Here is a 53,007-nt window from a genome sequence, read left to right on the forward strand (position 1 = left end):
ACGCCACGGTGGTGAGCCGCATCCTCGATGCCGGCGGCACGATCGCGGGCAAGGCGGCGTGCGAGGATCTATGCTTCTCAGGCGCCAGCCACACCTGCGCCACCGGCCCGATCCGCAATCCGCACAACGTCAAGCACAGCGCCGGCGGGTCATCGGGCGGCAGCGCCGCCGCCGTCGCCGCCGGTGACGTGCCGATGGCCCTGGGCGGCGACCAGGGCGGCTCGATCCGCACGCCCTCGAGCTGGTGCGGCATCTACGGCCTCAAGCCGACCTGGGGCCTGGTGCCGACGACGGGATCGATGCCCATCTCCTACTCGGTCGACCATTGCGGGCCGATGGGCGCCTCGACGGAGGATGTCGCGCGGCTGCTGGCGGTCATCGCCGGGCATGACGGCCACGATCCGCGCACCCAGCTGGCGCGCACCGACGACTACATGGGCGCGCTGGGACAGGGCATCGCGGGCCTGCGCGTGGGCGTGCTGAAGCAGGGCTTCGGCCATCCCGAGAGCGATCCCGAGGTCGACCGCATGGTGCGCGCGGCGATCGACTCCCTGGCCGGTGCCGGCGCCACGATCTGCGAGGTGTCGGTGCCGATGCACTACGACGGACCGCACATCTGGAGCGGCATCATCCTCGAAGGCGCCGCCGAGATGATGCTGAAGGGCTACGGCGTGGGCAACAACGTGGCGGCGTACTATCCGCTGTCGATGCAGGAGGCGTTCGCGCGCGGCATGGCCTCGCGCATCAACGATGCGTCGGAGACGGTGAAGCTGGTGCTGCTGCTGGGCGAGTACCTCCATCGCCACTACCACAACCGCTACCATTCCAAGGCACAGAACTTGCGTGTGCTGCTGCGCGACGCCTATGCCCAGGCCCTGGGCGACGTCGACATCCTTGCCATGCCGACCATACCGTTCACCGCCACACTGATCCCCGACGCCGACTGTCCGCGCGACACCTATGTTGACCGCGCGCTCAACATGCAGGCCAATACCTGTCCGTTCGACGTGAGCGGGAACCCGGCGTTCACGCTGCCCTGCGGCCGCAAGCACGGCCTGCCGGTGGGCTTGATGCTGGTGGGACGGCATTTCGAGGAGAGCCGGTTGATCGCGGCCGCGGCGGCGTTCGAGGCAATCGGCAGACGAGGAGAGCGATGAGCCTGAAGGATATCCATTACCTCGACCTCGTCGAGGTTGCCCGGCGGATCCGGGCTGGTGCGTTGTCGCCCGTCGCGCTGACCCAGGCCATGCTGGAGCGCATCGAGAAGACCCAGGGCACGCTCAAGAGCTATGCCACGGTCACGGCGGACCTCGCCATGCAGCAGGCGCGCCAGGCCGAAGCCGAGATCGGACGCGGCGCCTGGCGCGGCCCGCTGCACGGTGTGCCCATCGCGGTCAAGGACCTGTGCTACACCAAGGGCATCCCGACGGCTGCCGGCATGCCGATCCATGCCAGTTTCCGGCCGGACCATGATGCGACGGTCGTGCAGCGCTTCGCCGATGCCGGCGCCGTGCTGCTGGGCAAGCTGCAGCTCACCGAGGGCGCGTTCGCCGACCATCACCCCAGCATCGCGCCGCCGGTCAACCCCTGGCACCAGGACCACTGGTCGGGCGCCTCGTCGAGCGGCTCGGGCGTGGCGACGGCCGCCGGCCTGTGCTTCGCCTCACTGGGCTCCGACACCGGCGGCTCCATCCGCTTCCCGTCGGCTGCCAACGGCGTGACCGGCCTCAAGCCGACCTGGGGCCGGGTGAGCCGCTATGGCGTCTTCGCGCTGGCGGAGTCGCTGGACCATATCGGTCCGATGACCCGCAGCGCCGCCGATGCGGCCGCCGTGCTGGGCGTGATCGCGGGCGCCGACGCCAACGATCCGACGGCGCGGCAGGAGCCCGTGCCCAACTACCTTGCCGGCCTGGAGCGCCCGATCCGCGGCGTGCGCATCGGCGTCGATCGCAGCCTCAACACGACGGGCGTCGACAAGACCATGATCGGCGTGGTCGACGATGCCCTGGCGGTCCTGTCCGGCCTCGGCGCCGAGATCCGCGACGTCACGTTCCCGTCGCCGGACGAGGCCGTGAAGGTCTGGCTGCCGCTGTGCGCCGTCGAGACCGCGGTCGCGCACGAGGCGACGTTCCCCAAGCAGGCCGACCAGTACGGTCCGGGCGTGCGCGGCCTGATCGAGCTGGGGCGCGGCCTGTCAGGCTTCGACCTGACCAAGATCCAGCTCGTGCGCGAGGCGTTCCGCGGCCGGGTCGCGGCCTTCTTCCAGGACGTCGACCTGCTGCTGATCCCGGCGCAGTACACGGCCTCGCCGACCACGGCCACGATGGCGACGCTGGGCCAGGACGAGAACGCGCTTTCGATGCTGCTGCGCTTCACGGCGCCGTTCGACATGACGGGCAGCCCGACCATCACCTTGCCGGGCGGCTTCACGGACAAAGGGCTGCCGGTCGCGTTCCAGCTGGTGTCGCGCCACATGGAGGAGGACCTGCTCCTGCGGGCCGGGCACGCCTTCCAGCTGGCCACCGACTGGCACAAGCGCCGGCCGCCGGTCTGACGACAGACGCGGGGTACAGCCATGAGCATCAACGATTGGGTGGCGCGCTCGATCATGCATCGCCGCGGCGCGTCGGGTGGCAAGGCCGGCGCCACGCACCAGCTCACCGAGGAGCAGCAGGCCGAGTTCCACTTCACGATCGGCCCGTACTCCAAGCCTGTGATGACGGTGAAGCCGGGCGACCGGGTCGTGGTCGAGACGCGGGATGCCTTCAGCGGCCGCATCAAGACCGAGGCCGACAAGCCCAGCGAGAAGATCAGGATGCCGTTCGCCAATCCGCAGAACGGGCCGATCATGATCGAGGGCGCCGAGACGGGCGATGCGCTCGCCGTCCACATCGAGGCGATGGCGCCGCGCGGCGAGCAGCCGCGCGGCACCTGCGCGCTCATCCCCGAGTTCGGTGCGCTGACGGGCACGTACTACACGGCGACGCTCAACCAGCCCCTGCCGGAGATCGTGCGCAAGATCCTGGTGGACGAGAACACGGTCCACTGGAGCGACAAGGTCAAGCTGCCCTACAAGCCGCATATCGGCACGTTGAGCTGCTCGCCCGAGATCGATTCCATCAGCTCGCTGACGCCCGACAACCATGGCGGCAACATGGACCTGCCCGACATGGGGCCGGGCACCGTGACCTATCTGCCCGTGCGCGTGCCCGGCGCGCGCCTGTTCATCGGCGATGCCCATGCCTGCCAGGGCGACGGCGAGGTCTGCGGCGTGGCCGTCGAGCATGCCAGCCTCACCACCATCCGGGTCGACGTCGTCAAGAAATGGACGATCGAGTGGCCGCGTCTGGAGACCGACGAGCTGATCATGGCGATCGGCAGCGCGCGGCCGCTGGAGGACGCGACCCGCATCGCCTATCGCGAGCTGATCCGCTGGATGGCAGCCGACTACGGCTTCGATCAGCTCGACGCCTACATGATGCTGAGCCAGTGCGGCAAGGTCCGCCTGGGCAACTTCGTCGACCCGAAATACACGGTCGGCGCCGCGGTTCTGAAGAAATACCTGCCGGACGGGGCGTGATCATCGCGCCGCGCGTGAAACCTCGTGGGGCTCAGGAGGAGGGGCTTATGGGCAAGTCAGGAAGAACGGCCACGCTTTGCGGTGCGGCCATCGCGGCATCGCTGGCGATGGCCGCAGCGCCGGCGATGGCGCAGCAGCCGATCAAGGTCGGCCTGCTCGAGGACGTCTCGGGCGATATCGCCCTGATGGGCAAGCCGAAGCTCAACGGCTCGCAGCTCGCGGCCGAGGAGATCAACGCGGCCGGCGGCATCATGGGCCGCAAGATCGAGCTGATCCATCTCGATCCGCAGATGGACAACGCCCGTTACCAGGAATTCGCGCGCCGCCTCTTGCAGCGCGACAAGGTCGACGTGCTGATCGGCGGCATCACCAGCGCTTCGCGCGAGGCCATCCGCCCGATCGTCAACCGCACCGACGTGCCGTACTTCTACACCAACCAGTATGAAGGCGGCGTGTGCGATGCCAGCACCATCAGCATCGGCGCCGTCCCTGAGCAGCAGTTCTCGACCCTGATCCCGTGGATGACCGAGACCTTCGGCAAGAAGGTCTACACCATCGCCGCCGACTACAATTTCGGCCAGATCTCGGCCGAGTGGACGCGCGATTTGATGAAGAAGCTGGGCGGCCAGGTGGTGGGCGAGGAGTTCATCCCGCTGGGCGTGTCGCAGTTCGGCCAGACCATCCAGAATATCCAGCGCGCCAATCCCGACTGGATCATGACGCTCAATGTCGGCGCCTCGCAGGACTCGTTCTTCGAGCAGGCGGCCGCCGCCAAGCTCTCGATCCCGATGGGCAGCTCGATCAAGGTCATGCTCGGCTTCGAGCACAAGCGCTTCCCGCCGCCGGCGCTGGCCAAGATGCATGCCACCGCCAACTGGTTCGAGGAGATCGACACCCCGGCCGCCACCGACTTCAAGAAGCGCTGGCGCGCCAAGTTCCCGAACGAGGCCTACATCAACGACATGGGCTACAACGCCTATACCGCGCTCTTCATGTACAAGACACTGGTCGAGAAGGCGAAGTCGACCAAGAAGGCCGACCTGCGCAAGGTGATCGCCACGGGCGAGGCCTGCATCGATGCGCCCGAGGGCAAGATCTGCATCGACCCGAAGAGCCAGCACACCTCGCATCACATGCGCCTGATCGGTGTCAATCCCGACCACTCGGTGCGCGTGATCAAGGATTTCGGCCTGATCAAGCCGTACTGGCTGGGCGAGATCGGCTGCGACCTGACCAAGAAGGACCCGAAGGAGCAGTATACGCCGACCAGCCTGCCGAAGAAGTAATGGAATCCTCCCCCAACAGAGTTGGGGGAGGTGGCCGAAGGCCGGAGGGGGATCCGACGTGGTCTTCGTGGCATAGACCACGTCGGCTCCCCTCCGCCCCTTCGGGGCACCTCCCCAACTTCGTTGGGGAGGAAGCGCTTCTGTGACCTGAGCCCAGACCCCATGTTCGCTGAAATCTTCTCGATTGCGTTTCAGTTCGCCGACGTTTTTGCCTTCCTGATCCTCGCGGCCGCCGGGCTTGCCATCATCTTCGGCATGATGGGCATCATCAACATGGCCCATGGCGAGTTCATCACCTGCGGCATCTACGTCACGGTCATCTGCGTGCAGCACGGCGTGCCGCTGCCGCTGGCGCAGGCGATCGGCGCCCTGTCCGCCGGCCTGGTGGGCATCGTGCTGGAACGCACCATCATCCGGCACCTCTATCACCGGCCGCTCGACTCCATCCTGGCGACCTGGGGCATAAGCCTGATGGTGACTCAGGGCATGCTGATCGTGCTCGGCTCGAGCTGGCAGGGCATCGGCACGCCGCTGGGCAGCTTCGCCGTGGGCGGCTACACCTTCTCGACCTACCGCCTGGTGCTGTTCGGCGCCGCCGTCGGCGTGCTAATCGGTCTGTACCTGATCTACATGCGCACGAACTACGGCGTCATGGCGCGCGCCACGATGCAGAACGCCGACATGGCCCGGGCGCTGGGCGTGCGCACGCAGCGCATGTACGCGATCAGCTTCGGCCTGGGCGCGGCCCTGGCCGGGCTGTGCGGCGCCCTCTATGCGCCGACCATGACGCTGATACCGACCATGGGCATCACGTTCATCATCGAGTCGTTCGTCACCGTGGTCGTGGGCGGCGCCAACGTGCTGCTGGGGACCGCGCCGGCCGGCATCCTGCTGGGCGTCGTGCGCACGATCCTCAATGCCTGGTATGGCCAGATCGCGGGCCAGATCGGCTTGCTGATCACGGTCATCATCGTGATCCGGATGCTGCCGGAAGGCGTGTCCGGCTGGCTGTCGCGTCGGGGAGGATGAGCTGGTCCCATGACCCCGATGCTGAATGTGCTCAACGGCCCGCAGACGCTCGGCAACGGGCGTTTCTTCTGGACCGGCTTCGTGCTGGTCCTGATGTTCGCTCTGGGCTACCCGGCGATATCCGACCCCTATGACGTCGGCAATATCGCCTACCTGCTGCTCTCGACCCTGACGGCGCTGGGCCTCTCCCTGATGTGGGGCTATGCCGGCATGTTCTCGTTCGGCCAGACTGCGTTCTTCGGCGTGGCCGGCTACACCTACGGCGTGATCTCGATCAACCTCGGCGCCAGCGGCGGGCTGACCTTCCTCTGCCTGCTGGGCGGCGTGGCCGTGGCGGCCCTGTTCGCAGCGCTGCTGGGCTACTTCCTGATCTACGGCCGCGTGAGCGGCGTCTTCTTCGGCATCGTCACCTTCGCAACGACCCTGGCGTTGGCGGCATTCTTCGGCCAGACGGCGGGCCCGGAATGGGCGATCGGCAAGGCACGGTTCAACGGCTTCAACGGCATGATCGGCATGCCGCCGCTGGAGCTGCCCTGGCTCGACGACAACATCGTCCTGGAAGGCATCGCCCTTTACTACTTCGTGCTCTGCCTGGTGCTGGTGGTCTATCTCGGGCTGCGCATCCTGGTGAACAGCCGTTTCGGCAACGTCCTGGTCGCGATCCGCGAGGATCCGCTGCGCACCGAGCTGCTGGGCTACGACGTGCGCAAGTACCAGCTGATCACCTTCGTCGTCGGCAGCGCGCTGGCGGCGCTGAGCGGCGGCCTCTACACGGCCTGGGGCCAGTTCATCCCGCCGGCGTCGATGGGGCTGCCGGCGGCGGCGATGCCGATCATCTGGGTCGCCTTCAGCGGCCGGCAGGACCTGACCGCGACCCTGGTCGGCACGTTCCTCCTGCTGCTGGTGTTCCAGACGATCACCGTCTACAGCCAGCAATACGCCCTGATCCTGATGGGCTTCCTGCTGCTGATCACGGTCCTGCTTGTGCCGTCGGGGTTCGTGATCGGCGTCGGCCGCCTGCTCGGGCGGCTGGGAAGAGGTGTCACGTCATGACGGCGATCCTGGAGACCCGCCAGCTGCACAAGCATTTCGGCGGCCTGTCCGCGGTCGCCGATGTGAGCATCACGGTGATGGCCGGCGAGATCCACTGCCTGATCGGGCCCAACGGCGCGGGCAAGAGCACGCTCTTCAAGCTGGTGGCCGGCACCTACGCGCCGTCCCAGGGGGAGGTCCTGTTCCGGGGCGAGGACGTGACGCGCCGCAAGCCCTATGAGCGGGTCGGCCGCGGCATGAGCATCAAGCTGCAGGTGCCCAGCGTCTTCCGCGAGCTGCCGGTGGCGCAGAACCTGGAGATCTCCCTGCAGCGCACGTGCCGGGGCGCGGCGATGGAGGCGGAGAAGGCGCGCCTGCTGGAGTTCCTGCAGCTGCAGGACGACGCCGGCAAGCCGGCCGGCTTCCTGGCGCACGGCCAGCAGCAATGGCTCGAGATCGGCATGGCTCTGGCGCTGCAGCCGACGCTGCTGCTGCTGGACGAGCCCACGGCCGGCATGTCGCCGCAGGAGACCGAGCGCACCGGCGAGATGATCAAGAGCCTCAACGCGCAGGGCATGACCGTGCTGGTCGTCGAGCACGACATGACATTCGTGCGTCAGATCGCGCAGCGCATCACGGTGCTGCACCTGGGCCGCGTCTTCGCCCAGGGCAGCACCGACGAGGTCATCGCCGACCCGCGTGTCGAGGAGATCTACCTGGGGAAGGGCCATGGCCACTGAACCCGTTCTCGAGGTTGTCGACCTGCGGGCCAGTTACGGCAGCACGCCGGTCCTGCGCGGCATCGACATGCGCATCGGCAAGGGCGAGATCGTGAGCCTGATCGGCCGCAACGGCGTCGGCAAGACGACCACGATGCGCTGCCTGATCGGCCTGCTGCGCGCCACCTCGGGGCAGATCCGTTTCCAGGGCGAGCTGATCACGGACCTGCCGGCGGATGAACGGGCGCGCCGCGGCATCGGCTATATCCCGCAGGGCCGCCAGGTGTTTCCGCGCATGACGGTCGAGGAGAACTTGTGGGTAAGCCGCCTGGTGGGCCGCGGCGACGGCCGCCGGCTCACCGACCTCGTCTACCAGCACTTCCCGATCCTGAAGGAACGGCGGCGCCAGTCGGCCGGCACGCTCAGCGGCGGCCAGCAGCAGCAGCTGGCCATCGGCCGCGCCCTGGTCGGCAACCCGTCGCTGATGCTGCTCGACGAACCGTCGGAAGGCATCCAGCCCTCGATTGTCCAGATGATCTGCGAGGTGCTGCGCTCGATCCGCGATCAGCTCGGCACCACGATCCTGTTCGTGGAGCAGAACCTCGATACCATCATGGAGATCAGCGAGCGTTGCTATGTGGCCGACAAGGGGAGCATCATCGCCGAGATCGGCCGCGACCAGCTGCAGACGCGCGATGCCGTGCGGCAGCATCTGCTGATCTGAATCGGGACAGGGGAGGGCAGGCGATGGACCTCAATCTCAAGGGGATGAAGGCGCTGGTGACGGGTGGCACCAAGGGAATCGGCCGCGCGACCGCCGCGCTTTTCGCGGCCGAAGGCTGCAGCGTCGCGGTCTGCGGCCGCGACGCCGGGGCGGTGGACCAGACGGTCAAGGACCTTGGCGCCAAGGGCGTGCAGGCGCATGGGCAGGCATTGGATGTCGCCGATGCCGACGCCCTGAAGGCCTGGGTCGAGGGCTCGGCCAAGGCGCTGGGCGGCATCGACATCCTGATCTGCAATGTCAGCGCGCTGGCCGTGGGCGACACGCCGGAGAGCTGGGAGAAATCCTATCGCACCGACATGATGCACACGGTGAACGCCGTCGCCGCGGCGCTGCCGCACCTGGAGAAATCCAAGGCCGCCTCGATTGCGATCGTGTCCAGCGTGTCCGGCTTCGAGGTCGATTTCGCGGCCGGCTCGTATGGCGCCACCAAGGCGGCGCTGATCCACTACGCCAAGGGCCTGAGCCAGCAGCTGGCGGCCAAGGGCGTCCGCGTCAACGCCGTGTCGCCCGGCAATACCTATTTCGACGGCGGCATCTGGCAGAACATCGAGAAGAGCATGCCGGACCTCTTCAAGTCGACGCTGTCGGTGAACCCGTCCGGCCGCTTCGGCACCGCCGAGGAGGTCGCCTACGGCGTCGTGATGATCTCCAGTCCGCTGGCCAGCCGCATCTCCGGCACCAACCTGGTGATCGACGGCGCGCTGACCAAGGCGGTGTAGGCCGGAGCCGCACGACCGCACGTTTAGTCATCCCGAGCGCAGCGAGGGATCTCCTGCGAATAGCACACCGTGCGCCATGCCGCGGGAGATCCCTCCGCTGCGCTCGGAATGACGGAGGGGCCCTGCGCTCGACCGCGCATCACGCTACCGCGGGCGCCGGCTGGCAGCCGGCGCGTCGCCGCCCAGCTCCTCGCGCCAGTAGAAGCGCGCCGTCTCCATATGGCGCTGCATGAGCGCAACGCCCTTGCGCGTGGCGCGGGCGCGGATGGCGTCGACGATCTTGTGATGCTGGCGATGCGAGGCCCGGCCGCGCCGCAGGACGGCGAAGTAGCGGCGCCGGCGGGGCAGGGTCAGCTCGTAGAAGGCGTTGAGCACCCGCACCAGGATGTCGTTGTGCGCGGCCGCGACCAGGGCCAGATGGAACGCCTGGTCCTGCTCGGCGATGTTGCCGCCTGCCGCCAGAACCACGTCGGTCTGCTCGAGAACCTGCTGCAGTGCCTCGAGGTCGCTGTCCTCGCGCCGCAGGCAGGCCAGCTCGATCGCCGTGCGCTCCAGCGAGGCACGCACCTCCATGGTCTGCGCGATCTCGGCCTCGGTCGGCGGGAAGCCCAGGCTCGACAGCAGCACCAGGGCTTCGAAGCTGGACTGGGCGCGCAATTCGCGCACGTAGATGCCGGACTGGGGGCGCAGCTCCACGACGCGCAGCGAGGCGAGCGTCGCCAGGGCCTCGCGGACGGCGTTGCGGCCGACGCCGAAGCGCTCGGCGAGCTCGCGCTCGGAGGGCAGGCGCTCGCCCGGCTGCAGGCGCCGGTCCGCCATGAAGCCCATGACCTTGGCGATGACCGCCCGGCCGCTCTCGGTGCCCGTCCACATTTCGGTTGACACTCTATCACCACTGGCCGCTACTGTCTGGAAAATTGGTAGGACCAGATTGGTCCCTCCACAGAGGAAGCGCAGACGACAGCCCGATCCGCGGCGTTTCACGGAGGCGATGATGTTCGATCAGCCTGCGTCCGACTGGTTGCGCGACAGCGTGCGGGACGAGAAGAGCCGGGGCGTGTTCCGGGTCCATCGCCGCGTCTTCACCGAGCCCGGCGTGCTGGCGCTGGAGCGCGAACGCATCTTCGACCGCTGCTGGCTCTATCTCGGACATGTCTCGGAAGTGGCCGAGCCGGGCAGCTTCGTGGCCCGCAAGGTCGGCGGCCGGCCGCTGATCTTCAACCGCGACCGCAGCGGCGCGATGCATGCCTTCTTCAATTCCTGCCCGCATCGCGGGGCCATGGTGTGCCGCGAACGCCAGGGGCGCTCCAACGGCTTCGTCTGCCCCTATCACGGCTGGAGCTTCGCGTCCGACGGCCGCCTGACCGGCCAGCCGCTGCCGGAATCCTATGCGCCCGACCTGCGGGGCGACCCGTCGCTCAACCTGCACGAGGTGCCGAAGCTGGCCGAGTTCCGCGGCTTCGTCTTCGTCAACTTCGACGGCGCCGCCGACAGCCTGGAGAACTATCTGGCCGGCGCCTGCGAGTACCTGGAGATCGTCTCGCAGCACGGCGAGGCGGGCATGGAGATCCTGCCGGGCAGCCAGTCCTACGGCGCCCGCGCCAACTGGAAGCTGCTGCAGGAGAACAGCGCCGACGGCTACCACGCCAACACCACGCATGCCACGTACTTCGCCTATGTGAAGGCGCGCGACGGGGCGGTGCTCAACAACTATGTCCGCGGCGGCTTCGGGCGCGTGCGTGACCTGGGCAACGGCCATGCGGTCTCCGAGTCGGTGGGGGCCACGCCCTGGGGCCGGCCGGTGGCGCGCTGGATCCCGCCCTGGGGCGAGGCCGGCAAGGCCGAATGCGACGCCATCCAGCGCCGCATGGCGGCACGGCTGGGGGAGGAGCGCGCCGAGATCATCTGCAAGGGCGATCGCAACCTGCTGATCTTCCCCAACCTCGTCGTCAACGACATCATGGCGGTGACGGTGCGCACGTTCTCTCCTGTCGCGCCGGATCGCTTCGAGGTCGAGGCCTGGGCGCTGGCGCCGAAGGACGAGTCGGCGTTCATGCGCGACATGCGGCTGCGCAGCTTCCTGGAGTTCCTGGGGCCGGCCGGCTTCGCCACGCCCGATGACGTCGAGATGCTGGAGCTGTGCCAGCAGGGCTATGCTGCCTGCAGCGCAGTCGAGTGGAATGACCTGTCGCGTGGCGTCCTGGACGAGGACGGCCCGGCGCCAGCCAAGCAGGACGAGCTGCAGATGCGCGCTTTCTGGCGGCGCTGGCACAGCCTGATGACGGGAGCGGCGCGATGAGCGCGGTCAGCCGAGCCGCCGTCGAGGATTTCCTCTTCCATGAGGCCGATCTGCTGGATTCCTGGCGGCTGGAGGAATGGGCGGCGCTGTTCACCGAGGATGCCCGCTACCTCGTGCCGGCAACCGACCGGCCCGACGATTCGCCGGCAAGCTCGCTCTACCTGATCTATGACGACCACGGCCGGCTGGTGGAGCGGGCGCGCCGGCTGCTCAAGCGCGCCGCGCACGCCGAGTTCCCGCACTCGCGCACGCGCCACACCGTCACCAACGTCCGGCTGCTGGAGAACGGCGGCGATACGGCGCGCGTGAGCTGCAATTTCGTCGTCTACCGCAGCAAGCGCGAGGTCATGGACATCTACCCCGGACGCAGCGAGTACGAGCTGCTGGTATCCGACGCAGCCGGGTTCCGCATCCGGCTGAAGAAGTCAGTGCTCGATCTCGAGGCCCTGCGGCCGCACGGCAAGCTCAGCATCATCTTGTGAGGGGGCGCATGGCTGCTGAACGGGCCTTCGAGGGCCGCGTCGCGATCGTCACCGGCGCCGGCCGTGGCACCGGCGGCATCGGGCGCGCCATCGCGCTGCGCCTGGCCGGAGCGGGCGCCAAGGTCATGGTCGCCGACGTCGATGCGCGGATAGGCGAGACCGCCGACGAGCTGCGTGCCGCCGGCGCGCAGGCGCAGAGCCATGTCGGATCGCTGGCTGAGGAAGCCAACGTCCAGGCGATGGTGGATCGCACCATCGACGCCTGGGGCCGGATCGACGTGCTGGTCAACAATGCCGGCGGCGGCATCATCCGGCCGTTCCTGGAGCATGACGGCGACAGCCTGCGGGAAACAATCGCGCGCAATCTGTGGACCGCGTTGTGGTGCTGCCACAAGGTGCTGCCCCACATGGAGCGGCTCAACTACGGGCGCATCGTCAATATCGGCGCCGACAGCCTGCGCACCGGTATCGCCGAGCACGCCGGATACAACGCTGCAAAAGGCGGCGTGATCGGCATGATGACGGCGCTGGCCCGTGAGTTCGCAGGCCACGACATCACCATCAACACTGTGTCGCCCTGCGTGGTGAACACGCCGCGGTTCCGGGCGCTCAAGACCAGCAACCCGGCGCTGGCGGCGCATTTCGAGAGCGTCGTCCCCAAGGGACGTGCCGCGGAGATCGACGAGGTGGCATCGCTGGCCTGCTTCCTGGCGCGCAGCGACTCAGGCTTCATCACGGGCCAGGAGGTCAGCGTCAACGGCGGCAGCGCCATGCCGTAGGCACCGCACAAGACATCGCCGGAAGGGGAGGGGCTCATGGGACGGGGGATGCTGGCGCTCTTGATCGCGTGCGTATGGACAGCAGGCGCGGCGGCGCAGGACTATCCGAGCAAGCCGATCCGCATGATCGTGCCTTATCCGCCCGGCGGCGCGACGGACATCCTGGCGCGCAACATCCAGCAGTCGATGGGCGAGATCCTCGGCCAGCCGATCGTGATCGACAACAAGGCCGGGGCCGGCGGCAGCATCGGCACCGCGCAGGCGGCGCGCAGCGCACCTGACGGCTACACCCTGGTGTTCGGCAATCTCGGGCCCAACGCGATCAACATCAGCCTCAATCCCGACATCGGCTACGACCCGGTCAGGGATTTCGCGCCGATCTCGCTGGCCGCGACCATGCCGCTGTTCCTGGTGGCGCATCCCAATCTGCCGGCGCGCAACGTCGCCGAGCTGATTGCGCTCGCCAAGGCCAAGCCCGGCAGCCTGACATTCGCGTCCGTCGGTGTCGGCTCGGCCTCGCACGTCACGGGCGAGCTGTTCAACAGCATGGTGGGGGTGAAGATCATGCATGCGCCCTACAAGGGTGGCGCGCCGGCGATCAACGATCTGCTGGCCGGGCATGTGTCCGTGATGTACGCCAGCGGCATCGAGGCGACGACCTACATCCAGGCCGGCCGCATGAAGCTGCTGGCCGTGAGCACCGCCGGGCGGTCCTCACTGTTTCCCAATGCGCCTGCGATCAGCGAGACCGTGCCCGGCTTCGATGTCGGTGTGTGGTTCGGCGTGCTGGCGCCGGCCGGCACGCCGCCCGCCATCGTCAGCCGGCTGAACGACGCCATCGGCCGCGCCCTGTCGCGACCCGACGTGCAGGAGAAATTCCGTCAGCTCAGCACCGAACCGGCGGCGACGACCCCGGCGGCGTTCGCGGCCCTGATCGCCAGCGAGGTGGCGCGCTGGGGCAAGGTGGTCAAGGAGTCCGGCGCCAAGCTGGAGTAGGAGGCTGCCGTCGACAGGAAGCGCTCTGTTTCGGGGAGGTGGTGCGCATGACAGCGCGATGCGCTGCCGTATAGGATTGCGCTCACGCAAAGCGATAGAGGCGAGGAAACGATGGACCTGGGGCTTTCCGGCAAGAGCGTCATCGTCACGGGCGGTGGATCCAATATCGGCCGTGCCGTCGTGCTCGGCTTCGCGCGCGAGGGCGCGGACATCACCATCGGCGAGCTTGACGCCGGCCAGGGCGAGGCGGTGGCGCAGGAGGCGCGGCGGCTGGGCGCGGCTGGCGCGCAGGCAGTGGCGACCGACGTGACCGATATGGCGCAGGTGCAACGGCTGGTCGATGCCGCGCTGCAGCGATGCGGCAAGGTCGACGTGTTGGTCAACTGCGTCGGCTGGGACCAGCTGATGTTCTTCACCCAGACGACCCCGGATTTCTGGGAGAAGATCGTCCGGATCAACTATTTCAGCGTGCTGAACTGTACCCGCGCCGTGCTCGAGCCGATGATCAAGGCCGGAAGCGGCGCCATCGTGTCGTTGAGCTCCGACGCCAGCCGGCAGGGCGAGCCGCGCGAGGCGGTGTATGGCGGCATCAAGGCCGGCATCAACGCCTTCATGAAGACGATCGCGCGCGAGAACGGCCGCTACGGCATCCGCTGCAACGTCGTCTGCCCCGGAGTCACGATTCCGGAGACCGACGGCGAGGTGAGCCAGCACAGCATGTGGGCGCGCAAGGGCGCGATGTTCACCGACGAGCAGCTCGAGAAGGTCGCCAAGGCGTTGCCGCTGCGCCGCATCGGCCGGCCCAACGACGTCGCCAATGCTGTCCTGTTCCTGGCGTCCGACGCGGCCAGCTACGTCACCGGCCAGGTGCTGAGCGTGAGCGGCGGCTACAGCATGGTGGGATGAGCCGGGCGCCGCCGCTTGCGGATGCCGCTCAGTATGGCACGGCGATGCGGCCCACCTTCTCGCGGGCGATGATCATCTTCTGGATCTGCTCGGTGCCGTCGCCGATCATCAGGCCCAGGATGTCGCGCATCCGCTGCTGATGCGGCAGGTCGCGGCTGAAGCCGGCGTGGCCGTGCGTCAGAAGGCAACGATGCGCGGTCTCGAACGCGGTCTTCGGCGCCCACCATTTGCACATCGCGGCCTCGGCCGTGTGCGGGCGTCCCTGGTCCCGTAGCCACAGCGCCTTGTAGCACAGCAGCCGCGCCGCGCTGAGCAGCGTCTCGGCCTCGGCCAGCGGCTCGGTGACACCCTGATATTTCGCCAACGGGTTGCCGAACGCCTGGCGCTCGGTGATGTAGGCCCAGGTTTCGTCGAGCGACGCGCGCGCGGCGGCCAGCACCTGCAGCCCGATCAGGGCACGGCTGTAGTCGAAGCCGTTCATGACCTGGTGGAAGCCACCACCGTCGTGGCCGATGCGGCAGGCTTCGTCAACACGCACGTCGTCGAAGAAGATCGAGCCGCGTCCGACCGCGGCCGACCCGACATCGCTGAACGACGTGCGCGAGACGCCCGGTGCGTCCAGCGGCACCACGAAGGCCGTCACGCCTCGGGCACGCTCACCGGCCTGGCCTGTGCGCGCGAAGACAATGGCGTGATCTGCTTGCAGGGCAAGCGAAATGGATGTCTTCTCACCGCGCAGAACATAGCTTGTGCCCTCGCGCCGAGCGCTCATCGCGAGACTGGCGGCATCCGAGCCGCCGCTCGGCTCCGTCAGGGCCAGCGCCACGATCGTGTCGCCGGCGATGATCCTGGGCACCAGGACGTCGGCGACGTCGGCCTGCGCGTGGCTCGACAGCAGGATGCCCAGCAGCGAGCCCAGCAGGCAGATGTAGCCCACGTTCATATCGGCGTATGACACTTCCTCCATTACGATGCCCGCCGTCACGCCACCGGCCTCGAGGCCGCCGAAGCGCTGTGGCAGCTCCGGCCCGATCAGGCCCAACGCACCCATCTCGCGCACCAGGGCGCGATCGATGAAGCCATCGGCTTCGCGCGTGGCGTAGCCCGGCGCCAGCTTGTCGCGCGCGAAGCGGCGCGCGGCCTCGCGCATGGCTTCCTGTTCAGATGTGAAGTCAAAATCCATGGACGCTTCTTCTCCCTTGATCGAACGCACCGGCGCGCGACGCTGAGCTTGGCATGCACTATGCATGACACCAGGGCTGCGCACACCCGATGCCGAGTGAGCCCCGAATTCGATCAATGGTGATTCTCCGGAGGGATGCGGCCGCCAGCCCACTGTGCGATGCCGTGGGTACTCGCTTCTTTTCCTCGCCGCGATCGTTCGTCGTGACTTTTGTGTGGCCGCTTTCCGTAATCCCAGCTGCGTCATCCTTCGCCGTAAACTGGCCTCAAAGTGAAATCACGTTCGCACCGGAACTTCTTCACGATGCGCACGTTGTTGCGGCGCGACTGATATCAAACACAGAAAGGCTACAGGTTTCACGGTCAGTCAGCATCAAGGGCGGCAGATGCGCGATGTTCGATAGCCGGCCGGCGACAAGAGCAAGGGCGCATCGTCCGCACATTCGCTTCACACTTCAGCCACAGACATCGGTCACTTCAGAGTTCGCGGTTTGAACGGCGTTGGGCGCGGCGAGCCGCGTGGAGCGAAGCCGCTGGACGGGAAAAATTTGGTCGAGGCCTCGATGACGCATCAGCGCGCGCAGGGACAGGAGACAGCCTTACGGCGCCAATGGGAACGATATGATTCGCAAGTGCCTGCTTCCCTCGTTGGTCGGCGTGAATTGCCTGATGCTGTCGGCCTGCGGGCTGCCGGAGATGTTGTCGCGTCCGTTGTCCAAATCGACTGCCGTGCGGCCGGCGTCTTCCAGCGCCACGCAGCGCAAGCCGCCGCAGACGGGGGCATCGACGGCAAGTGTCGCCAGCCCGAAAGGGGCGGATCCCGCCGCCGGCGCCAAGGGGGCAGGCAGCAGCGCTGCATCGGTCAACCTGATCGGGTTGGGCGAGCAGGAATTGCGCGCGAAGCTGGGTCCGCCGGTCACGGAGGAGGAACGTCCTCCGGGCAAGATTTGGCGGTATCGAACGGGAGGATGCACCCTGAACGTTTCACTGTATCCGGATGTCCAGACCAGGAAATTCGGAACGCTGACCTATGAGGTGAAGAGCGATGACGACACCGATGAAGGAAAGCGCAACTGCCTGGCCGATCTACAATCCCGCGCCCAGGCCCGTTGACACGATCACGTCCGGCGATCGCGTGCGGCTCGTCTTTGTCGATGACGATGACGACTATCGCGAGGTGGTCGGCGCCGAGCTCGTCGACCACGGCTTCGACGTTGTCTCACTGGCCGATGGCTCGGCGATGCTTGATTACCTGGCCGGTGGCGGTGGGGGCGACGTGATCGTGCTCGACTGGAACCTGCCCATCACGCCGGGCATCGACCTGCTGCCCAAGCTGCAGCGTCGCGGGATCCACTTGCCGATCGTATTCTTGACCGGCCAGTCCTCGCGGGCGCACGAGAACCTGGCGCTCGAGCGTGGCGCGTTGGACTTTGTGGACAAATCGCGCGGCGTGGGCATATTGGCCAAGCGCATCCGGCTGATTGTCGAGGCCGGCAAGCAGCCGCAGGAGATGCAGGCTGAAGAGATCCTGCAGTGCGGCCGGCTGGTCCTGCGGCCGCGTGTAAGCCGGGCCTATTGGAATGATGTCGACGTCAACCTGACGCTGACCGAATTCAACATCGTGCGGTTGCTGGCCTCCAGTGTCGGCGAGTATGTGACGTATCGGGCCGTGTATGACTGCATGCACCACGTCGGATTCATCGCCGGGAGCGGCGAAGATGGCTACAGAACAAATGTCCGCTCTTCCATCAAGCGGATTAGGAACAAGTTCCGCGCCATCGATTCCGACTTCGGTGAAATCGAAAACTTCCCTTCCTTCGGTTATCGCTGGGGCCGGGCCAGCACGCCCTCGGCATAGGGTGCTCGCGGGGGCGCGCCGCCTGGGCGCGTCCCTGACGCTCAAACTCGTCGCGATTGTCGGCATCTTCGTTGCGTTGCCGATTGTCCTCTACGGCCAGTTCGAGAGCGTCGATCGCCAGACGCGCGATCTGGTCACGCGCAGCATCCAGGACCGCAGCCGATTGATCGCGCAGGCCCTGACGCCGGTCCTGGCGAAGATGGCGTCGCCGGTGCAGGACGTCCTGAATGCCGAGCTGCAGAAGTATGGAGCCGACGGCACCATCCTGAAGCTGATGCTGCAGCCGGCCGTGGGGCAGGGCGATCGCGCCTTCTACTACCTTGCCTCGGCCCCGCATGTGTCGGCCGGCCAGGTCGGCGCCGAGCTAGACGAGCTGGCGCAGCGGGGGATCCTGAAGCGGCTTTCCGAATCGTGCATCTGGGACGCGACGGCCGAGATCCGCTATCGCCAGCCGGACGGAACAGTCGAAATCCTGACATCGCTGATTCCGATCAAGACGGAGGCGGGGTGTTGGGTGCTGGTGTCGGCGCATGCCACGTCCGAATTTCTCAGGACGTCGATCGGCCGGCCTTACTGGCAGACACGCGAGGTGCGGATCGCGGCCCTGATCTACCTGATCCTGGCCGTGGTGACGGTGCTGGTCGCGGTCAGCATTCGCCGCAGCTTGCGGCGCTTTCGTGATGTAGCACATGAGATTCGCGAAGGCCGGATCGGCGAGTATGCGTTCAGCAACCGCAACGTCGTGCCGGAACTGTCGAGCGTGGCTCGCGATTTCGACCGCCTGGTGCTCGACCTGCGGCGGGTCGCCCGTGATATGCGCCAGACGGCCGAAGACAACGCGCATGCCTTCAAGACGCCGCTGGCCACCATCCAGTCGGCGCTCGAGCCGATCCGCCGGCGGGTGCCGGCCGACGACGAGCGTTCGCAACGGGCGCTCACCATCATCGATTCGTCGGTCGACCGCCTGAAGGCGATGGTCAACGCCGCGCAACGGCTGGAGATCAACACCGCCGACCTGATCGACGCGCCGCGTCGGCGCATCAACATGACCCAGCTCGTGGGCGATTCGCTGGTGCATTATCGCGAGGTGCTGGCCGGCCGCCGGATCCGGCTTGTCCGGCGTCTGGACGACAACGTGATGGTGCGCGCCGGCGCCGGCATGCTCGAGGTCGTGCTGCAGAACATCCTCGACAATGCCATCAGCTTCTCGGCGCCGGACAGCCGCATCATCGTGACGCTCAGCGCGACGGCAGAGGTCGCCGATCTGCGGGTCGAGGATGAAGGACCGGGCGTCGCGGCCGAACGGCTCGATCGCATCTTTGAGCGCTACTTCTCCGTGCGTCCGAAGCTGGTGCAGCCGGTCGAGACCGACCAGGCGGTGCGGTCGGCGGAGAACGCGGGCCTGGGCCTCTGGATCGTTCGGCGCAACATCGAGGCGCTGGGAGGCCGCGTCACCGCCTCCAACCGCATGGGGGGCGGCCTGTGCATCCGCGTCACATTGCCGTGCAATACCGCCGGCTGATCTGACAGGCGGGGCTGGCGCAGGGCCTTGCTCCTCGCTGCGCCCGGGATGACAGCGCTGATTTTCCGGACAGGGCATGAAGGCGCCGCTGCAGCGCGACGCCGGCGAAGCACATTTTGATCACTGGTGAGCCCGCAGGGTGGGTCATAGCTTCAATGATCAGCCACCATCGCTTCGGGATTGCGACATGGATACCATTGCCGATCTAGCTCGATTCCGTGTCCAGGGGTCGGCGGTCATCCATCCGGTGATCCTGTCGGGTGGCTCCGGTACACGGCTATGGCCGCTGTCACGCGCTGCCTATCCCAAGCAGCTGCTGCCGCTGCTCTCCGAGCGGACCATGCTGCAGGAGACCGCGCTGCGCAGCATGACCGATGTCGGCTTCGCCGCACCGATCGTGATCTGCAACGACGAACATCGCTTCCTGATCGACGATCAGCTCCGCCAGGTGGGCGTGGTGCCGCAGCAGCTCATGCTCGAGCCGGTGGCGCGCAACACCGGTCCGGCGGTGGCTGCGGCTGCCTTGTGGCTGATCGCGCGCGACCCTGACGCGCTGATGCTGGTGCAACCCTCCGACCATGTGATCGGATCGGTTGCCCGCTTCCACGAGGCGATCGCACGCGGTGTCGGCGCGGCGCAGAGCGGCAAGCTGGTGACCTTCGGCATCAAGCCCGATCGCCCCGACACCGGCTACGGCTACATCCAGACCGGGCAAGCCCTGGAGGACGCCGAGGGTGTGTTCCTCGCCGACCGGTTCGTGGAGAAGCCCGACCGGGCCACCGCGGAGCGCTTTGTCGACAGCGGCGTCTTTTCGTGGAACAGCGGCATCTTCCTGATCGGCGCCCGGCACTTCCTTGAAGATCTCGGCCGGCTCAATCCCGAGATGCTGGCGGCTTGCGAGCGGGCGGTCCACAAGGGCACCGAGGATCTGGGCTTCTTCCGGCTCGACGCCGCAGCGCTGTCAGAGGCGCCGTCGTTGTCGATCGATCGTGCCGTGATGGAGCGCACCGATCGGGCCGCCGTCGTGCCGGTCGACATGGCGTGGAATGATCTCGGCTCGTGGCGGGCGCTGCAGGCCCTTGGCTGCCAGGACGGCGACGGCAACGTCGTGCAGGGCGACGTCATTCTTGATCGGGTGCGCAATTCCTATATCCGGTCCGACAGCAAGCTGGTGGCGGTCATCGACGTGGAGGATGTGGTGGTCGTGTCGACCGACGATGCGGTCCTGGTGGCACGGGCCGATTCGGCGGCCGAAGTTTCGGGCATCGTCGAGCGCCTGCGCCGGGAGAACCGGTCCGAGCCGATCCAGCACACCACGACATACAGGCCCTGGGGCTACTACCGCACCGTCGACGCCGGCAGCCGTTTCCAGGTCAAGCGGATCATGGTCAAGCCCGGCGCCAAGCTCAGCCTGCAGATGCACTTCCATCGTGCCGAGCACTGGGTGGTGGTGCAGGGCACCGCGATGGTTGAGCGCGGCGACGACCGCATGCTGGTGCGCGAGAACGAGTCGATCTACATCCCGATCGGCACGGCGCATCGGCTGGAGAATCCCGGCAAGCTGCCGCTGCACCTGATCGAGGTGCAGTCGGGGCCTTATCTCGGTGAGGACGACATCGTTCGCATCGCCGACAATTACGGCCGGGCCTGACCTCTGCCACCGCCGATGCATCGCAGGGTGAGTGGCGCCACGCCACGAGGGTATGCGGCCCCGTGGCCAGGGCTGGTCTATGGCTTTTTCAAGACCCTTCGACGCCCCCGTTTTGGTCACAACATTGCTGTGCGGTTTGTTGTTAGAGGACTGCCATCCCAACATGGGTGCTGCGGGGACCGGGATCGCCGCAGCTTCAACAACCAAGATCATAGGTGATGGTATGGCCAACGTCAGGATCGTTAAGTCGATTCCGCGTCGTGGCCTGGTTGCGGCAATGGCCGTTGTCGCAGCCGGCGCCGCCGGCATGACGACAGCGCGAGCACAAGTCTCCGACACAACGCCACGGGGCGGCCAGCCTCCCGGCGCTACGATCGACCGGTCGTCGGACTACAAATTGGGCGGCGGTGATCGCATGCGCATCATCGTCTACGGCCAACCCAACTTGACCGGCGAATACGTGCTGGACGGTAGCGGTGCGCTTTCGTTTCCGCTGATCGGCCAGGTCCAGGCAATGGGCATGACGCCCAGCCAGCTCGAGCACGCGATCGTGTCGCGGCTGCATCCCGACTATCTGCGCAACCCCAGTGTCAGCGTCGAGGTGATGACGCGCCGGCCCTTCTACATCGTTGGCGAGGTACGCAATCCCGGCAGCTATCCTTACGTATCCGGCATGACGGTGATCAACGCCATCGCGCTTGCCGGCGGGTTCACGTACCGCGCACGCGAAAGCTCGTTCTATATCAAGCGTAACGACAGGAACGGCCAAAGCGGCCGCATCGATGCCAATCAGGAAACGCCCGTCCAGCCCGGTGATGTCATCATGGTCAGGGAGCGATACTTCTGATGAACCAGCTTCCCGATCGAGTCCGCGGGCGCCGCCGCGTCGTCGCGCGTGAACGAGTCGTCGCCCTCGATCCGATGCCGTATGTGCCGCCGGAGCGCGAGCAGGACTTTCTCGAGACGCTGCGGCGCTTGTGGCGGCACCGGTACCTGATCATCGGCTGCGCCGTTTTCCTGGGCGGTACGGCGGCCGCCGTCGCGATGTCGATGCCGTCGATGTATGTTGCTGAGTCGCGCGTCCAGGTCGGTGTCCCACCGGTGCGCTACCTGAATGTCGAGGCAATCGTATCCGACGTCAGCCCCGACCAGGAGCGGGTCACCAACGAGGGTTTTGTCATCCAGTCGCGCGACCTCGCCAAGCAGGTGATCAATCGCTTGAACCTGGTGAAGGATCCGGAGTTCAACCCGGAACTGCAGACGCCGTCGCGCTGGTCTCGCTACACCGACATCGGGCAGCTCGTGCCCAAGTCCTGGCTCGCATGGCTGAAGGGCATCAAGGGCGGCGGCGAGGACAAGGCGCCGTCGGCGATCGATCCGGTCGCCGCGCGCGATAGTCATATGATCGATGTGCTGCTGTCCCGGGTCGACGTGTCGGTCCTGGGCCGCTCGCATGTGCTGGGCATCAAGGTCTCGTCGGCCAACCCGCAGACCGCGGCCGCGATCTCCAATGCGCTGGCCGATATCTATCTCGATTATCAGCGGCAGGAGAAGGTCAAGGCCTCGGAGCGGGTCGAGAAATTCCTCACCGGCCGGATCTCCGAGCTGCGTGAGCAGGTCCGCAAGTCGGATCAGGCAGTCGAGGAGTATCGCAAGCGCTACGGCCTGTACAAAGGCCAGAGCAGCGGCGTCACCTCGCAGCAGCTCACCGAGCTGAACACGCAGCTGATCCAGGCCCAGACGGCCAAGACCGAGGCCGAGTCGCGCCTGGCCGAAGCCCAGGCCCTGCGCAAGGGCGGCATGGGCGGCGAGAGCGTGCCGGAGGTGCTGCGCTCATCACTCGTGAGCTCGCTCAAGCAGCAGCAGGCTGATGCAGAGCGCAAGGCGGCCGAGCTGGCGGCAGCCTACGGGCCACGGCATCCGCTGATAATCAATGCACGGTCCGAGATCGCCAACATCCGGGCGCGGGTCGCGGCCGAGGTGGCCAAGGTCATCGATGGCCTGGCGCGCGAGGCGAGGGCCGCCGAGGCGCGGTATGATGCTATCGCTCAGAGCTTCGATCAGCTCAAGGGTCAGATGGGCAATGTGAACGAGCGGGCCATCGAGCTTGATGCGCTGGAACGCGATGCGGCCGTCAACCGCAATCTGCTCGAGGCGATGCTCAACCGGGCCAAGCAGACGATCGGGACCGAGGAGATCCAGCAGGCCAACGCCAAGCTGGTGTCGCCTGCGTCCATGCCCGCCGGCCCGTCCTTCCCACCCAAGGCGCTGCTGGTCTTCCTCGGCGCGGTCGGCGGCATATTGGTCGGTGCTGCTGTCGCACTGATGCGCGAAGGGGCCGACCGGACGTTCCGGCGCGCCGATCAGATCGTGGCCGCCACCGGGCTGCCGGTGATCGCGATGGTGCCGCAGCTCACGGGCGGCACGCCGCCGCAGGTCCACGTGCTGCGCAAGCCCACGTCGCCCTTCAGCGAGTCGCTGCGCCGGCTGCATATCGGGCTCGAGCTTTCCGAGGTGGCCGAGTCGCCCAAGACGATCCTGGTCACGTCGGCGACGCCGGCCGAGGGCAAGTCGGTCCTGGTGGCGTCGCTGGGGCGGCTGCTGGCCAGCAACGGCAAGCGGATCCTGCTGGTCGACTGCGACTGGCGGTGCCCCAAGCTGCACCAGCTTTTCCGCTGCTCCAACCGCAACGGGCTGGCCGGGCTGCTGACCAGCGAAACCGCGGCGCTGGACGATTTCGTGCACCATGACGCGCTGTCGGGCGTCGACGTGGTCACCGCGGGCGAATGGACTCCGCAATCGACGCACCTGCTGACTTCGGAGCGCATGCGCATCGTGCTCGATGCGCTGGCGCCGGACTACGACCAGATCATCCTCGACACGCCGCCGGTCCTAGTGGGCGCCGAGGTGCTGGCCTTCACCCGCATGGTGGAGAAGGTGGTGTTCGTCGTGCGTTGGGGGCACACGCGCCGTGAAGCGACCCTGGAAGGCCTGAAGCAGGTCATCGAGGCGCAAGCCGACGTGGCCGGCGTGGTGATGTCGCGCGTCGTTCCCAAGCAGTACAAGCAATATGCCTACGGACATGCCAGCTACGAATACGCACGTCCGGTGATGGCACGCATCGGATAAGTGACGCATGCAGCCGCCCGAGGTTCTGTTCGTCACGCAGTACTACCGTCCCGAGCTGATCGGATCGGCGCCGTTCAGCGCTGATCTGGCTGAGTGGCTGGTCGGGTGTGGCCGTCAGGTGACGGTGCTGACCGGCCTGCCGCACTACCCGGCGTCGGAAGTGTTCCCGGCTTATCGCAAGGGGCGGGGGATGCGTGAGGTGTTCAACGGCGTGATGGTCGAGCGCCTGGGTGCCTGGGTGCCGCGCCGGCGGTCGGCGACGGCGCGCATCATGGGGGAAGCCTGGTTCCTGATGAACGGGGCCTTCGCCCTGGCGACAGGGCGGATCGCCCGCCATGCCGTGGTGCTGTCGCTCTGTCCGTCGATTCTCAGCGTCGCGCTGGGCGCGATGGCACGCCTGCGCGGCGGTCGCAGCGTCGCCATCGTGCATGACATCCAATCCGGGCTTGCCAGCGGGCTGGGCATGGTCGGCAACGGTTGGTTGGCTCGCGTGATGCAGTCCTGCGAGCGGATGGTGCTCAACCGGGCCGACCTCGTCGTCGTGCTGTCGTCGGAGATGGCTGACGAGCTGCGGCGGATCGGCGTGACGGCGCCGGTCGAGGTCGTGCCGATCTGGGTCGATACCGACCAGGTGCGTCCCATGCCGGCGTGCCACGACGGCAAGCTGACCGTTCTCTACAGCGGCAATCTCGGCAAGAAGCAGGGGCTGGGCCAGGTCATCGACATGGCCGAGGCGTTGCAGTCGCGCCGCCCCGATATCGACATCGTGCTGCGCGGCAACGGCAACCAGGCCGAGGCGCTGCGTCAGCAGATCGCCGAGCGCGGCCTCGCCAACACCAGCCTGGCGGAGCTGCTGCCGGATGGCAGCCTGAGCGAAGGCCTGGCGGTCGGCGACATCCACCTGGTGCCGCAGGACCCCGATACGGCGTCCTTCGCCGTGCCATCCAAGGTGTTCAATATCATGGCTGCGGGCCGGCCGTTCGTCGCCACCGCTCATCCGGGCAGCCTGCTCTGGCGGTTGCGCCATCGCAGCGGCGCCTTCATGTGCGTGCCGCCCAACGACGCTGGCGCCTTCGCCGAAGCCATCGTGCAGCTCGCCGACGATCCCGAGCTGCGGGCCGACCTGGGCGAGCGGGGGCGCCAGTTCGTGGAGCGGCACGTCGCCAAGCGCAAGGTGCTGGGCGATTTCGTGACCCGGCTGGACGCGCTCTGTGCCCGCAGCTAGCGCCGGGACAATGTCCCACCTGCTGGTTCTGGAGCCCGACTCCGAAGGACATCCGCGGGAGTGGCTCGAGCACCTCGTAGCCTATGCGGCCGCGCAGCCGCGGCTGGGGGTCACCTTCGTCGTCGCACCCGACATGGGCGCGCATCTGACGGCGAACCTGTCGTCGGCCACCCGCGATCGCATCCAGGTCGTGCCGCTGCAGCCCTACGAGCGATGGCTGTGCACACGCCGGCTCTTGAGCTTGGCGGCGTTCGCGCGGTGGTGGGTCATGCGGCGCTACCTGCATCGCACCGGCGCGCAAGCCGGCCATTTCCTGTCGTTCGACCATCTGTGCCTGCCGCTGGCGCTGGGGCTGGGCACCGGCGGCCGCCCCGTCTCCGGCATCCTGTTCCGGCCATCGGTGCACTATGCGGCCTGGGGCACCTACCGCCCCAGCGCCGGCGAACGGCTGCGCGATCTGCGCAAGACGGCCCTGTACCGCCTGATGCTGATGAACCGCAGCGTCAGGGCCGTGCTGTCGCTTGATCCGTACTTTCCACTTCATGCCCAGCGCCTCTATCGGCACGGAAGCAAGGTGCAGGCCGTGCCCGACCCGGCCTATCCGCAGTCCGCGACCTTGCGCCACGAGACGGGAACAGCGACGCCGGCCGATCGTATCGGCTTCGTGCTCTTCGGCTATCTGACGGAGCGCAAGGGGCTGATGGTGCTGCTGGATGCCCTCGGGCGGATCGGCCCGGCGGCATCGGCACGGATCGCGATCACCATCGCCGGCCGGATCGAGCCGGCGCTGCGCGATCGCGTCACCGCCTGCGTGGACGCGCTGCGCCAGTCGCATCCAGACCTGGTGCTGCGCATCGATGACCGATGGTTGCCGGCGCGGGAGCTCGATGCCCTCGTCAAGGCAAGCCACGTCGTGCTGGCGCCGTATCAACGGTTCGTCGGCTCCAGCGGCGTGCTGCTGTGGGCGGCACGTGCCGGCCTGCCGCTGCTGACCCAGGATTTCGGGCTGCTGGGGCGGCTCGTGCGCGACCATCGGCTCGGCCTCACAACGGACACGACCGATCCTGTCAGTCTTGCGGCAAGCATAGAGCGCATGGCCGCGGCGGGACCGGACACATTCATGGATCCGCTTGCCGCGCAATCGTTCGTCGCGGCGCGCACGCCGCACAACTTTGCATCAACGGTGATGGGAAGCCTGTGCTGTGACGCGCAGGACGTTGAACGCGCTGCGTAATGTCGGCGATTTGCTGCGTTGAACAGCCCTAACTTGATCACAAGACCCGCCGCCCGTCGATATGGAGAATCCTGGGGAGTCACGCGGAACATCCGTGATCGGAAGCGATTGTGGAATCGACGGATGCCAAGGCGGCGACATCTACAGGATCAAGGCGCGAGCGCGCGCCGAAGCGAGGCGGTTGCATGATGACCCGTGGTTCGTCGACGACAGCATCCGTTGCCATCGCGGACGCAACCGAGACATCCGAGATGCCGGGTTCGTCCGGGCCGCTGCGCGAGCGCGTACGCAAGACCGTGTCCGCCGCCATTGTCACGCGCCTGCTGATGGCGATCGACGGCGCTGCGGTGCTGGCTGCCGGCGTAGCGGCGCTTCACTGGGAAGCGACACGCACCGAGATCGACTGGGGCGCGGCCGGCATGGTGATCGCGCTCGGCACCGTGCTGGCGATCAACGCCTTCCATCTGCTGGGTGGCTATCGCTTCGCACGGCTGGGGCGTCTGATCGAGGCGGTGGCTTCGGTCGCGCTCGGCTGGCTGCTGAGCCTGGGCGTGCTGGTGGCCGTCGCATCGCTGGCCACCGTGTCGATCGCGACGCTGCAGCCCTGGCTGGCCGTGTGGTTCGCCGGTGGTCTTGGCTTGCTGGCAAGCAGCAGGCTCGTGCTGAGCCTGCTGCTGGTCCGGTGGAAGCGCGAAGGCCGGCTGGGCGAGCGCGTCGCCGTCGTCGGAACGGGCCCGATCGCCCGCCGGCTGCTGATCCATCTCAACGGCCGAAGCGGCACCGCAATGCGTGTTGCCGGCATCTACGACGACCAGCACGACGGCCATTCCATGGGCGTGCGCTGCCTGGGCCATCGCATCGCCGGTGACGTCGATGATCTCGTGGCCGATATCCGGCGGCTGGGCATCACGACGGTCGTCGTGGCCTTGCCGCTGTCGGCCGATCTTCGTCTCGCGGCAGTGCTGAACAAGCTGAGCATGGTTCCCGTGGACGTCAGGCTGTGCCCTGACGGGTTCGGCCTGCAGCTCGGGCGTGTCGGTGTCAGCCATGTCGGCGACATGACGCTGCTCAACGTCATGGACCGGCCGCTGCGCGACTGGCGGCGGGTGGCCAAGGAGATCGAGGACCGCCTGCTGGCGGCCCTCATCCTGACGCTGATCGCGCCGCTCATGCTGTTCATCGCGACGCTGATCAAGCTCGACAGCCCGGGGCCGGTGTTCTTCCGGCAGAAACGATACGGCTTCAACAACGAGCTCATCGAGGTCCTGAAGTTCCGCACTATGCACCATGCGGCACAGGATCCCAACGCCGAGCAGCTGACGCGCCGGAACGATCCGCGCATCACGCGCATCGGCGCCTTCCTGCGGCGCACCAGCATCGACGAGCTGCCGCAGTTCCTCAACGTCCTGCGCGGCGAGATGTCGATCGTCGGTCCGCGGCCGCATGCCCTGGCCGCGAAGGCCGGCCGGCTCCTCTACCAGGATGCCGTCAGATACTACGACTCGCGCCACCGGATGAAGCCCGGCATCACCGGCTGGGCGCAGATCAACGGCTGGCGCGGTGAGACGGACACTGTCGAGCAGATCCGCAAGCGGGTCGAGCATGACCTCTACTACATCGAGAACTGGTCGATTGCCCTTGACCTCAAGATCATCATACGCACCGTCTTTGGCGGGTTCACTGGCCGATATGCATATTGATGCCGGTAGGCCAGCCAACGGCTGTCGGGCGCCGCGCTGCCTCTGGCTGACGCTCGCCGACCCCGAGCCGCGCCACAACGGCCAGTTCATCTATTCAGGTGGACTGATCGACGCCGTCGCCGAGACTGGCGCCGAGGTCGAGGTGCTGGGGCTCAGCCGCCCCGACTCGCCCAAGCGCAACGGCGACGGCGTCGCGCATGTCGTGTGGCGTCTGGTGGAGCAGACGCCGCTGTCGCATTGGGGCAGCCTGACATCGCCGTTGCCGCACCTCGCCTATCGCTGCCGCACCAGCCAGATGCGGCGGATCCTGGATGAGCTGCTGACCCAGAACGACTGGGACGGCATCGTCTTCGACGGCCTGTCGGTCGGCTGGGCGTTGCCGCACGTGCTGGCGCATTATCGGCGGCACCAGAGCAGGCCCAAGCTGATCTATGTCTCGCACAACCATGAGGAAAGCCTGCGGGCGCAGATCGCCGAGCGGCAGGGCCGCTTCTTGCGCCGGCAGGCCGTGCGGCTGGACGCTCTGAAGGTGTCCCGGCTGGAGCGGGACCTGGTGGCGGCCGTGGATCTGGTGACGGCCATCACGCCCGAGGACCGCAGCCTGTACCGCGAACGCCAGCCGGCCAAGCCGATCGAGGTCCTGACCCCCGGCTACGAGGGCCGCTGCGTGGCACGCCGTCAGATCACCGCCGATCTGCCGCGCCGCGCCATCATCGTCGGCAGCTTCGACTGGATCGCCAAGCGCATGAACCTCGAGGACTTCGTCAGCGTGGCCGACCCGCTGTTCGCCGCCCATGGCGCCGAGCTGCAGGTGATCGGCAGCGCCGAGGAGTCGTTCCTGAACGGCCTGCGCAAGCGGGCGGTGGCGACCTCGTTCACGGGAACCGTGGCCGACGTCACGGGATACATGGACAACGCCCGTATCGCCATCGTGCCCGAGCTCAACGGCGGCGGTTTCAAGCTCAAGGTGCTGGAGTACGTGTTCAACCGCCTGCCGATCTTCGGCCTGGAAGGGTCGGTTGCGGGCGTGCCGCTGCGGCCTGATGACGGCATCATGCTGTTTCCCGACCATGCCACGCTGGCGCAGGCCGTGATCGATGCCATGGACAATCTCGACCTGCTGAACGGGATGCAGCAGCGCGCCTTCGTGGCCTGCCGCGACAAGTTCGACTGGGCCAGCCGCGGCCAGCAGCTGCTGTCCGCCCTGGCGGGATCGTGATCGGGAAGGGCCGATGAACGGGTACCGCACGCAGCAGCTCGGCTGGTTCGACACGATTCTGGTCGTGATCTTTCTGCTGGGCCTGTACCTGAACGTCTCGCTGCAGATCACGCCCAAGATCCCGCTGACATGCGCGCCCTCGGGCTTCGCCGGGCTGCTGCTGCTGTGGCGCCGCCGCGACCGGATCGATCCGCGGCATTTGGGCGGCCTTCTGGCCGTGATCGCGCTTTATCTCGGCGCGACCCTGTCGGCAACCAACTACGACTATCTCGGCAAGCGCTTCACGGGCCTGCTGCAGCTCACCTATTCGCTGGTGATCTGCTACGCCTTCTTCGTCACGATGGTCCAGACCGAGCGCGGGCAGATCGCCAGGATCCTGCTGATCTTCTGCCTGTCGATCGCCGTGGGGTGCTTCCTGGAGCAGTACGCCGGCCTGCGCGCCATCAGCGATGCGGTGCGCGAGCGCATGTACGACAGCGGCATCGTCTATGACGCCGACCTGCGCGACCAGCTGCTGTATGGCCGCGTCCGGCCGAAGCTGTTCACGTCGGAACCCGCCTCTGTCACATTCACGTACACGCACTACACCTTCACCTGGCTGGTGGTGAGCCAGTGGCGATGGAAGCTCCTCCTCTATATCGGCCTGATGGGGGTGGGGCTCTTGCTGATGCCGGGGCCGACCTTGCTGCTGATGCTGATGCTGGCCGTGCCGTACCTCATCTTCCTGCATGGCCAGGACGGACGTGGCGGGGGTGTGTCCATCACCCGCATGGTTGCGGGAATGGCGGTCTCGGCCGTCCTCATCGCCATCGCGCTGGTTGTCGGCAGCTCGTTCTTCGCCGAGCGAATCGCGGAATTTTCCAGCGGCAAGGATGCCAGCTTCTTCTACCGCGTCATCGGGCCGATGCTGGTGGCCTTCGATGTCTTCAAGCGCTATCCCTGGGCCGGCGCCGGCCTGACCGGCGAGCCGTTCATCGCCGACCAGGTGCTGACTGTCTTCATGAATTCCAGCGGCTTCCAGGCAGCGTGGCGCATCGACAAGGTCAGCGAGGTGCTGACCAACTACTTCTGGCTGCACTGGATCTATCTCGGGCTGGTCTGGGGCACGGTGACCCTGATCGGGCTCGGCATCTGGCTGAGGATGATCGGCGCGCCCAGCCTGCTGTACTGCTTCGGCGTCTGGCTGATCCTGGGCCAGGCGGGCGGCGCCTATGTCGGCCCCAAGACCTGGTCCGTGATCCTGATCGCCGCGGCCAGCGCCGCCCTGACTCGCCAGGTCGTTGCGGGCAGTGCCGGCACGCCGGCGCATGACATGCGCGATCGCCCGACGATGGTGCGCGGCACTGGCGTGCTGCGGCCGAAATCGGTGCAGCCATGAACGCCCTTGATGCCGGTCGACGCCGCCTGCTCGGCATCGGAGCGGGCATGGCCCTGGCGGCCGCGCCGCTGGCGGCGACGGCCCAGCCCGCGCCCCGGCCGGAGCCTGCGGCACGGCGCACGATGCTGTCGGCGGCGGCGTTCGGCGCCGTCGGTGACGGCAAGGCCGACGACACCCGCGCCCTGCAGGCGGCATTGGATGCGACCTTCGCGCCCGGCGGACCGGGCTTCCTCGTGATCCCACCGGGCGAGTACAAGGTCAGCCGCACGCTGCGCATTGCGACCAGCGGCGGCCCGCCGGGCGATATCGGGCGCCACAGCGGCATCACGGCGCACGGTGCCCATATCGTGTCGGCGATCACCAACGGCGCCAACGTGTTCGAGCTCGTCAGCGGCACCACGGTGCGGTTCATCCTGATCGAGGGGCTGGACGTGCTGGGCAGCGGCAGCGACGGCCACGGCATCTACCTCGAGTGCGAGCACAAGGAGCACTACCTCTACAACATCTGCCTGCGCGACGTGGCGGTGCAGGACTGCGGCGGCGACGGTTGCCGCATGGTCGGCAACGTGTTCGAGGGGCAGGTCATCAACAGCTACTTCCGCAAGAACAACGGCAATGGCATCACCTTCGGACATGGCTTCCGGGCCGGCATCCTGTCGGCCATCCATGTCTTCGGCTGCGTGTTCGGCGACAACGGCCGCCACGGTGCGGCGCTCGTCAACCGCTGCTACGACGTCGGCTTCCACGGCTGCTACTTCCTGCTCAACGGCAAGTTCGGCCTGGTCGCGGAGAACGGCTGCACGATCCTCTCGAACTGCGGCTTCGAGAACAACCATCAGGCGGCCAGCGGCTTCGAGACCGGCGACGCGGGCATCGCCTTGCAGGGGTTCGCGACGCTGATCGGCTGCGGCGCCTATTCCATCTACAATCAGACGCACCTGATCCGCGCCTATGTCGTGGGACAGCTCGTGATGATCGGCTGCGGCGGCTTCGGCGACGAGCGGGCCAAGGGCGCCGGCTTTGCCAGGATCGGCGGCCGCAGCAAGGTCGGGGCGACTATCATCGGCTGCAGCGGGACGATCGAGTATGTCGACGGTTTCGACGGCGTGGAGATGGGAGGCGCCGTCGGCGGCCTGCGCCTGGCGTCGGACTGGCGCAGCCCCAATCTCGCCCGCCTGGGGGATTATCGGCTGTGGGTCGACAAGCGCGGCAACCTGCGCCTGAAGAAAGGGGCGCCGTCCTCCGACGAGGACGGCACGGCCGTGGGGCGGGGGGCTGGATAGCGAAGGTTCTGCCGTTCCAGGGTACAGGCATCATCCCGAACGCAGTGAGGGATCTCCCGCGAATGGCGCACTGTGCGTCTTTCGCAGGAGATCCCTCGCTGCGCTCGGGATGACAGTCCTGATTGGCTACGCGACCGCGGCCTGCTGCTGCTCGGCTCGGGTGGAGAGGTACCATTGCCAGGTCTGCGCCAGGCCCTGCTCGAGCGACGTCGCCGCCCGCCAGCCGAGCGCCGACAGGCGGGAGACGTCCATCACCTTGCGCGGCGTACCGTCGGGGCGGCTGTGATCGAACCGGATACGGCCCTGGAAGCCGACGGTGCGGCACACCAGTCCGGCAAGGTCGGCGATCGAGATCTCCTCGCCCGTGCCGAGGTTGACGAAGTCCTCGCCGGTGTAGTGCTGCATCAGGAACACCAACCCGTCGGCGGCATCGTCGACGTAGAGGAACTCGCGCAACGCCCGGCCGGAGCCCCACACCTCCATCGCCTCGGCGTGCTGCAGCTTCGCAGCGTAGGCCTTGGCGAGCAGGGCGGGCAGCACGTGGCTCTGCAGGAGGTCGAAATTGTCGCCCGGCCCGTAGAGGTTGGTCGGCATCGCCGAGATGAAATCGCAGCCGTGCTGCCGCCGATAGGCCTGGCACATCTTGATGCCGGCGATCTTGGCGATCGCATACCACTCGTTGGTGGGTTCCAACGGTCCCGTCAGCAGCGACTGCTCCTGGATCGGCTGCGGCGCCAGCCGCGGATAGATGCAGGATGAGCCCAGGAACATCAGCTTCTCGACCCGGTGCTTGTGCGCGGCGTCGATCACGTTGGTCTGGATCATCAGGTTGTCGCCGATGAACTCGGCCGGACGTGTGTCGTTGGCATGGATGCCACCGACCCTGGCTGCCGCCAGGAAGATCGCGTGCGGCCTGGCCTCCTGCATGAAGCGGTCGACCTGGGCGCGGTCGCGCAGGTCGACGCGGTCACGGGGCGCCGTCAGGATCTCGCAGGCCTCCCGCTGCAGCCGTCGGACGATCGCGCTGCCGACGAGGCCGCCATGGCCCGCGACCCAGACGCGCTTACTGCGCAGCGCGTAGCAGGGGTTCGTGGGCATGATTGTCTCCCATCCGCAGGGTTGTCCGATCGGCTTCGACCATCTCCGCCACGAGCTGCTGGAAGCTGGTGCGATGCTGCCAGCCGAGCTTCTCGCGGGCCTTGGCCGGGTCGCCCAGCAGCAGGTCCACCTCCGTCGGCCGGCGGTAGGCGGCGTCGATCGCGACCAGGACCTCGCCGCTGCTGCGGCAGCAGCCGGTCTCGTCGGCACCGCTGCCGCGCCACACGACGGGCCGGCCGATATGATTGAACGCCAGCTCCACGAACTCGCGCACGGTGTGCGTCTGGCCGGTCGCCAGCACATAGTCGTCCGGCTTGTCCTGCTGCAGGATCAACCACATGCCCTCAACATAGTCGCGGGCATGGCCCCAGTCACGCTTGGCGTCGAGGTTGCCGAGGTAGAGGCGCCGCTGCTTGCCGGCCTCGATCGCAGCCACGGCGCGCGTGATCTTGCGGGTCACGAAGGTTTCGCCGCGGATCGGCGATTCATGATTGAACAGGATGCCGTTGGAGGCATGCATGCCATAGGCTTCGCGGTAGTTCACCGTGATCCAGTAGGCGTAGAGCTTGGCCACGGCATAGGGGCTTCGCGGATAGAACGGCGTGATCTCGCGCTGCGGCGTCTCGTGCACCTTGCCGAACAGCTCCGACGTCGATGCCTGGTAGAAGCGCACATCGTCCGTCATCTTCAGGACGCGGATCGCCTCCAGCAGGCGCAGCGTGCCCAGCGCGTCGGTGTTGGCGGTGTATTCCGGTGTCTCGAAGCTGACCTGGACGTGGCTCTGGGCCGCGAGATTGTAGATCTCGGTCGGCTTGACGTCGTTGAGCAGCCGGATCAGCGCCGCGCCGTCGGTCATGTCACCGTAGTGCAGGAACAGGCGCACGCCCATCTCGTGACGGTCGCGATAGAGGTAGTCGATACGATCGGTATTGATGGAGGACGAGCGGCGCTTGATGCCGTGGACAACATAACCGCGCGCCAGCAGGAGGTCGGCGAGGTAGGCGCCGTCCTGGCCTGTGATGCCGGTAATCAATGCAACCTTGTCGGACATATCTTTACCCTTCGACTGTAAGGATCTCCGGATCGTCCCCTCTGGTGTTTCCTTCCTGCCTCTTCTTGCGGCGGCGTTCGCCGGCGCGGCAGGCCTGTCGCGCTCTACGGGAATGCGATCCTTTCGGCGACCGCATCCCACGAGTACGAGGCCAGCGCGTGCTGCTGGCCCTCGGTGGCCATCCGCGCCAGACGGGCCGGATCGGCCAGCGCATCGAGGATGGCGTCTGCCAGCAGCCCCGGGTCGGCATCGTCGACCAGGAAGCCGTAGCGTCCGCCGCCGACGATCTCGGGCAGGCCGTGCCGGCGCAGGCCCAGCACCGGCGTGCGCGAGACCTGGGCCTCGAGATAGACCTGCCCCCAGGGGTCGTTGAGCATGGGCTGCACGAGCAGCGTGGCCTCATGATAGAGGCGCTGCAGTGTCTCCCAGGGCAGCTGGGTGTGGAACGTGACGGCGGGATTCTGCGGCACCGACGCACGGCTGTGAGGGTCGCCGACGATGGTCAGCCTGAGGTCAGGCCGCATGGCCTGGGCCCGCTGGAACGCATCGAGCAGCAGCACGCCGCCCTTGGCGCGGAAGTAGTGCTTGGCCACGAACAGAAGCGATGGTCTGGCGTAGTCCTTGTCGCCGAAGAAGGGCGCGATGCGGCCCATGCCCGAGCCAACCGCCGTGACCCGATCCGGCCGGACGCCATAGTGCTCGATCAGGTTGTCGCGGACATAGGCGCCGAAGGTGAAGATGTGCTCGAGGCCGGACAGGGCCTGGCGCTCCAGCCGCTCATAGGCGTCCAGCGCCTTGCGCGGGTAGCGCGCCGCCTCGATATGGTGCGGCTGCGCCAGCGCCCAGCTGTGGTCGCAATAAAGGTAGTGCTTGACGCCTTGCCGCAGATCCACGGCCGGCAGATCCAAGGTCCCGGTGTGCAGCACATGGCCGACTCCAAGGCGGGAAGCCGCCTGTGCGATCTGGGTCGCAAGCCGCCGCCGCGACAGCTCGCTGCGCAGCAGCTGCTCGCCGCTGATCGGCCGCCCGCGCCCGGTCACCAGGTTGCCGGCTGCAACCTGCAACTTGCCGGCCGTCCCCAGCTGCGGGTGGATGCCATGCACGGTGATGCCAAGCCGCCGCAGTCCGTCGGCCACATTCTTCGGCGCGCCTGACCATGTGCGCGCGTTCAGCGGGTCGCCGAACACGGAAGTCAGCGCAACATGCTCGAAGCGGGGCGCGCGCGATGGGCGCGGCGGCGAAGCATCTGCCGAACTGACCTGAATTGCCGTCACACCGTCGTCCCTTGCTGCGGCACGCGGGTGCCCGTGAGCCGCCATGGAACCATCGTGCGCGGTGGTGCGGCTAGTGATCATGGTGTGGCGGCGCCGCCGCTGCGGCGCAGCGCGGGGATTGCGAAGCACAGATTGATCACATGGAGGGGGCGTGCCCTGGGCGGATAATGACCGCCAGGAGGACGGATATGGAGCAGACTGCGCGCGAGGCGTTGCTGGAGCGACTGGGCAAGCAGGCCGCCCTCTATGGCGCGCCACTCGATGTGCGATTGCGGCGCCTGCCGTTCCGGATCTTCTGGCCGCGGGCGCTCAATGTCGCAGGGATGACATGGCGGGTGACCGCACGGACCTTCTTCGGCCGCGATATGCGGGTGCATCTGCCGGACCTCGTCGGGAAGGAGATCTATCAGTACGGCTTCTTCGAGGAAGGCTTGACGAGAGCCATCATCGACAAGCTGCCCGCCGGTGGTACCTTCATCGATATCGGCGCCTATGTCGGGTACTACTCGCTGCTGGCGTCGCTTCTGGTGGGCGCCGAAGGGCGAGTGGTCGCTTTCGAGCCGACACCGCGCACGCGCGCCGAGCTGTCGTTGAACACATCAGGTTTCGGCAACGTGCAGGTCGTGCCGCTGGCCGCCTGGGATCAGCCGGCGCGACTGACGCTGCGGGACTTCGGCTGGCGTCAATCCAGCTTCAACAGCGTGCTGGCGCCGCGTGTCGACGGCAATCCGCGTTGCGAGAGCATCGAGGTCGAGGCGGTCGCGGTCGATGATTGGCTGCTTGCGCACAACATCGTGCCCAGCTTCATCAAGATCGATGCCGAGTCGGCGGAGCATCGTGTCCTGCAGGGGTTGCGGCGCACGATCGAGAAGCATCATCCGATCCTGTCGCTGGAGATCGGTGACTACAACCTTCCGGGCGTGCCGCGCTCGGCAGACCTCATCCGATCGCTGATCGCGATGGGTTATGATGCCTGGCAGTATCGCGGTGACACGTTCGTCGAGCATCACGTCGTCGATCACTATGGTTTCGACAACCTGATCTTCACGCCACGCCGGCAATCCGTGCAGACCGCGGCGGCATGATCGCCGATGCGCAAGCTGCAAGGGTTTTATGAATCACAGATTGGTCACACTGTGGCCCTATCGGCGCGGTCGATAATCACGTCCTGAAAATCGGGGCGCCTGCGGTGGCTCCCTTCCTTGGATCGGCTTCGGCCGGCTTGACGACTTAGCGGAGCGGTGCGTGGAAGACAGTGCACGAGATGATCGCGAGCTGATCTTCTTCTGTCCGGATGTCACGGATGCCACGACGCTCAAGCGCGTGCGGCAGTTCCAGGATCATGGCTATCCGGTCACGGTCTTCGGCTTCCGGCGCGAGCGCTACAACCGTGACTACGCGCCGTCGTGGCCCTACGTGCCGCTGGGCGGCACGACCGACGGGCGCTACGGGCAGCGCTTGCGGGCGCTGCTGCGGGCATTGCCGGCGATCCTCGCCAACCGTCGGCGCATGCGGCACACCGCGATCTTCTACGCACGCAATATCGATCAGCTGATCCTGGCCTTGATCGCTCGCCCGCTGGCGCGGTCACGCGCGCCGATCGCCTATGAGGTGCTGGATATCCCGCCGATCCTGACCGGACGCGGCGCGCAGTCCAGGATGCTGCGGGCCATCGAGCGCTACTGCCTCAAGAAGGTTCACGTGCTGGTCGTGTCCTCGCCCGGCTTCCATCGCAACTACTACGAAGCCATCCAGAACTACGGCGGCGACTGGTTCCTGCTCGAGAACAAGCTGCACCCGTCCATCCGGCAGGCGCCGACGGCAACGCCGGAAGTGCGTGTGGTAGCGCGGGCGCGTCGTGCGGAGCGCCGCTGGGTGGTGGGCTATTTCGGCCTGATCCGCGGCGACGACACCTTCGACCTGATGACACGCCTGGCCGAGCGCCTGCGCGATCGCGTCGTCTTCAAGTTCCGGGGTGTGCTGACCACGGTCGACGAACGCAAGTTCAAGGTGGCATTGGACCGCCATGAGAACATGGTCTACGAGGGCCCTTACGTGCCGCACCAGGATCTCGGCCGTCTCTACGGTGACGTCGATTTCGCCTGGGCGCTCGACCTCGAGCATATCGATCACAACTCGCGCTGGCTGCTGCCGTGCCGCTTCTACGAAGCCGGTTTCTTCGGGGTGCCGTGCCTGGCGGTGCGCGGCTTCGAGGTCGGCGAGCGCGTCGAGCGCCTGGGGATAGGCTGGACGTTCCGCGAGCCTCTGGAAGAAGCCCTGGTGCGCTTCTTCGAGACGCTTGATCCGGCCGAGTACGAGGCGCGCCGCAGCCGCGTGGCGGCGATGCCGGAAAGCGAGTTCGTCGCCGGTGACGATATCGCCGGCCTGTGCGCCTGGTTCGGCGATCACAGGAAGGCCGAAGACGGCACCGTGGATGCGGTCAGCGAGTCATGCGTCGCCAGCAACGATCTCGCGGGCCATGTCCCTACGGTTTCCTCGCGTACGGTAAGCGGCTGACGGCGATCCTGCTTCGCGCGCTTTTCGATTGGGCCCCGGCCCGGGGTTGGGCATCATCTGTCCGTTCCAGCACGAGGGAAGGACGATGCTGCATGTTCCGGCCGAGCGACTGCGCCAGCAATGCCAGGAGATTTTGCACGCCTGGGGGATGAGCGCCGAGCATGCGGCGATCACGGCCGACATCCTGACCGAAACGGACCTGCGGGGCGTGGAGTCGCACGGCATCTCGATGCTGCCTGTCTATGACGGCATGCGGGCCACAAAGCTCAACATGCAGCCCGACATCCGGGTCGTGCGTGACACGCCCGTCGCGGCCCTGATCGACGCCGACAATGCGCTGGGCCACGTGCCCTCGAAGCTGGCGGTGGATCTCGCCATCGCCAAGGCAACCCAGATGGGGGTCGCCGTGGTGACGGTGCGGCGCTCGGCGCATTTCGGGGCCGCCGGCTGCTACACCGACATGATCGCGCGCGCCGGGCTGATCGGCATCGCCACCACCTCGGCACGCGGCATCGCCATGGTGCCGACCTTCGGGACCGAGCCGGTGTTCGGCACCAATCCGATCTCGGTGGCCGCGCCGGCCGGCCGGCATCCGCCGTTCAACCTCGACATGGCGACGACGCCGGTGGCCGTGAACAAGCTCAAGGTCTATTGGCTGAAGGGCAAGGAACTGCCCGAAGGCTGGGCCTATGACGCGCAGGGCAAGCCCGAGCGCAACGCCGAACGCGCCTTCAAGACCCGCCGCATGGCGCCGCTGGGCGGCACGCGCGAGGCCGGCGGCCACAAGGGCTACGGCCTGGCGATGGTGGTCAACATTCTGTCGGCGACCTTGTCGGGCACGACGTTCCAGCCGCTGCGCATCCGGCGCGAGGGCGCCGACACGCCCGACAATATCGGCCACTTCTTCCTGGCGATCGACCCGAAGCTGTTTCGTGAGGAGGGCGCGTTCGAGCGCGACCTCGACGAGATGATCGACTTCCTGCACGGCCAGACACCTGCCGATCCGGCGCAGCCGGTGCTGGTGCCGGGCGATCCCGAATATGCCGAGCGCGAGGCGCGGCTGGAGACGGGCATCCCGCTGCCCGACGCCCTGGTGGCGCAGATCAAGGATGTCTGCCGCCAGTCCAACGCGGCCTATGTGCTGGAGGGTTAGAACAGCTACGGCACCATGCCCTCGGGCAAGGCGAGGCAATGCACGGCGATGGCGCCGGGCGTCGTCGGCCACAGCGACTGGCGATGCCGCGCGATATGCGCCAGGGCGCGGCGCAGATGCTTCAGGCGGTGCGGCTGGCCGACGATGTAGGCGTGCAGCGCGATGCCCATCACCAGCGGCCCATCCGTCGACTGCGACAGCATCTCGTCGAAGTGATCGACGATCATGTCGGCGAAGGCGTCGCCGCCCAGGTTGCGCCGCACGATCATCGGGATGTCGTTGAGCTCCTGCGGATAGGGGACGGCGAGGATCGAGCCGCCGCCCCGGGTGCGGAACCGGATCGGCTGATCGTCCATGCACCAGTCCAGCAGGTATGTGTATCCCGCCTCGGCCAGCAGGTCGGGCGTGACGCGGCTCTGGGATATCCAGGGGCCGAGCCAGCCGGCCGGCGGCCTGCCTTCGGCACTGGTGATGCGGGCGGTGGCCTCGGCGATCAGCTTGCGCTCCTCGGCCTCCTCGAGCACGCCCTGGCGTTCGCTGTTGGTGCGGCCATGGCCGACGATCTCGTCGCCGCGGGCGCGGTGCGCAGCGGCAAGCTGCGGGCAATGGTCGTAGATCGCGCTGTTGAGCAGCGCCGCGGCGGGCAGGTCGAGCGCATCGAGCAGGTCGAGCATCCGCCAGGCGCCGACCCGGTTGCCGTAGTCGCGCCAGGCGAAGTTCAGCACGTCGGGATGCGGCCCGCCGGGCGCAAGCTCGGCGCCCAGCCCCTCGCCGAAAGCGAAATGCTCGAGGTTGAGCGCGAGATAGACGGCCAGGCGCCTTCCATTGGGCCAGTCGTAGACCGGACGTCCGCGGATCGGCACATAGTCATAGCGGCCATGGGTTGGCAGGGACATGGATCGGGGCGCGCAACGAAGAACAGGGCGATGCGCCGGGGAGGTTTGCAAATATCAGGCCGCCAGCCAGCCGCCGTCCACCGGCAGCTCGACGCCGGTCACGAAGGATGCATCGCTGCCGGCCAGGTACAGGATGGCCGCCGCGACTTCCTCGGGCTTGCCGAAGCGCCCCATGGCATGGCGGGTCCGGGATCGCTCGCGCGCCGCGTCGGGGTCGGCAGCCCGGTTGAAGGAACGGTTGAGCATCGGCGTCTCGGTGGCGCCGGGCAGCACCGCATTGCAGCGGATGCCGCGGTCGACGTAGTCGAGCGCCACGGCCCTGGTCAGCGCCAGGACGGCGCCCTTGGATGCGACATAGGCGGCGTTGTTGCGGCCGCCTGCCCGTGCGAGCTGCGAGGCGAGGGTGACGATCGCGCCGCTGCCCTGCCGCGTCATCTGGCGCAGGCATTCGCGGATCCACAGGAACGTGCCGGTGACGTTGACCGCCATCACGTCGTTCCAGTCCGTCAGCGATGTCTCCAGCGCCGGCTTGCCCAGCGAGATGCCGGCGGCGGTGACGAGGATATCGACGCGGCCCCAGGCGGCGACGGTGTCATCGACGGCCGTGCGCGCCAGGGCCTCGTCCAGGACATCGCCGGCGATGCAACGGCAGGCCATCTCGCCCCGCGTGCCTGCCAGCGTGGCGAGCGCCGCGGCATCGCGGTCGACGGCCACGACCCGCGCGCCCTCGCGCAGGGCGAGCTCGACCGTGGCACGGCCGATGCCGGATGCCGCGCCGGTGATGATGGCGACTTGACCGGACAGTTTCATGCCGACCTCCCCACGAGCCAGCAGTCTAGGCGAGGGGCAGGGGATGGGCTATCACAGCGTCATGAACGTCTCGCCGATCGCCAACCCGCTGCTCGCCGCCGTTGCGCCATCGCCCATCGCCGAAACCAAGGGCTGGGTGCTGGGCCGCCAATTCCCTGCCGACAAGCCCCTGATCGATCTGGCGCAGGCCGTGCCGGGCCATCCCCCGCCGGCCGAGCTGCGCGAGCATCTCGCCGGCGTGCTGCGCGACCCGACGAAGCACGGCTATACGCCGATCATGGGCATCGCCGAATTGCGCGACACCTATGCGGCGCACCAGTCGGCCTTCTATGGCGCGACGATCGCGGCGCACGAGGTCGGCATCACCGCCGGCTGCAACCAGGCCTTCTGCCTGGCCATGATGGCCCTGGCCAAGCCGGGCGATCAGGTGATCCTGCCGCGGCCGCATTATTTCAACCACGACATGTGGCTGCGCATGCTGGGCATCGAGCCCGTGTCGCTCGACTTCCGGCCGGGCTCCGGCGCCGTGCCGGATGCCGAGGATGCCGCGGCGCTGATCACCGAGCGCACCCGCGCCATCGTGCTGGTGACGCCCAACAACCCCACCGGCGCCGTCTACCCGCCCGACACCATCGCGGCCTTCTACCGGCTGGCGCAACGGCGCGGCATCGCGCTGGTGCTCGACGAGACCTACAAGGATTTCCTTCCCTCGGGCATCCGGCCGCATACGCTCTTCGACGATCCCGACTGGAAGCGCACGGTGGTGCATCTCTACAGCTTCTCCAAGGTGTTCGCGTTGACCGGCTATCGCGGCGGCGCCGTCACCTGCGCGGCGCCGCTGATGGCCGAGATCGAGAAGGCGATGGATTGCGTGTCGATCTGCCCGCCGCGGCTGGCGCAGGAGGCGGCGCTCTACGGCCTGCGCCACCTGCAGGGATGGGCGCGCGGCAACACCGAGGCGCTGGCCCGCCGTGCCGGCCTGTTCCGCGACGGGCTGGCGCGGTCCAACCGCTGGCGCCTGGTCAGCCTCGGCGCCTATTTCGCCTATGTCGAGCATCCCTACGATGGCAGGCCCTCGGCCGAGGTGTCCAAGTGGCTGGCCGACGTGCACAACCTGCTCACCATACCCGGCTCGATGTTCGGCGCCGGCCAGGACCGTTTCATCCGCTTTGCCTTTGCCAATGTCGGCGACGCCATGGTGCCGCCGATCTTCGATCGCCTGGAGCAGGCCGTCGCGTGACGGCCGGGGAGGGAGAGGATGCCCCATATCACCTGTGATGACGGCGTTCGGCTCTACTACGAAGAGGCCGGTGAGGGCACGCCGATCGTGTTCGTGCACGAGTATGCCGGCGACTGGCGCGCCTGGGAGCCGCAGATGCGCTTCTTCGCGCGCCGGCACCGCTGCATCACGTATTCCTTTCGTGGCTACGCCCCGTCCGACATCCCCGACGATCCGGCGAAGTATGGCCAGGACCGTGTCGTGGACGACATCCGCGACGTGCTCGATGGCCTGAAGATCGACAAGGCGCATATCGTCGGCCTCTCGATGGGCGGCTTCGCGGCGGCACATTTCGCGCGCCGCTATCCGGCGCGCACGCTGTCGGCCTGCATCTGCGGCTGCGGCTTCGGTGCCGAGAAGCAGTTCTTCCAGCAGTTCCAGGCCGAAGCGAAAGCCAATGCCGAGCGCATTCGCGCCGATGGGCAGTCGGCCTTCGCCGACAGCTATGCCCAGGGCGCCAGCCGCCAGCGCCATCGCCAGAAGGATCCGCGCGGCTTCGCCGAGTTCGTGGCCCAGCTGCGGCAGCACGATACCGTGGGCGCGGCGCACACCATGCAGGAATATCAGGGCAAGCGGCCGTCGCTCTACGACTTCGAGGCCGAGTGGGCGGCCTGCGCCGTGCCGTCGTTGATCATCGCCGGCGACGAGGACGACAACGTACTGCAGCCCAGCCTGTGGTTGAAGCGCTGCATGGGCAATGCCGGCCTGCTGGTGGTGCCCAAGACGGGCCATACGGTGAACCTCGAGGAGCCCGAGGCCTTCAACCGCGCCCTGTGGGATTTCATCGTGCAGGTCGAGGCCGGCAAATGGACGCCGCGGCACACCATGCCGGCCGGCGCCAGCATGTTCCGATAGGCACGAAGGACAGGGCTACGCGACGCCGACGGTCTGCGGCACCGGCGCCGGCTGCATCAGCGGCGTGATGCGCCAGCCGCTGCCGCCGTCGCGCTCGAAGGCAAGCGGCAGCGCGTTGGCCGTCAGCTCGACCGGCAGCTCGACATCCAGCGCCCCGCACAGCACGCGCAGCACGCCGCCATGGCTGATCAGCAGCGGCATCGGGCCGGGGACCAGCAGCTCGGCGACGCCGCTCAGCGTGCGTTCGATGAAGCCGGCCATCGTCTCGCCGTTGGGCGGGTCGATGCGCCAATCCAGCCCTTCGCTGCTGGTGCCGATCAGGTCGCCGAAATAGCGCTCGCGCAGGGCGCGCCGAACGGCCACCGGCTTGCCGGTGACAGCCGCGACGCGGCCGGCCGTCAGCCAGGCGCGGGCCATGTCGCTGGCATAGATGTGATCGAACGCGATCTCCCGCAACGCCTGCGCGGCATCGTCGGCATCGCAGAAGCCCTCGTCGCACAGCGGAATATCGGGATGCTGGTAGATGCGGCCCATGTTCCCGGCCGTGCGGCCGTGCCGCAGGAACAGGAAGCGGTCGCGGCCGGCGATCAGGCCGGCCACGCGGGCGGCGGCGCGCAGCGCTACCTGGCCGGCATTGTTCTCAAGCGAGGCGGTCGTGCTCATGCGGACCCTTCTAGCCGGAAACCGTGGCCGTGGCATTACCCTTGCCAAGGCTGGCCTTGCCAGACCTACCCTTGCAAACGCTTGGCCACTTCCTCGAGCATCACCTCGGTGGCGCCACCGCCGATCGCCTGCACCCGCGCGTCGCGGGCCATGCGCTCGATGGCGGTCTCGCGGACATAGCTCATGCCGCCATGGAACTGCTGGCAGGCGTACATCACCTCGTTGACCAGCTCGCCGCACAGCGCCTTGACCATCGACACCTCGCGCACGCACTCGCGGCCCTGGGCATCGAGCCAGCCGGTGTGGTGCACGAGCTGCTTGGCGGCCGCCACGCGCGCGGCCAGCATCGATAGCCGCTGGCGGATCACCTGCTTGTCCCATAGCGGCGCGCCGAACGCCTGGCGGTCCATCACGTAGCGCAGCGTCAGGGCGAGCGCCGTCTCGGCTTCGGCCGTCGCCTGGGCACCCAGTACCAGCCGCTCGTTCTGGAAGTTCTTCATCACGGCGTAGAAGCCGCGATGCTCCTCGCCCAGCAGGTTCCAGGCCGGCACGCGCACATCCTGGAACACCAGTTCGGCCGTGTCCGAGGACAGCCAGCCAGTCTTCTTGAGCGCCCGGCCGACGGTGAAGCCGGGCGTGCCCTTCTCGACGATGAACATGGAGATGCCGGCCGAGCCGCGGGCCGTCGAGTCGGTCTTGGCGGCCACGAAATAGAGATCGGCAAGCACGCCGTTGGTGATGAACATCTTGCTGCCGTTGAGCACGTAGTCGCCGCCGTCGCGGCGCGCCGTCGTGCGGATGCCCTTGACGTCCGAGCCGGCGCCCGGCTCGGTGACGGCCACGGCGCAGATCTTCCGGCCAGCGACGATGTCAGGCATGTAGCGCGCGATCTGCTCGGGCTTGCCGGCATTCATCAGATGTGGCGAGGCCATGTCGGTATGGACCAGCACAGTGATGCCGAAGCCGCCGAAAGAGGAGCGGCCCATCTCCTCGGCCAGCACCACGCTGCCCAGCGAATCCATGGCGCTGCCGCCGTGCTGCTCCGGATAGCGGATGCCGAGGAAGCCCAGCTCGCCCATGCGGCGCAGCACCTCGCGTGGCACGCTGCCGGCATCCTCCCACGCTTCGGCATGCGGCTTCACCTCCTCGTCGACGAAGCGGCGCAGCTGGTCGCGCAGCATCTCGTGCTCTTCGCGGAAATACGGGGAGGGCAGGGAATTGGCGAGCATTGGACCCGTTCTCTTGGCTACATGTCGTGGGCGTATCTTGACGGCACGCACCCGATGTCGCCAGCCTCGTATGGCATGCCGTGACCTACCCTGCGGAAGAGGCGAGCTACGCCGGCACCGTGCCAGTCCGATCGATCGCCTCGGGCGGCATGGCCTTATCACGATGCTCGGGCTCAGCCGAAAGTTCCACTGGCAATCGCGCGCCGGTTCGGTTACTTTAGTGAGTGATAACTCGTTTTTTGAGGCGACGCCTATGGGTATGCCGGCAGCACGCGTCACGGACATGCATGTCTGTCCAATGGTGACAGGGATCGTCCCGCATGTCGGCGGCCCGGTCCTGCCGCCGTGCTCGATCAATACGCTGACAGGCTCGCTGCCTCAGGCGCGCGTGACCGACATGCTCACCTGCGTTGGCCCGCCCGATGTCTTCGTCATCGGCTCGCCGACGGTGCTGGTGAACAATCTGATGGCGATCCGGATCCTCGTCGATACGACGGCGCACGGTGGCAGGGTCGTTGTCGGGTGCTTCACCGTGTTTATCGGCCCTTGAGCCGGGTGGCACCGCGTCACGCGCGGTGCTTGACCAGGTTCCAGGCCATGTCCGCCATGCCGCGGGCGCGGTTGCCGTATTTCGTGGCCGTGGTTGACGAGGCGTTGCCGTCCAGGCCGCGCTTGTAGACACCCTGAACGATACCCGCCAGGCGGAACAGCGAGAACGCCATGTAGAAATCCCAGTGCGGGATGTCCTTGCGGCCGGTGCGCCGGGCATAGGCCGCCAGGTAGTCCTGCTCGCTGGGCACGCCCAGCGCCTTGAGATCCTTGCCGGCGTACCCGCCGGTGGCGCCGTAGCCCGGGCCGAAATGGTAGGTCATGCAGTTGTAGGCGAGGTCGGCCAGCGGATGGCCCAGCGTGCTCAGCTCCCAGTCGAGCACCGCGATGACCCGCGGCTCGGTCGGGTGCACGATGGTGTTGCCTAGCCTATAGTCACCGTGGCTGATGCGGGTCTCGTCGCCCGGCGGGATGTTGGCCGGCAGCCACTTCTTGAGCTGCTCCATCGATTCGATGTCTTCGGTACGGGCAAGGTCGTACTGGCTGGTCCAGCGCGCGATCTGCCGCGCGATGTACTGGCCCTCGCGCCCGAAATCGCCCAGCCCGATCGCCTTGTGGTCGACATTGTGCAGGCGCGCCAGCACGTCGTTGAGCGAGTCGAGGATCTTGCCGCGGTCCGCCGGCGAGACGTCGGGCATCAGCGGGTCGGCCAGGATGCGGCCGGGCAGGAACTCCATGATGTAGAAGTCGACGCCGATGACGCCCGGATCCTGGCACAGCGCATACGCCTTCGGCACCGGCACGTCGGTGTGATCGCCCAGTGCCTTGATCACCTTGTACTCGCGGTCGACCTGGTGCGCCGACGGCAGCAGCTTGCCTGGCGGCTTCTTGCGCAGGACATAGCGCCGTCCGCCGCCGTCGCTGAGCAGGAAGGTCGGATTCGACTGGCCGCCCTCGAATTGCAGCACCGCCAGCGGGCCTTTGTAGCCCTCGACGTGATCCTTCATGAAAGCCGCGAGCTTGGCTTCGTCGAAGACATGTGCCGGCCGCACCGGCGTGAGGTTGTCGGGCAGATCGGTCATGGCCGGTTCCAACTCGTTCAAACGCGTGATGAACGCCTGTTTACCGTCCGACGGCCGCGGCGTCGATGGCCTTTACGTTCCGACTTGCGGCACGCCGCCGGTCTGCGGCAGCGCCTTGATCGGCGCCGGGTCCGGCGCCACCATGGGCAGCGCCCACAAGGGAGGATCCCATGACCAAGCCGAACGGCGTCCACCATCTGGCCATCACCACGGCCGACATCAAGACTCAGATCGCCTTCTTCAGCGACGTGCTGGGCACCGAGCTGGTCGCGCTCTACTGGATGCACGGCGTGAAGGGAGCCTGGCATGGCTTTGTGAAGCTCAATGACCACTGCTCGATCGCCTTCGTGCAGACGCCTGATATCCCCAAGATCGAACGGCAGATCGGCATATCGCATTCCGGGAATCCGGGGGCGCCCTGTGCCGGCGGCGCCATGCAGCACCTGGCGCTGAACTGCGCCGACGACGCCGAGCTGATGGCGTTGCGCGACCGCATCCGCTCGCGCGGCGTCAACGTGTTCGGGCCGATCGACCATGGCTTCTGCAAGTCGATCTATTTCGCCGGGCCGGAGAACCTTAGCCTGGAAATTTCGACGTCGCGCGCCGCCATCGACGCCCGGGCCTGGATCGATCCCGAGGTGGTGAAGCTCGCCGGCATCTCCGAGCTGGAGCTGGCACGCTATAAATCGCCGGCACGCTACGACGGCGACGGTGGACGCGTGCCGCAGCCGCCCATGGATGCGTCCAAGCCGCATATGGTCTATCCCGAGAAGCGCTACCAGGACATGCTGGCGACGCCCGACGAGGAGTACACGCGCCAGCGCAGCGAGACCACGCCGCCGGTCAAGGTGGCGTAGCCCTTGCCGTGAGCGCGCCATCGGCGTGGCGCGCTCACGGCAATCATGCCGCGGAACACCCCACCAGCCGCAACGCCAGCGCAGCGTAGCGGTCAGCTATGGTTTGGGGGTTGTGCCGTCCGTCCAATCGGTACCAGCCCGCGACCGAAGTGCACATCGTGACCACGGCCATCGTGGCCTCGGCGGGATGCGGGCAATCGAACACACCGCGCTGCCGGCCATCGGCGACGGCGTCCTTGAAGATCGTTGAGACACGATCGCGCAGCCCGATCACGGTGGCGTGGTCGGCCGCCGAAAGGCTGCGCAGCTCGCTGTTGCCGACGAACGATTCCATCTGCCGCTCAGTGTGCAGGCGCACATGCGCGCGCACGATGGCGGCGAGCCGGGCGGTCGGGTCATCGCCGGCCGCATCGCGGGCCGCCTCCAGGTCCGCGATCAGGTCCTCCGTCACGGACACCATGATGTGGCGCAACAGGTCGGCTTTTGACGGGAAGTAGTAGTAGGTCGCCGAGATGCTCATGCCGGCGCGGGTCGCGATGTCCCGCATCGAGGTGCCGTGGAAGCCTTGCGTCGCGAAGGCGTTGAGCGCCGCCGACAGAAGGATGTCCCGGCCGCCAGCGGCCTCGCGGTCGGGCTGGCGGTCGTCGCTTGCCAGCGCAGCTGTCTTGCCCTGCACCATGGCGGTCTATGCAGCGCGCGGCATCGGCGTGCGGCGACCCACGCCATGGCGCAGCAGCTGGCCGGAGCAGGTGCCGGTCTGCTGGTCGTCGCGGATGGTGACCTCGCCGTTCACCAGCACGTAGCGATAGCCCCGTGCCCGCTGCACGCGCCGCCACTCGCCGCCGGGCAGGTCATGCACGATCTCATCCGGCAGCACGGCGAGCTGGTCGAAATCGTAGACCACGATGTCGGCCGGCGCGCCCTTGCGCAGCACCCCGCGGCCCTCGAACCCGGCGACCTGGGCCGGCAGCGCCGACAGCCGCCAATGCGCCTCCTCGAGCGAGATCATGCCGTGCTCGCGCACGACCTTGCACAAGGTCTCGGTCGGGTAGCGGCCGGCAGTGAGGAACTTGGTATGCGCGCCGCCATCCGAGACGCCGAACAGCACATAAGGGTCGTCGACGAGCTCCTTCAGGTGCTCGATCTTGCCATTGGGCGGAGCGGCGAAGAACTCGGTCTTCAGATCCTCCTCCACGGCCATGTCGAGCATCACGTCGACGGGATGCTTGCCCATCTTCTCGCCGGCCAGCGCCAGCGTGTGGTCGAGCCACTTCTTGTTGCCCTCGGTCTGCGGGCCGACGATCACGATCTGGGGCAGGGGGCCGGTGGCCGTCTTGGGCATGTTCTCCCGCAGCGCCTGCCGGCGGGCCGGGTCGGCCAGCTTCTGCTTGCGCTCCGCCAGCGTGCCGGTGGTGGCGTCACACCACGCCTGGATATCGTCGAACAGGTTCCAGTTCTCGAACGTGAAGGTGAAGCCGGCATCCGTGGTGAGGCCCTGGCCGACCACGCGGATGCCGCGCTCGCGGCAGCTGCGCAGCCACGCCAGCACGCGGCGGTGGATCTCGGGCCGATGATCGAATGCCTGCACCACGTTCATGATCATCGGGCGGCCGCTGATCTCGGCCATCTCCTCGTAGAAGCGCTGGTCCTGAGCGTTGTCGCCCGACACCAGCAGCATCTGCATGAAACCTTCGTTGCGCTCGCGCAGCACGCCGGCCAGGGCACGGCAGGTGTCGTCGTGCATCACGTCGGTCGGCATCGGGCTGCCGTCGAAATCGCGCTGCACACAGGCCGGGCCCGACGGCAGCATGCGCTGGGCCGACCAGCCGCAGCCGCCGGCGTCCATCGCCTCGTGCAGCAGCCGGGACAACTCGGCGTGCTGCGCATCCGTCGGTCGCGCGCCCGCCTTGGCGGCATCGAAGCCCATCACCCAGATCAGCAGCGGCGCGATCGGCACGTAAGGCAGGATGTTCATCGCCTTGGGGGTTCGCTCAACGCTGTCGAGGAACTCGGGAAACGTCACCCAGTCCCATGGCATGCCTTGCTGCATCGAGGCCATGGGAATGGCCTCGACCCGGGTCATTGTCATCATCGCGCGCTCGCGCAGCTCGGGCCGCACCGGCGCGAAACCGAAGCCGCAATTGCCGATCGCCACCGAGGTGATCCCGTGCCAGCCCGAGAGGGTGCAGTAGGGGTCCCAGAACACCTGGGCGTCGTAGTGCGTGTGCAGGTCGACGAAGCCCGGCGCCACGATCAGCCCATCGGCGTCGATCACTTCCCGGGCATCGGCAGGATCGATGCGGCCGATCTCGGCGATGATCCCGTCACGGATGGCGATATCGCCGCGAAAACGCGGCAGGCGCGCACCATCGATGATGGTGCCGCCGCGAATGACCCGGTCGTAGCGTGCCATGGCGCTTCCTCCTGATTTGAACGAACGTTCGATAAAATCAGACACTCTGTCAAGTCCTCCAATCGGATGATGCCCGCCGGCCCAGGCATCGGCACGATGGCCAGGCCTGCGGCACCCGCTCGTCGGCGAAAGCAGGGAACGGGCGGCCGGCGCCGGCAGGTTGCAAAGTGTTGGGATAGGCCAATGGATTTCACGGTCTGCGATCTTCGGCAGCAGCCGCAATTCCTCGATACCGTTGCCGAGCGCATCTGGCGGGCATGGTGGGAGCCGGAAGGCCATCGTCTGGACCATCTGACGGACCGGCTTCGCGACTGCCTCGACGACGACCCGCTTCCCTTCGCCGTGGTCGCCCACGCCGCGGGCCGCTACATCGGTTCGGCGGTGTGCATCGCGTCCGATCTGGCTGAGCGCCCGGAATATTCGCCGTGGATCGCTGCCGTCTGGGTCGATCCGCAGCATCGCCTCCGGCATGTCGGCCGAACCCTGGTCGGTCACGCGATGCGGGCCTGCTTCGGCCTCGGCTTCGAGCGGATCTATCTTTGCTCGGTGCCGGAGCGGCGCAGCTTCTACACGCACCAGGGCTGGGTGCCGATCGAGGAGAATGTCGGCCCCCATGCGCAGACCGTGTATGTCTGCGAGGCCGGCGCGTTCGGCGGCGGCGCCTGATCGGGCAGGACGGGTCGAAAGCCGGCTCAGCCGATCGAGCGCAAGACCTCGGCGAGCGGCAATTCCGCCAGGCTCGTCAGGCGCAGATCAGCCGCGCTGAGGTCGAGCGGTTCGGTAAGCGGGTTGGGGACGGCGATGCAGAACAATCCCGCTGCCTTGGCAGCGGCAATTCCGTTGGGAGAGTCCTCGATGGCGATCGCTTGGTCAGGGCCCTTCTGCCGGCGTTGCAGCGCGAGCTGGTATAAGGTCGGGCGCCGGCTTAACGCGGTCGACCTCATCTCCGCAGGCTGTATGGCTGAAGGAGGTGCGCAGGGCGAGGCGATCCAGATGGTCGTGTACCCAGTCGCGAGAAGAGGTCGATGCGACGCCCAGCGACAGGCCCGCGGCGCGGGCTGCGGTGATCCACTGCAAGACGCCGGGCCGTGGCTGCTGGCACTCGATCAACGCCAGATGCCTTGGTCGGCGGCCGGCGCGGATGGCCTCCCGGTCGACCGTTCGGCCGATGGATCGCTCGAGGTGGGCGTAGGGATCGAAGGCCAGACCTGCGGTGCCGATGCAGCCGCTACACCAGTCGAGCGAGAGCGTCGCGCCGTGAGCAGTGAACACCTCGCTCCATGACTCGAATTCTGGTGTCTCGATATCGAGGATCGTGCCGTCGAAATCGAAGATCAGGGCGCTGATGGTCATTGCGTCAGTTCACCTGCCGCTCCTTGCCTTCCCAGTACGGCTTGCGCAGCTCGCGCTTGAGGATCTTGCCGGTGGGGTTGCGCGGCAGCGCGTCGACGAAATCGACGGACTTGGGCAGCTTGTAGCCGGCAATGCGCTCGCGCGCCCAGCCGATCAACTCGCCGGGATTGATCTCGGCACCCGGTTTTTTCACCACCACCGCCTTGACGGCCTCGCCCCAGCGCTCGTCGGGCACGCCGATCACGGCCACGTCGGCCACCGCCGGATGGCCGAACAGGGCGCTCTCGACCTCGGCGGGATAGATGTTCTCGCCGCCGCTCACGATCATGTCCTTCACGCGGTCGTAGATGTAGAGATAGCCCTTCTCGTCGAGATAGCCGGCGTCGCCGGTGAACAGCCAGCCCTCGCGCATGGCGCGCTTGCTGGCGTCGGGCAGCTTCCAGTAGCCCTTCATCACCTGCGGCGAGCGGATCGCGATCTCGCCCACCTGGTTGGGCCCGCAGTCGGTGCCGTCGTCGCCCACGATGCGCAGCTCGACGCCCTTGTGGGCGTAGCCGCATGACAGCAGCTTCTTGGGATCGTCGGGGTCGTGGTCCTCGGGTGGGAGCAGGGTGACGGCGCCGGTGCTCTCGGTCAGGCCGTAGACCTGCTGGAAGCCGCACGGGAAGATCTTGAGCGCCTGGCGCAGCAGGTCGGCCGGTATCGGCGCGGCGCCGTAGACGATCAGCTTGAGGCTGGAAAGGTCGGTCTCGCGGATTTGCGGCGTCTGCACCAGGAACAGGATGATCGCCGGCACGAACAGCGCCACCGCGATGCGCTGCTCCTGGATCAGGTTGAGGATCTCCAGCGGCACCACGTCACGCATCACGTAGTTGGTGCAGCCGGCATAGAGGCCGGCCAGCGCCCAGCCGGCGCCGCCGATATGGAACATCGGCAGCACCACGATGTTGCGCACGGCGGGAGCCATGTGCCAGGTCGGGGTCCAGGTCGGCAGCAGATGCAGCAGGTTGTAGTTGGTGAGCTGCGCGCCCTTGGGCAGGCCGGTGGTGCCCGACGTGTAGAACTGCACAGCCACGTCGTCAGGGGCGATCGGCAGCATCGGATCATCGGCTGGCTGCCGATCGCGCCAGCGCGCGAAAGCCTCGAAATCGGGATGAATGCCGTTCAGCGCCACGATGGTGCGCACTGTCGTGAGCTGGCTGCGGATCCGCTCGACGACCGGGAAATACTCCTCGCCCACGAACAGGATCTCGGCTTCGGCGTCGTTGACGATGTGCAGGATCTCCGGTGGCGCCAGCCGCCAGTTGACCGAGACCATGACGCAATTGGCCTTGGCGCAGCCGAAGAACAGCTCGAAGAAGGCATCGTCGCTCTTGTCGAGATGCGCCACCCGGGCCTGGGGCTTCAGCCCGGCCGCGCGCAGGCCGTTGGCGACATGGCTCGCGCGGCGATCCAGTGTGGCATAGTCCGTCGTCCGGCCCTGGAACACCAGGGCAGGGGTGGCGCCTTGCTGCCGGGCATGGTTGCGGACGATGTCGGCAATGGACGTCGGGACCGTCGTCAACGTTTCCTCCAGGTTCTCTCGCCCGGCATGCCGGGCATCGTTGGGTTGCGCGGCATCCTAGCAGCCTGTCGGACTGAGGTTATTGGGTAGTTGATTGAGTGATTTTGAAAGCGCCGAGGTCATGGGGTCGCGATTTTTGGTGGTACTTTGCCTGTCAGGCGTGTGCGAGGGTGAACATCCGCTTGATGTTCCAGGCCATGGTGACGAGGCGCCACTCGGCTTTGACCTTTTCGAGGCCCCGCAATGAGAATTGGCGGAATCCCATGACCGATTTGATGATGCCGAACACCGGCTCAGGGGTCTGCTTGCGCAGGGCATAGAGCCGCTTGCCGTCGGGCGTGGCCAGCCGGTGGCGCATCGCGGCGAGCGGCG

The 53,007-nt window shown here is 67.2% G+C and carries 49 protein-coding genes (1 of these 49 cut by a window edge); 34 read left to right on the forward strand and 15 right to left on the reverse strand.

The annotated features are described in order from the left end of the window. From FHP25_RS13740 to FHP25_RS13780, 9 genes are all read left to right on the forward strand, one after another. Positions 1-1,157: the 3' portion of an amidase gene (locus FHP25_RS13740; RefSeq protein ID WP_147847503.1), read on the forward strand. 361 nt of this gene lie to the left of the window's left edge; only the last 1,157 of its 1,518 coding nucleotides appear in the window; the start codon falls outside the window, past its left edge; it ends in the stop codon at positions 1,155-1,157. Further along, positions 1,154-2,554 (forward strand): amidase, encoded by a 1,401-nt coding sequence (locus tag FHP25_RS13745; protein WP_147847504.1) that lies wholly within the window; start codon positions 1,154-1,156, stop codon positions 2,552-2,554. The genes FHP25_RS13740 and FHP25_RS13745 overlap by 4 nt, the downstream gene beginning before the upstream one ends. 21 nt (positions 2,555-2,575) lie before the next feature. After that, positions 2,576-3,580, forward strand: a complete 1,005-nt coding sequence (locus FHP25_RS13750; protein WP_147847505.1) for an acetamidase/formamidase family protein — start codon at positions 2,576-2,578, stop codon at positions 3,578-3,580. 47 nt (positions 3,581-3,627) lie between these two features. Beyond that, entirely contained in the window at positions 3,628-4,866 is a 1,239-nt protein-coding gene (locus FHP25_RS13755) for an urea ABC transporter substrate-binding protein (RefSeq protein WP_147847506.1), read from the forward strand. A 162-nt stretch (positions 4,867-5,028) separates the two neighbouring features. Beyond that, on the forward strand, positions 5,029-5,895 hold the full coding sequence (locus tag FHP25_RS13760; RefSeq protein WP_147847507.1) for an ABC transporter permease subunit: 867 nt from the start codon (positions 5,029-5,031) through the stop codon (positions 5,893-5,895). Positions 5,896-5,913: 18 nt separating this feature from the next. After that, on the forward strand, positions 5,914-6,948 hold the full coding sequence (locus FHP25_RS13765) for an ABC transporter permease subunit (RefSeq protein WP_147847554.1): 1,035 nt from the start codon (positions 5,914-5,916) through the stop codon (positions 6,946-6,948). Beyond that, complete coding sequence (locus FHP25_RS13770; protein ID WP_147847508.1) at positions 6,945-7,667, forward strand: ABC transporter ATP-binding protein; 723 nt, start codon at positions 6,945-6,947, stop codon at positions 7,665-7,667. The genes FHP25_RS13765 and FHP25_RS13770 overlap by 4 nt, the downstream gene beginning before the upstream one ends. After that, positions 7,657-8,370 (forward strand): ABC transporter ATP-binding protein, encoded by a 714-nt coding sequence (locus tag FHP25_RS13775; protein WP_147847509.1) that lies wholly within the window; start codon positions 7,657-7,659, stop codon positions 8,368-8,370. The genes FHP25_RS13770 and FHP25_RS13775 overlap by 11 nt, the downstream gene beginning before the upstream one ends. A 23-nt stretch (positions 8,371-8,393) precedes the next feature. Beyond that, positions 8,394-9,149: an SDR family NAD(P)-dependent oxidoreductase gene (locus tag FHP25_RS13780; RefSeq protein ID WP_147847510.1), complete on the forward strand. Its 756-nt coding sequence runs from the start codon at positions 8,394-8,396 to the stop codon at positions 9,147-9,149. Between the two features lie 144 nt (positions 9,150-9,293). Here the strand turns inward: FHP25_RS13780 and FHP25_RS42265 are convergent, their stop codons facing one another. Next, positions 9,294-10,034 carry a FadR/GntR family transcriptional regulator gene (locus FHP25_RS42265; protein ID WP_178133518.1) on the reverse strand — a complete coding sequence of 247 codons (741 nt, stop codon included), beginning with the start codon at positions 10,032-10,034 and terminating at the stop codon, positions 9,294-9,296. A 109-nt stretch (positions 10,035-10,143) separates the two neighbouring features. Here FHP25_RS42265 and FHP25_RS13790 point away from each other — a divergent pair, with 109 nt between their 5' ends. From FHP25_RS13790 to FHP25_RS13810, 5 genes are all read left to right on the forward strand, one after another. Further along, on the forward strand, positions 10,144-11,448 hold the full coding sequence (locus FHP25_RS13790; RefSeq protein ID WP_147847512.1) for an aromatic ring-hydroxylating oxygenase subunit alpha: 1,305 nt from the start codon (positions 10,144-10,146) through the stop codon (positions 11,446-11,448). Further along, positions 11,445-11,930 (forward strand): aromatic-ring-hydroxylating dioxygenase subunit beta, encoded by a 486-nt coding sequence (locus tag FHP25_RS13795; RefSeq protein ID WP_147847513.1) that lies wholly within the window; start codon positions 11,445-11,447, stop codon positions 11,928-11,930. Before FHP25_RS13790 ends, FHP25_RS13795 begins: the two co-directional genes overlap by 4 nt. An 8-nt stretch (positions 11,931-11,938) precedes the next feature. After that, the gene (locus FHP25_RS13800) at positions 11,939-12,709 is read left to right on the forward strand and encodes an SDR family NAD(P)-dependent oxidoreductase (RefSeq protein ID WP_147847514.1); all 771 of its coding nucleotides are present in this window, start codon (positions 11,939-11,941) and stop codon (positions 12,707-12,709) included. Between the two features lie 36 nt (positions 12,710-12,745). Next, positions 12,746-13,705 carry a Bug family tripartite tricarboxylate transporter substrate binding protein gene (locus tag FHP25_RS13805; protein WP_147847515.1) on the forward strand — a complete coding sequence of 320 codons (960 nt, stop codon included), beginning with the start codon at positions 12,746-12,748 and terminating at the stop codon, positions 13,703-13,705. A 111-nt stretch (positions 13,706-13,816) separates the two neighbouring features. Next, positions 13,817-14,611, forward strand: coding sequence for an SDR family NAD(P)-dependent oxidoreductase (locus FHP25_RS13810; protein WP_147847516.1), 795 nt, complete (start codon positions 13,817-13,819; stop codon positions 14,609-14,611). A 28-nt stretch (positions 14,612-14,639) separates the two neighbouring features. On the opposite strand, the gene FHP25_RS13815 is transcribed toward FHP25_RS13810, so the two are convergent. Beyond that, positions 14,640-15,911: an acyl-CoA dehydrogenase family protein gene (locus FHP25_RS13815; protein ID WP_218578369.1), complete on the reverse strand. Its 1,272-nt coding sequence runs from the start codon at positions 15,909-15,911 to the stop codon at positions 14,640-14,642. A 503-nt stretch (positions 15,912-16,414) separates the two neighbouring features. Here FHP25_RS13815 and FHP25_RS13820 point away from each other — a divergent pair. From FHP25_RS13820 to FHP25_RS13875, 12 genes are all read left to right on the forward strand, one after another. Next, positions 16,415-16,906 (forward strand): hypothetical protein, encoded by a 492-nt coding sequence (locus FHP25_RS13820; protein ID WP_147847517.1) that lies wholly within the window; start codon positions 16,415-16,417, stop codon positions 16,904-16,906. Next, positions 16,839-17,651 (forward strand): response regulator transcription factor, encoded by an 813-nt coding sequence (locus FHP25_RS13825; protein WP_147847518.1) that lies wholly within the window; start codon positions 16,839-16,841, stop codon positions 17,649-17,651. Before FHP25_RS13820 ends, FHP25_RS13825 begins: the two co-directional genes overlap by 68 nt. A gap of 1 nt (position 17,652) precedes the next feature. Then, positions 17,653-19,173 (forward strand): sensor histidine kinase, encoded by a 1,521-nt coding sequence (locus FHP25_RS13830; protein WP_178133519.1) that lies wholly within the window; start codon positions 17,653-17,655, stop codon positions 19,171-19,173. A 187-nt stretch (positions 19,174-19,360) separates the two neighbouring features. Next, positions 19,361-20,824 carry a mannose-1-phosphate guanylyltransferase/mannose-6-phosphate isomerase gene (locus FHP25_RS13835; RefSeq protein ID WP_147847520.1) on the forward strand — a complete coding sequence of 488 codons (1,464 nt, stop codon included), beginning with the start codon at positions 19,361-19,363 and terminating at the stop codon, positions 20,822-20,824. A 223-nt stretch (positions 20,825-21,047) separates the two neighbouring features. Further along, the gene (locus FHP25_RS13840; protein ID WP_178133520.1) at positions 21,048-21,671 is read left to right on the forward strand and encodes a polysaccharide biosynthesis/export family protein; all 624 of its coding nucleotides are present in this window, start codon (positions 21,048-21,050) and stop codon (positions 21,669-21,671) included. Beyond that, positions 21,671-23,953, forward strand: coding sequence for a GumC family protein (locus tag FHP25_RS13845; protein ID WP_147847522.1), 2,283 nt, complete (start codon positions 21,671-21,673; stop codon positions 23,951-23,953). The genes FHP25_RS13840 and FHP25_RS13845 overlap by 1 nt, the downstream gene beginning before the upstream one ends. A 7-nt stretch (positions 23,954-23,960) precedes the next feature. Beyond that, the gene (locus tag FHP25_RS13850) at positions 23,961-25,178 is read left to right on the forward strand and encodes a glycosyltransferase (protein ID WP_147847523.1); all 1,218 of its coding nucleotides are present in this window, start codon (positions 23,961-23,963) and stop codon (positions 25,176-25,178) included. Positions 25,179-25,188: 10 nt separating this feature from the next. After that, positions 25,189-26,412, forward strand: coding sequence for a glycosyltransferase (locus FHP25_RS13855; protein ID WP_147847524.1), 1,224 nt, complete (start codon positions 25,189-25,191; stop codon positions 26,410-26,412). 251 nt (positions 26,413-26,663) lie between these two features. Then, on the forward strand, positions 26,664-28,112 hold the full coding sequence (locus FHP25_RS13860; RefSeq protein ID WP_178133521.1) for an undecaprenyl-phosphate glucose phosphotransferase: 1,449 nt from the start codon (positions 26,664-26,666) through the stop codon (positions 28,110-28,112). Next, the gene (locus tag FHP25_RS13865; protein WP_178133522.1) at positions 28,102-29,331 is read left to right on the forward strand and encodes a glycosyltransferase; all 1,230 of its coding nucleotides are present in this window, start codon (positions 28,102-28,104) and stop codon (positions 29,329-29,331) included. The genes FHP25_RS13860 and FHP25_RS13865 overlap by 11 nt, the downstream gene beginning before the upstream one ends. Before the next feature lie 13 nt (positions 29,332-29,344). Further along, the gene (locus FHP25_RS13870) at positions 29,345-30,709 is read left to right on the forward strand and encodes a hypothetical protein (protein ID WP_147847527.1); all 1,365 of its coding nucleotides are present in this window, start codon (positions 29,345-29,347) and stop codon (positions 30,707-30,709) included. Continuing rightward, positions 30,706-31,992 (forward strand): right-handed parallel beta-helix repeat-containing protein, encoded by a 1,287-nt coding sequence (locus FHP25_RS13875; protein WP_147847528.1) that lies wholly within the window; start codon positions 30,706-30,708, stop codon positions 31,990-31,992. The genes FHP25_RS13870 and FHP25_RS13875 overlap by 4 nt, the downstream gene beginning before the upstream one ends. Positions 31,993-32,118: 126 nt before the next feature. Here the strand turns inward: FHP25_RS13875 and fcl are convergent, their stop codons facing one another. The 3 genes from fcl to FHP25_RS13890 form a co-directional block, all read right to left on the reverse strand. Continuing rightward, positions 32,119-33,090, reverse strand: a complete 972-nt coding sequence (fcl, locus tag FHP25_RS13880) for a GDP-L-fucose synthase (protein ID WP_269434394.1) — start codon at positions 33,088-33,090, stop codon at positions 32,119-32,121. Further along, entirely contained in the window at positions 33,056-34,141 is a 1,086-nt protein-coding gene (gene gmd, locus FHP25_RS13885) for a GDP-mannose 4,6-dehydratase (RefSeq protein WP_147847529.1), read from the reverse strand. The genes fcl and gmd overlap by 35 nt, the downstream gene beginning before the upstream one ends. 104 nt (positions 34,142-34,245) lie before the next feature. Then, complete coding sequence (locus FHP25_RS13890; protein ID WP_178133523.1) at positions 34,246-35,277, reverse strand: glycosyltransferase family 4 protein; 1,032 nt, start codon at positions 35,275-35,277, stop codon at positions 34,246-34,248. A 326-nt stretch (positions 35,278-35,603) separates the two neighbouring features. On the opposite strand from FHP25_RS13890, the gene FHP25_RS13895 reads away from it, so the two are divergent. The 3 genes from FHP25_RS13895 (at position 35,604) to FHP25_RS13905 (ending at position 39,085) form a co-directional block, all read left to right on the forward strand. Beyond that, on the forward strand, positions 35,604-36,500 hold the full coding sequence (locus tag FHP25_RS13895; protein ID WP_178133524.1) for an FkbM family methyltransferase: 897 nt from the start codon (positions 35,604-35,606) through the stop codon (positions 36,498-36,500). A 160-nt stretch (positions 36,501-36,660) separates the two neighbouring features. After that, complete coding sequence (locus FHP25_RS13900; RefSeq protein ID WP_147847532.1) at positions 36,661-37,932, forward strand: glycosyltransferase family protein; 1,272 nt, start codon at positions 36,661-36,663, stop codon at positions 37,930-37,932. A gap of 85 nt (positions 37,933-38,017) precedes the next feature. Beyond that, positions 38,018-39,085, forward strand: a complete 1,068-nt coding sequence (locus FHP25_RS13905; protein WP_147847533.1) for an Ldh family oxidoreductase — start codon at positions 38,018-38,020, stop codon at positions 39,083-39,085. Positions 39,086-39,090: 5 nt separating this feature from the next. Here FHP25_RS13905 and FHP25_RS13910 read toward each other — a convergent pair whose 3' ends face one another. Together FHP25_RS13910 and FHP25_RS13915 are read right to left on the reverse strand one after the other, a co-directional pair. Next, positions 39,091-39,981: a polysaccharide deacetylase family protein gene (locus FHP25_RS13910; RefSeq protein ID WP_147847534.1), complete on the reverse strand. Its 891-nt coding sequence runs from the start codon at positions 39,979-39,981 to the stop codon at positions 39,091-39,093. A 54-nt stretch (positions 39,982-40,035) separates the two neighbouring features. After that, positions 40,036-40,791: an SDR family oxidoreductase gene (locus FHP25_RS13915; protein WP_147847535.1), complete on the reverse strand. Its 756-nt coding sequence runs from the start codon at positions 40,789-40,791 to the stop codon at positions 40,036-40,038. 43 nt (positions 40,792-40,834) lie between these two features. On the opposite strand from FHP25_RS13915, the gene FHP25_RS13920 reads away from it, so the two are divergent. Both FHP25_RS13920 and FHP25_RS13925 read left to right on the forward strand, forming a co-directional pair. Then, positions 40,835-42,031: an aminotransferase gene (locus tag FHP25_RS13920; protein WP_231712318.1), complete on the forward strand. Its 1,197-nt coding sequence runs from the start codon at positions 40,835-40,837 to the stop codon at positions 42,029-42,031. Between the two features lie 18 nt (positions 42,032-42,049). Then, a complete protein-coding gene (locus tag FHP25_RS13925) occupies positions 42,050-42,925 on the forward strand; it encodes an alpha/beta fold hydrolase (protein ID WP_147847537.1) in 876 nt (291 codons plus the stop codon). Between the two features lie 15 nt (positions 42,926-42,940). Here the strand turns inward: FHP25_RS13925 and FHP25_RS13930 are convergent, their stop codons facing one another. Then, positions 42,941-43,588: a histidine phosphatase family protein gene (locus FHP25_RS13930; protein WP_178133525.1), complete on the reverse strand. Its 648-nt coding sequence runs from the start codon at positions 43,586-43,588 to the stop codon at positions 42,941-42,943. 65 nt (positions 43,589-43,653) lie between these two features. Further along, a complete protein-coding gene (locus FHP25_RS13935) occupies positions 43,654-44,817 on the reverse strand; it encodes an acyl-CoA dehydrogenase family protein (protein ID WP_147847539.1) in 1,164 nt (387 codons plus the stop codon). A 163-nt stretch (positions 44,818-44,980) separates the two neighbouring features. On the opposite strand from FHP25_RS13935, the gene FHP25_RS13940 reads away from it, so the two are divergent. Next, positions 44,981-45,367: a PAAR domain-containing protein gene (locus FHP25_RS13940; RefSeq protein WP_231712319.1), complete on the forward strand. Its 387-nt coding sequence runs from the start codon at positions 44,981-44,983 to the stop codon at positions 45,365-45,367. Positions 45,368-45,383: 16 nt separating this feature from the next. On the opposite strand, the gene FHP25_RS13945 is transcribed toward FHP25_RS13940, so the two are convergent. Then, the gene (locus FHP25_RS13945) at positions 45,384-46,448 is read right to left on the reverse strand and encodes a phosphotransferase (RefSeq protein ID WP_147847540.1); all 1,065 of its coding nucleotides are present in this window, start codon (positions 46,446-46,448) and stop codon (positions 45,384-45,386) included. Between the two features lie 170 nt (positions 46,449-46,618). Here FHP25_RS13945 and FHP25_RS13950 point away from each other — a divergent pair, with 170 nt between their 5' ends. After that, on the forward strand, positions 46,619-47,305 hold the full coding sequence (locus FHP25_RS13950; protein WP_147847541.1) for a VOC family protein: 687 nt from the start codon (positions 46,619-46,621) through the stop codon (positions 47,303-47,305). Positions 47,306-47,348: 43 nt separating this feature from the next. Here FHP25_RS13950 and FHP25_RS13955 read toward each other — a convergent pair whose 3' ends face one another. Together FHP25_RS13955 and FHP25_RS13960 are read right to left on the reverse strand one after the other, a co-directional pair. Further along, entirely contained in the window at positions 47,349-47,984 is a 636-nt protein-coding gene (locus tag FHP25_RS13955; protein WP_147847542.1) for a TetR family transcriptional regulator, read from the reverse strand. A 6-nt stretch (positions 47,985-47,990) separates the two neighbouring features. After that, a complete protein-coding gene (locus tag FHP25_RS13960) occupies positions 47,991-49,718 on the reverse strand; it encodes an N-acyl-D-amino-acid deacylase family protein (RefSeq protein WP_147847543.1) in 1,728 nt (575 codons plus the stop codon). A gap of 183 nt (positions 49,719-49,901) precedes the next feature. On the opposite strand from FHP25_RS13960, the gene FHP25_RS13965 reads away from it, so the two are divergent. Beyond that, a complete protein-coding gene (locus FHP25_RS13965) occupies positions 49,902-50,384 on the forward strand; it encodes a GNAT family N-acetyltransferase (protein ID WP_147847544.1) in 483 nt (160 codons plus the stop codon). A 204-nt stretch (positions 50,385-50,588) separates the two neighbouring features. Here the strand turns inward: FHP25_RS13965 and FHP25_RS13970 are convergent, their stop codons facing one another. The 3 genes from FHP25_RS13970 to FHP25_RS13980 all read right to left on the reverse strand — a co-directional run. After that, positions 50,589-51,071: an HAD family hydrolase gene (locus FHP25_RS13970; RefSeq protein WP_218578371.1), complete on the reverse strand. Its 483-nt coding sequence runs from the start codon at positions 51,069-51,071 to the stop codon at positions 50,589-50,591. A 4-nt stretch (positions 51,072-51,075) separates the two neighbouring features. Beyond that, positions 51,076-52,635 carry a fatty acid--CoA ligase gene (locus FHP25_RS13975; protein ID WP_147847545.1) on the reverse strand — a complete coding sequence of 520 codons (1,560 nt, stop codon included), beginning with the start codon at positions 52,633-52,635 and terminating at the stop codon, positions 51,076-51,078. Positions 52,636-52,789: 154 nt separating this feature from the next. Further along, the coding region (locus FHP25_RS13980) for a transposase (RefSeq protein ID WP_147847546.1) at positions 52,790-53,007 on the reverse strand (218 nt) is incomplete at its 5' end.

This window comes from Vineibacter terrae (genome assembly GCF_008039615.1).
Taxonomy (GTDB): Bacteria; Pseudomonadota; Alphaproteobacteria; order Reyranellales; family Reyranellaceae; genus Vineibacter; species Vineibacter terrae.

Bases quoted from the DNA above. Each gene is read 5' to 3' on its own strand.
- FHP25_RS13745 (WP_147847504.1), top strand. From the start codon at position 1,154: ATGAGCCTGAAGGATATCCATTACCTCGACCTCGTCGAGGTTGCCCGG.
- FHP25_RS13750 (WP_147847505.1), top strand. From the start codon at position 2,576: ATGAGCATCAACGATTGGGTGGCGCGCTCGATCATGCATCGCCGCGGC.
- FHP25_RS13755 (WP_147847506.1), top strand. From the start codon at position 3,628: ATGGGCAAGTCAGGAAGAACGGCCACGCTTTGCGGTGCGGCCATCGCG.
- FHP25_RS13760 (WP_147847507.1), top strand. From the start codon at position 5,029: ATGTTCGCTGAAATCTTCTCGATTGCGTTTCAGTTCGCCGACGTTTTT.
- FHP25_RS13765 (WP_147847554.1), top strand. From the start codon at position 5,914: ATGCTGAATGTGCTCAACGGCCCGCAGACGCTCGGCAACGGGCGTTTC.
- FHP25_RS13770 (WP_147847508.1), top strand. From the start codon at position 6,945: ATGACGGCGATCCTGGAGACCCGCCAGCTGCACAAGCATTTCGGCGGC.
- FHP25_RS13775 (WP_147847509.1), top strand. From the start codon at position 7,657: ATGGCCACTGAACCCGTTCTCGAGGTTGTCGACCTGCGGGCCAGTTAC.
- FHP25_RS13780 (WP_147847510.1), top strand. From the start codon at position 8,394: ATGGACCTCAATCTCAAGGGGATGAAGGCGCTGGTGACGGGTGGCACC.
- FHP25_RS13790 (WP_147847512.1), top strand. From the start codon at position 10,144: ATGTTCGATCAGCCTGCGTCCGACTGGTTGCGCGACAGCGTGCGGGAC.
- FHP25_RS13795 (WP_147847513.1), top strand. From the start codon at position 11,445: ATGAGCGCGGTCAGCCGAGCCGCCGTCGAGGATTTCCTCTTCCATGAG.
- FHP25_RS13800 (WP_147847514.1), top strand. From the start codon at position 11,939: ATGGCTGCTGAACGGGCCTTCGAGGGCCGCGTCGCGATCGTCACCGGC.
- FHP25_RS13805 (WP_147847515.1), top strand. From the start codon at position 12,746: ATGGGACGGGGGATGCTGGCGCTCTTGATCGCGTGCGTATGGACAGCA.
- FHP25_RS13810 (WP_147847516.1), top strand. From the start codon at position 13,817: ATGGACCTGGGGCTTTCCGGCAAGAGCGTCATCGTCACGGGCGGTGGA.
- FHP25_RS13820 (WP_147847517.1), top strand. From the start codon at position 16,415: ATGATTCGCAAGTGCCTGCTTCCCTCGTTGGTCGGCGTGAATTGCCTG.
- FHP25_RS13825 (WP_147847518.1), top strand. From the start codon at position 16,839: ATGACGACACCGATGAAGGAAAGCGCAACTGCCTGGCCGATCTACAAT.
- FHP25_RS13835 (WP_147847520.1), top strand. From the start codon at position 19,361: ATGGATACCATTGCCGATCTAGCTCGATTCCGTGTCCAGGGGTCGGCG.
- FHP25_RS13840 (WP_178133520.1), top strand. From the start codon at position 21,048: ATGGCCAACGTCAGGATCGTTAAGTCGATTCCGCGTCGTGGCCTGGTT.
- FHP25_RS13845 (WP_147847522.1), top strand. From the start codon at position 21,671: ATGAACCAGCTTCCCGATCGAGTCCGCGGGCGCCGCCGCGTCGTCGCG.
- FHP25_RS13850 (WP_147847523.1), top strand. From the start codon at position 23,961: ATGCAGCCGCCCGAGGTTCTGTTCGTCACGCAGTACTACCGTCCCGAG.
- FHP25_RS13855 (WP_147847524.1), top strand. From the start codon at position 25,189: ATGTCCCACCTGCTGGTTCTGGAGCCCGACTCCGAAGGACATCCGCGG.
- FHP25_RS13860 (WP_178133521.1), top strand. From the start codon at position 26,664: ATGCCGGGTTCGTCCGGGCCGCTGCGCGAGCGCGTACGCAAGACCGTG.
- FHP25_RS13865 (WP_178133522.1), top strand. From the start codon at position 28,102: ATGCATATTGATGCCGGTAGGCCAGCCAACGGCTGTCGGGCGCCGCGC.
- FHP25_RS13870 (WP_147847527.1), top strand. From the start codon at position 29,345: ATGAACGGGTACCGCACGCAGCAGCTCGGCTGGTTCGACACGATTCTG.
- FHP25_RS13875 (WP_147847528.1), top strand. From the start codon at position 30,706: ATGAACGCCCTTGATGCCGGTCGACGCCGCCTGCTCGGCATCGGAGCG.
- fcl (WP_269434394.1), bottom strand. From the start codon at position 33,090: ATGCCCACGAACCCCTGCTACGCGCTGCGCAGTAAGCGCGTCTGGGTC.
- gmd (WP_147847529.1), bottom strand. From the start codon at position 34,141: ATGTCCGACAAGGTTGCATTGATTACCGGCATCACAGGCCAGGACGGC.
- FHP25_RS13895 (WP_178133524.1), top strand. From the start codon at position 35,604: ATGGAGCAGACTGCGCGCGAGGCGTTGCTGGAGCGACTGGGCAAGCAG.
- FHP25_RS13905 (WP_147847533.1), top strand. From the start codon at position 38,018: ATGCTGCATGTTCCGGCCGAGCGACTGCGCCAGCAATGCCAGGAGATT.
- FHP25_RS13910 (WP_147847534.1), bottom strand. From the start codon at position 39,981: ATGTCCCTGCCAACCCATGGCCGCTATGACTATGTGCCGATCCGCGGA.
- FHP25_RS13915 (WP_147847535.1), bottom strand. From the start codon at position 40,791: ATGAAACTGTCCGGTCAAGTCGCCATCATCACCGGCGCGGCATCCGGC.
- FHP25_RS13920 (WP_231712318.1), top strand. From the start codon at position 40,835: ATGGGCTATCACAGCGTCATGAACGTCTCGCCGATCGCCAACCCGCTG.
- FHP25_RS13925 (WP_147847537.1), top strand. From the start codon at position 42,050: ATGCCCCATATCACCTGTGATGACGGCGTTCGGCTCTACTACGAAGAG.
- FHP25_RS13930 (WP_178133525.1), bottom strand. From the start codon at position 43,588: ATGAGCACGACCGCCTCGCTTGAGAACAATGCCGGCCAGGTAGCGCTG.
- FHP25_RS13935 (WP_147847539.1), bottom strand. From the start codon at position 44,817: ATGCTCGCCAATTCCCTGCCCTCCCCGTATTTCCGCGAAGAGCACGAG.
- FHP25_RS13940 (WP_231712319.1), top strand. From the start codon at position 44,981: ATGCTCGGGCTCAGCCGAAAGTTCCACTGGCAATCGCGCGCCGGTTCG.
- FHP25_RS13945 (WP_147847540.1), bottom strand. From the start codon at position 46,448: ATGACCGATCTGCCCGACAACCTCACGCCGGTGCGGCCGGCACATGTC.
- FHP25_RS13950 (WP_147847541.1), top strand. From the start codon at position 46,619: ATGACCAAGCCGAACGGCGTCCACCATCTGGCCATCACCACGGCCGAC.
- FHP25_RS13955 (WP_147847542.1), bottom strand. From the start codon at position 47,984: ATGGTGCAGGGCAAGACAGCTGCGCTGGCAAGCGACGACCGCCAGCCC.
- FHP25_RS13960 (WP_147847543.1), bottom strand. From the start codon at position 49,718: ATGGCACGCTACGACCGGGTCATTCGCGGCGGCACCATCATCGATGGT.
- FHP25_RS13965 (WP_147847544.1), top strand. From the start codon at position 49,902: ATGGATTTCACGGTCTGCGATCTTCGGCAGCAGCCGCAATTCCTCGAT.
- FHP25_RS13970 (WP_218578371.1), bottom strand. From the start codon at position 51,071: ATGACCATCAGCGCCCTGATCTTCGATTTCGACGGCACGATCCTCGAT.